This window comes from Sphingomonas sp. A2-49, assembly GCF_025548555.1.
Lineage (GTDB): Bacteria > Pseudomonadota > Alphaproteobacteria > Sphingomonadales > Sphingomonadaceae > Sphingomonas.
Window position 1 is genome coordinate 1 of record NZ_JAJLPA010000025.1, and the last position, 53,343, is coordinate 53,343.

The 53,343-nt window shown below is 70.0% G+C and carries 51 protein-coding genes and 1 tRNA gene; 17 read left to right on the plus strand and 35 right to left on the minus strand.

The window, feature by feature from the left end:
* Together LPN01_RS15915 and LPN01_RS15920 are read left to right on the plus strand one after the other, a co-directional pair.
* A partial coding sequence (locus LPN01_RS15915; protein ID WP_262829403.1) for a DUF1800 domain-containing protein occupies positions 1-1,233 on the plus strand: 1,233 nt, incomplete at its 5' end.
* Positions 1,234-1,237: 4 nt separating this feature from the next.
* Positions 1,238-2,386 (plus strand): DUF1501 domain-containing protein, encoded by a 1,149-nt coding sequence (locus LPN01_RS15920; protein WP_262829404.1) that lies wholly within the window; start codon positions 1,238-1,240, stop codon positions 2,384-2,386.
* 9 nt (positions 2,387-2,395) lie between these two features.
* Here the strand turns inward: LPN01_RS15920 and ychF are convergent, their stop codons facing one another.
* Positions 2,396-3,496, minus strand: a complete 1,101-nt coding sequence (gene ychF / locus LPN01_RS15925) for a redox-regulated ATPase YchF (protein ID WP_262829405.1) — start codon at positions 3,494-3,496, stop codon at positions 2,396-2,398.
* Between the two features lie 228 nt (positions 3,497-3,724).
* Between ychF and LPN01_RS15930 the strand changes: the two genes are divergently transcribed.
* Together LPN01_RS15930 and LPN01_RS15935 are read left to right on the plus strand one after the other, a co-directional pair.
* Positions 3,725-4,333: a hypothetical protein gene (locus tag LPN01_RS15930; RefSeq protein WP_262829406.1), complete on the plus strand. Its 609-nt coding sequence runs from the start codon at positions 3,725-3,727 to the stop codon at positions 4,331-4,333.
* 103 nt (positions 4,334-4,436) lie between these two features.
* Entirely contained in the window at positions 4,437-5,081 is a 645-nt protein-coding gene (locus LPN01_RS15935; RefSeq protein WP_262829407.1) for a trimeric intracellular cation channel family protein, read from the plus strand.
* Between the two features lie 326 nt (positions 5,082-5,407).
* Here the strand turns inward: LPN01_RS15935 and LPN01_RS15940 are convergent, their stop codons facing one another.
* The 4 genes from LPN01_RS15940 to aroA form a co-directional block, all read right to left on the minus strand.
* Entirely contained in the window at positions 5,408-5,968 is a 561-nt protein-coding gene (locus LPN01_RS15940; RefSeq protein WP_262829408.1) for a GNAT family N-acetyltransferase, read from the minus strand.
* A gap of 1 nt (position 5,969) precedes the next feature.
* Positions 5,970-7,847 carry a signal peptide peptidase SppA gene (sppA, locus tag LPN01_RS15945; protein WP_262829409.1) on the minus strand — a complete coding sequence of 626 codons (1,878 nt, stop codon included), beginning with the start codon at positions 7,845-7,847 and terminating at the stop codon, positions 5,970-5,972.
* 82 nt (positions 7,848-7,929) lie between these two features.
* A complete protein-coding gene (gene cmk / locus LPN01_RS15950) occupies positions 7,930-8,556 on the minus strand; it encodes a (d)CMP kinase (RefSeq protein ID WP_262829410.1) in 627 nt (208 codons plus the stop codon).
* Complete coding sequence (gene aroA / locus LPN01_RS15955) at positions 8,553-9,896, minus strand: 3-phosphoshikimate 1-carboxyvinyltransferase (RefSeq protein ID WP_262829411.1); 1,344 nt, start codon at positions 9,894-9,896, stop codon at positions 8,553-8,555. The genes cmk and aroA overlap by 4 nt, the downstream gene beginning before the upstream one ends.
* A 123-nt stretch (positions 9,897-10,019) precedes the next feature.
* On the opposite strand from aroA, the gene LPN01_RS15960 reads away from it, so the two are divergent.
* Positions 10,020-10,340 (plus strand): TIGR02300 family protein, encoded by a 321-nt coding sequence (locus LPN01_RS15960; RefSeq protein WP_262829412.1) that lies wholly within the window; start codon positions 10,020-10,022, stop codon positions 10,338-10,340.
* 81 nt (positions 10,341-10,421) lie between these two features.
* Positions 10,422-10,497: transfer RNA gene (locus LPN01_RS15965), tRNA-Ala, on the plus strand.
* 536 nt (positions 10,498-11,033) lie between these two features.
* On the opposite strand, the gene LPN01_RS15970 is transcribed toward LPN01_RS15965, so the two are convergent.
* A complete protein-coding gene (locus LPN01_RS15970; protein WP_037534615.1) occupies positions 11,034-11,249 on the minus strand; it encodes a cold-shock protein in 216 nt (71 codons plus the stop codon).
* 305 nt (positions 11,250-11,554) lie between these two features.
* Between LPN01_RS15970 and LPN01_RS15975 the strand changes: the two genes are divergently transcribed.
* Entirely contained in the window at positions 11,555-11,773 is a 219-nt protein-coding gene (locus LPN01_RS15975) for a hypothetical protein (protein WP_262829413.1), read from the plus strand.
* A 187-nt stretch (positions 11,774-11,960) separates the two neighbouring features.
* Here the strand turns inward: LPN01_RS15975 and LPN01_RS15980 are convergent, their stop codons facing one another.
* The 9 genes from LPN01_RS15980 to LPN01_RS16020 all read right to left on the minus strand — a co-directional run bounded on the left by LPN01_RS15980 (position 11,961) and on the right by LPN01_RS16020 (position 21,407).
* Positions 11,961-13,289 (minus strand): PQQ-dependent sugar dehydrogenase, encoded by a 1,329-nt coding sequence (locus tag LPN01_RS15980; protein ID WP_262829414.1) that lies wholly within the window; start codon positions 13,287-13,289, stop codon positions 11,961-11,963.
* Positions 13,290-13,391: 102 nt separating this feature from the next.
* Positions 13,392-15,620, minus strand: a complete 2,229-nt coding sequence (gene katG / locus LPN01_RS15985) for a catalase/peroxidase HPI (RefSeq protein ID WP_262829415.1) — start codon at positions 15,618-15,620, stop codon at positions 13,392-13,394.
* A 211-nt stretch (positions 15,621-15,831) separates the two neighbouring features.
* Entirely contained in the window at positions 15,832-16,740 is a 909-nt protein-coding gene (locus LPN01_RS15990) for a hemolysin family protein (RefSeq protein ID WP_262829416.1), read from the minus strand.
* A gap of 10 nt (positions 16,741-16,750) precedes the next feature.
* A complete protein-coding gene (ybeY, locus tag LPN01_RS15995; RefSeq protein WP_262829417.1) occupies positions 16,751-17,263 on the minus strand; it encodes an rRNA maturation RNase YbeY in 513 nt (170 codons plus the stop codon).
* On the minus strand, positions 17,260-17,655 hold the full coding sequence (locus LPN01_RS16000) for a type II toxin-antitoxin system VapC family toxin (RefSeq protein ID WP_262829418.1): 396 nt from the start codon (positions 17,653-17,655) through the stop codon (positions 17,260-17,262). Before LPN01_RS16000 ends, ybeY begins: the two co-directional genes overlap by 4 nt.
* Complete coding sequence (locus tag LPN01_RS16005; RefSeq protein WP_262829419.1) at positions 17,652-17,900, minus strand: type II toxin-antitoxin system VapB family antitoxin; 249 nt, start codon at positions 17,898-17,900, stop codon at positions 17,652-17,654. The genes LPN01_RS16000 and LPN01_RS16005 overlap by 4 nt, the downstream gene beginning before the upstream one ends.
* Positions 17,901-17,949: 49 nt before the next feature.
* The gene (locus tag LPN01_RS16010) at positions 17,950-18,948 is read right to left on the minus strand and encodes a PhoH family protein (protein ID WP_262829420.1); all 999 of its coding nucleotides are present in this window, start codon (positions 18,946-18,948) and stop codon (positions 17,950-17,952) included.
* 234 nt (positions 18,949-19,182) lie between these two features.
* Positions 19,183-20,511, minus strand: a complete 1,329-nt coding sequence (gene miaB / locus LPN01_RS16015; RefSeq protein WP_262829421.1) for a tRNA (N6-isopentenyl adenosine(37)-C2)-methylthiotransferase MiaB — start codon at positions 20,509-20,511, stop codon at positions 19,183-19,185.
* 608 nt (positions 20,512-21,119) lie between these two features.
* Positions 21,120-21,407, minus strand: coding sequence for a hypothetical protein (locus LPN01_RS16020; protein WP_262829422.1), 288 nt, complete (start codon positions 21,405-21,407; stop codon positions 21,120-21,122).
* Positions 21,408-21,658: 251 nt separating this feature from the next.
* Between LPN01_RS16020 and LPN01_RS16025 the strand changes: the two genes are divergently transcribed.
* Positions 21,659-22,471 carry a MipA/OmpV family protein gene (locus LPN01_RS16025; RefSeq protein WP_262829423.1) on the plus strand — a complete coding sequence of 271 codons (813 nt, stop codon included), beginning with the start codon at positions 21,659-21,661 and terminating at the stop codon, positions 22,469-22,471.
* Here the strand turns inward: LPN01_RS16025 and LPN01_RS16030 are convergent.
* From LPN01_RS16030 to LPN01_RS16060, 7 genes are all read right to left on the minus strand, one after another.
* Positions 22,440-23,183, minus strand: coding sequence for a lysophospholipid acyltransferase family protein (locus LPN01_RS16030; RefSeq protein ID WP_262829424.1), 744 nt, complete (start codon positions 23,181-23,183; stop codon positions 22,440-22,442). The genes LPN01_RS16025 and LPN01_RS16030 overlap by 32 nt on opposite strands.
* 16 nt (positions 23,184-23,199) lie before the next feature.
* Positions 23,200-23,622 carry a Fur family transcriptional regulator gene (locus LPN01_RS16035; protein ID WP_038661510.1) on the minus strand — a complete coding sequence of 141 codons (423 nt, stop codon included), beginning with the start codon at positions 23,620-23,622 and terminating at the stop codon, positions 23,200-23,202.
* A gap of 69 nt (positions 23,623-23,691) precedes the next feature.
* On the minus strand, positions 23,692-24,159 hold the full coding sequence (locus LPN01_RS16040; RefSeq protein ID WP_262829425.1) for a GNAT family N-acetyltransferase: 468 nt from the start codon (positions 24,157-24,159) through the stop codon (positions 23,692-23,694).
* Positions 24,159-24,812, minus strand: coding sequence for a tRNA (adenosine(37)-N6)-threonylcarbamoyltransferase complex dimerization subunit type 1 TsaB (gene tsaB / locus LPN01_RS16045; protein WP_262829426.1), 654 nt, complete (start codon positions 24,810-24,812; stop codon positions 24,159-24,161). Before tsaB ends, LPN01_RS16040 begins: the two co-directional genes overlap by 1 nt.
* A gap of 66 nt (positions 24,813-24,878) precedes the next feature.
* Positions 24,879-25,472, minus strand: a complete 594-nt coding sequence (locus tag LPN01_RS16050) for a malonic semialdehyde reductase (RefSeq protein ID WP_262829427.1) — start codon at positions 25,470-25,472, stop codon at positions 24,879-24,881.
* A 1-nt stretch (position 25,473) separates the two neighbouring features.
* A complete protein-coding gene (locus LPN01_RS16055) occupies positions 25,474-26,049 on the minus strand; it encodes a NifU family protein (protein WP_262829428.1) in 576 nt (191 codons plus the stop codon).
* Between the two features lie 87 nt (positions 26,050-26,136).
* Positions 26,137-26,949: an aspartyl/asparaginyl beta-hydroxylase domain-containing protein gene (locus tag LPN01_RS16060; RefSeq protein WP_262829429.1), complete on the minus strand. Its 813-nt coding sequence runs from the start codon at positions 26,947-26,949 to the stop codon at positions 26,137-26,139.
* A 154-nt stretch (positions 26,950-27,103) separates the two neighbouring features.
* Here LPN01_RS16060 and LPN01_RS16065 point away from each other — a divergent pair, with 154 nt between their 5' ends.
* Positions 27,104-29,965 (plus strand): M16 family metallopeptidase, encoded by a 2,862-nt coding sequence (locus LPN01_RS16065; protein WP_262829430.1) that lies wholly within the window; start codon positions 27,104-27,106, stop codon positions 29,963-29,965.
* A 601-nt stretch (positions 29,966-30,566) separates the two neighbouring features.
* Here LPN01_RS16065 and LPN01_RS16070 read toward each other — a convergent pair.
* Genes LPN01_RS16070 through LPN01_RS16080 form a run of 3 tightly spaced genes read right to left on the minus strand, consistent with a single transcriptional unit; the run spans position 30,567 to position 35,227 of the window.
* Positions 30,567-32,354: an AMP-dependent synthetase/ligase gene (locus LPN01_RS16070; RefSeq protein ID WP_262829431.1), complete on the minus strand. Its 1,788-nt coding sequence runs from the start codon at positions 32,352-32,354 to the stop codon at positions 30,567-30,569.
* A 49-nt stretch (positions 32,355-32,403) separates the two neighbouring features.
* Entirely contained in the window at positions 32,404-34,161 is a 1,758-nt protein-coding gene (gene ggt, locus LPN01_RS16075; RefSeq protein WP_410482845.1) for a gamma-glutamyltransferase, read from the minus strand.
* A 40-nt stretch (positions 34,162-34,201) separates the two neighbouring features.
* A complete protein-coding gene (locus LPN01_RS16080; protein WP_262829432.1) occupies positions 34,202-35,227 on the minus strand; it encodes a quinone-dependent dihydroorotate dehydrogenase in 1,026 nt (341 codons plus the stop codon).
* A gap of 267 nt (positions 35,228-35,494) precedes the next feature.
* Between LPN01_RS16080 and LPN01_RS16085 the strand changes: the two genes are divergently transcribed.
* The 7 genes from LPN01_RS16085 to LPN01_RS16115 all read left to right on the plus strand — a co-directional run bounded on the left by LPN01_RS16085 (position 35,495) and on the right by LPN01_RS16115 (position 41,865).
* Positions 35,495-35,935, plus strand: a complete 441-nt coding sequence (locus LPN01_RS16085) for an SUF system Fe-S cluster assembly regulator (protein ID WP_262829433.1) — start codon at positions 35,495-35,497, stop codon at positions 35,933-35,935.
* A gap of 2 nt (positions 35,936-35,937) precedes the next feature.
* On the plus strand, positions 35,938-37,422 hold the full coding sequence (gene sufB / locus LPN01_RS16090) for a Fe-S cluster assembly protein SufB (protein ID WP_262829434.1): 1,485 nt from the start codon (positions 35,938-35,940) through the stop codon (positions 37,420-37,422).
* 120 nt (positions 37,423-37,542) lie between these two features.
* On the plus strand, positions 37,543-38,286 hold the full coding sequence (sufC, locus tag LPN01_RS16095) for a Fe-S cluster assembly ATPase SufC (RefSeq protein ID WP_262829451.1): 744 nt from the start codon (positions 37,543-37,545) through the stop codon (positions 38,284-38,286).
* Positions 38,287-38,590: 304 nt separating this feature from the next.
* Positions 38,591-39,655, plus strand: a complete 1,065-nt coding sequence (locus LPN01_RS16100; protein WP_262829435.1) for a SufB/SufD family protein — start codon at positions 38,591-38,593, stop codon at positions 39,653-39,655.
* Positions 39,656-39,848: 193 nt separating this feature from the next.
* Positions 39,849-41,057 carry an aminotransferase class V-fold PLP-dependent enzyme gene (locus LPN01_RS16105; RefSeq protein ID WP_262829436.1) on the plus strand — a complete coding sequence of 403 codons (1,209 nt, stop codon included), beginning with the start codon at positions 39,849-39,851 and terminating at the stop codon, positions 41,055-41,057.
* Entirely contained in the window at positions 41,054-41,512 is a 459-nt protein-coding gene (locus LPN01_RS16110) for an SUF system Fe-S cluster assembly protein (RefSeq protein WP_262829437.1), read from the plus strand. The genes LPN01_RS16105 and LPN01_RS16110 overlap by 4 nt, the downstream gene beginning before the upstream one ends.
* Positions 41,512-41,865 (plus strand): HesB/IscA family protein, encoded by a 354-nt coding sequence (locus LPN01_RS16115; RefSeq protein WP_262829438.1) that lies wholly within the window; start codon positions 41,512-41,514, stop codon positions 41,863-41,865. The genes LPN01_RS16110 and LPN01_RS16115 overlap by 1 nt, the downstream gene beginning before the upstream one ends.
* Positions 41,866-41,937: 72 nt before the next feature.
* On the opposite strand, the gene LPN01_RS16120 is transcribed toward LPN01_RS16115, so the two are convergent.
* Positions 41,938-43,089 (minus strand): N-acetyltransferase, encoded by a 1,152-nt coding sequence (locus LPN01_RS16120; protein ID WP_262829439.1) that lies wholly within the window; start codon positions 43,087-43,089, stop codon positions 41,938-41,940.
* A gap of 147 nt (positions 43,090-43,236) precedes the next feature.
* Here LPN01_RS16120 and LPN01_RS16125 point away from each other — a divergent pair, with 147 nt between their 5' ends.
* Positions 43,237-44,328 carry a fatty acid desaturase family protein gene (locus tag LPN01_RS16125; protein WP_262829440.1) on the plus strand — a complete coding sequence of 364 codons (1,092 nt, stop codon included), beginning with the start codon at positions 43,237-43,239 and terminating at the stop codon, positions 44,326-44,328.
* Positions 44,329-44,342: 14 nt separating this feature from the next.
* Here the strand turns inward: LPN01_RS16125 and LPN01_RS16130 are convergent, their stop codons facing one another.
* From LPN01_RS16130 to LPN01_RS16170, 9 genes are all read right to left on the minus strand, one after another.
* Entirely contained in the window at positions 44,343-44,630 is a 288-nt protein-coding gene (locus LPN01_RS16130; protein WP_262829441.1) for a hypothetical protein, read from the minus strand.
* Positions 44,631-44,731: 101 nt separating this feature from the next.
* The gene (gene lptG / locus LPN01_RS16135; RefSeq protein WP_262829442.1) at positions 44,732-45,823 is read right to left on the minus strand and encodes an LPS export ABC transporter permease LptG; all 1,092 of its coding nucleotides are present in this window, start codon (positions 45,821-45,823) and stop codon (positions 44,732-44,734) included.
* Complete coding sequence (gene lptF, locus LPN01_RS16140; protein WP_262829443.1) at positions 45,820-47,016, minus strand: LPS export ABC transporter permease LptF; 1,197 nt, start codon at positions 47,014-47,016, stop codon at positions 45,820-45,822. Before lptF ends, lptG begins: the two co-directional genes overlap by 4 nt.
* A 79-nt stretch (positions 47,017-47,095) precedes the next feature.
* Positions 47,096-48,994 (minus strand): ATP-binding protein, encoded by a 1,899-nt coding sequence (locus tag LPN01_RS16145; RefSeq protein ID WP_262829444.1) that lies wholly within the window; start codon positions 48,992-48,994, stop codon positions 47,096-47,098.
* Positions 48,995-49,116: 122 nt separating this feature from the next.
* Positions 49,117-50,379 carry a serine palmitoyltransferase gene (gene spt / locus LPN01_RS16150; RefSeq protein ID WP_262829445.1) on the minus strand — a complete coding sequence of 421 codons (1,263 nt, stop codon included), beginning with the start codon at positions 50,377-50,379 and terminating at the stop codon, positions 49,117-49,119.
* Positions 50,376-50,624 (minus strand): acyl carrier protein, encoded by a 249-nt coding sequence (locus tag LPN01_RS16155; RefSeq protein WP_262829446.1) that lies wholly within the window; start codon positions 50,622-50,624, stop codon positions 50,376-50,378. Before LPN01_RS16155 ends, spt begins: the two co-directional genes overlap by 4 nt.
* 43 nt (positions 50,625-50,667) lie before the next feature.
* On the minus strand, positions 50,668-51,570 hold the full coding sequence (locus tag LPN01_RS16160) for an NAD-dependent epimerase/dehydratase family protein (RefSeq protein WP_262829447.1): 903 nt from the start codon (positions 51,568-51,570) through the stop codon (positions 50,668-50,670).
* 34 nt (positions 51,571-51,604) lie between these two features.
* Positions 51,605-52,708 (minus strand): glutamate 5-kinase, encoded by a 1,104-nt coding sequence (gene proB, locus LPN01_RS16165; RefSeq protein ID WP_262829448.1) that lies wholly within the window; start codon positions 52,706-52,708, stop codon positions 51,605-51,607.
* Between the two features lie 58 nt (positions 52,709-52,766).
* On the minus strand, positions 52,767-53,343 hold a 577-nt coding region (locus LPN01_RS16170; protein ID WP_262829449.1), incomplete at its 5' end, for a methyl-accepting chemotaxis protein.

Below are 53,343 nucleotides of genomic sequence, written 5' to 3' on the forward strand. Positions count from 1 at the left end.
ACGGGCGCGGCACCCGCCATGGCCACGACGATGCCCGCCGCCCCCGCGCGCGATGCGCAGATGGCCGCGCGTCAGGCCGCCCGCCGGGCGGGGCAGGACCGCTATGCCGCCCATGTCGGTGCACGGGCGGTCTCCGCGATCACGACCGACACGCCGTTCGCCGAGCGGCTCGTCTATTTCTGGTCGAACCACTTTGCGGTCTCCGCCGACAAGCTGGAACTCGTCGGCCTCGCCGGTCCGTTCGAGGCGGAGGCGATCCGGCCGCACGTCATGGGCCGTTTCGCCGACATGCTGTTCGCGGTCGAGCGCCACCCGGCGATGCTGCTCTACCTCGATCAGGCGGTATCGGTCGGGCCGGACAGCCCGCTCGGTGCGCGCGTCGCCGCGCGGCGCCAGCGCAAGGTCGGGCTGAACGAGAACCTGGCGCGCGAGATCATGGAGCTGCATACGCTCGGCGTGCGTACCGGCTATACCCAGGCCGACGTCACCGAATTCGCCCGCGCGATGACCGGCTGGACGGTCGGCGGGATCGGCGGCGGCCCGGGGGCGCGCTTCGTTTCCGACCGCCCCGCGGGCAGCTTCGCCTTCGTCGCCGCGATCCATCAGCCCGGCGCGCGCACGATCATGGGCAAATCCTATCCGGCGGGCGACGAGGCACAGGCGCAGGCCGTGCTCGCCGATCTGGCGGTCCATCCCGCGACCGCGCGGCACATCGCCACCAAGCTGGCGCGCCATTTCGCCGGCGACGTCCCGCCCGCCGCCATGATCGCGCGGCTGGAGGCGGCGTTCCTGACGTCGGGCGGGGACCTGCCCACCGTCTACCGCGCCTTGATCGCCTCGCCTGAGGCATGGGCGCCGGCGCCGGCCAAGTTCAAGACGCCGTGGGAATGGACGGTGTCCGCCTATCGCGCGCTGGGCGTGGGGGAGGTCAGGCCGCAGGCGGTGCTGGGGCTGATGAACCAGCTCGGCCAGCCGGTGTGGAAGCCGGGCCAGCCGATCGGCTATGACGATACCGCGCCCAGCTGGGCCGGGCCCGACGCCGTGATGCGCCGGGTCGAGGCGGCGGAACGCTTCGCCGCCCGTGCGGGCGCGACGCTCGATGCGCGCGCGCTCGCGCCGCGGCTGTTCCCGGCGGCGGTGTCGGCCGCCACCACGCAGGCGCTGTCGCGCGCCGAAAGTCCGGGGCAGGCGCTGGCGCTGCTGCTCGTATCCCCTGAAATGATGCGGAGGTAAGATCATGGATCGGCGTGCATTCATCGCTGCCGGTGGGCTCGGCCTGCTCGGCACTTTCGCCCCCCGCATGGCCTTTGCGAAGGCCGCGACGGCACGGCGGTTCGTCTTCATCATCCAGCGCGGCGCCGCCGATGGTCTGGGCACGATCGGCGCGGTCGGCGATCCCGCGTTCGTCGGTGCGCGCGGCGACCTCGCCGCGGATCTGACCTTGGGCACGAAGCTCGACGCGATGTTCGCGCTGCATCCCGCGATGGCCAACGCCGCCGCGCTGTACGGCAAGGGGCAGGCGCTGTTCGCGCACGCGATCGCCTCCCCGTATCGCGACCGTTCGCATTTCGACGGACAGAACGTACTCGAAACCGGCGGCACCGGCGCCTATCAGCTGAAGGACGGCTGGATGAACCGGCTGCTCGGCGTCGTGCCGACCGACGATGCCCGCGCCATCGCGATCGCCGCGACGGTGCCGATGGCGCTGCGCGGCCGGCGCGAGGTGGCGAGCTATGCGCCCTCGTCGCTGCCCGATGCGTCCGACGACCTGATGGCGCGGGTGACGCAGCTGTACCAGGGCGATGCGCAATTGCATGCCTTGTGGGGCGAGGCGCTGGCGACGCGGCAGCTCACCGGCGACCTGGCGCAGGACGGCGGGCGCAATGCCGCGGCGACCGGGGCGCTGGCGGCGCGGCTGCTCGCGCCGGCGAATGGCGCGCGGATCGCGACGATCGAAACCGGCGGCTGGGACACGCATGCGGGCCAGCGCGGCCGGCTCGCGGCGCAGCTGAAGGGCCTCGATGCGATGATCGGCGCGTTGCAGACGGGGCTGGGGCCGGTGTGGGACGATACGCTGGTGCTGGTCGCGACCGAATTCGGCCGGACGGTGGCGGTCAACGGCACCGGCGGCACCGATCACGGCACCGGCACCGCGGCGATGCTGTTCGGTGGCGGGGTGAAGGGCGGCCGCGTCCTCGCCGACTGGCCGGGCCTCGCCACCGCCAGCCTGTACGAAGCACGCGACCTGAAGCCGACGACGCCGCTCGATGCCTTCATCGGCGGCGCGGTGGCCGATCATTTCGCGGTGGAGCCGCCCCGCGCGATGACCGCGCTCTTCCCCGCGAGCGCGCAGACCGCCGCGATCGGGGGGCTGTTGCGGGCGTGACGCCGGCGATCAGACGTTGAAGCGGAACAGCATCACGTCGCCGTCGTGGACGACATATTCCTTGCCCTCCTGGCGCAGCTTGCCGGTATCGCGGGCGCCCGCCTCGCCCTTGCAGGCGACGTAATCGTCATAGGCGATCGTTTCGGCGCGGATGAAGCCGCGTTCGAAATCGGTGTGGATCTCACCCGCGGCATTGGGCGCCTTGGCCCCCGCATGCACGGTCCAGGCACGTGCCTCCTTCGGGCCGACCGTGAAGAAGGTCAGCAGGTTCAGCAGCTTGTAGCCCGCGGTGATGACCCGCGCGAGGCCGGTTTCCTCCAGCCCCAGCTCACCCAGGAACTCGCCGCGATCCTCGGCGGGCATCGTCGCGATCTCCGCCTCGATCGCCGCCGAGACGACGACAGCCTCGGCACCCTCCGCCTTCGCCTTGTCGAACACCTTCGCCGACAGGGCATTGCCGTTCGCCGCATCGCGTTCGTCGACGTTGCAGACGTAGAGGACCGGCTTGGCGGTGATGAGCTGCGCCGCGGCGAATACGCGCGCCTCCTCGGCATCCTTCGGCTGGGTCAGCCGCGCCGGCTTGCCCTCGCGCAGCAATTCCAGCGCCTGGCCGAGCACCGACGCGCCGATCTTTGCCTCCTTGTCGCCCTGCTGCCCCTTCTTGACGAGGTTGGGGACGCGCTTTTCGAGGCTTTCGAGGTCGGACAGCATCAGCTCGGTCTCGACCGTCTCGGCGTCCGCGATCGGATCGACCTTGCCCTCGACGTGCGTCACGTCGCCGTCGGTGAAGCAGCGCAGGACATGGACGATCGCGTCCACCTCGCGGATGTTGCCCAGGAACTGGTTGCCGAGGCCCTCGCCCTTCGACGCGCCGCGGACGAGCCCGGCGATGTCGACGAAGGCGAGCTGGGTTTCGATGATCTTGGCCGAGCCGGCGATTGCCGCCAGCGTGTACAGCCGGGGGTCGGGCACCGCGACGTTGCCGACGTTGGGCTCGATCGTGCAGAACGGATAATTCGCCGCCTGCGCCGCCGCCGTTTCCGTCAGCGCGTTGAAAAGGGTGGACTTGCCGACGTTGGGCAGGCCGACGATGCCGCAGCGGAAACCCATGGCTGTGCTCTGTCGTAGAAGGGAAAGGAAGGCAGCGCCCTTAGCCGCCGGCGGGCGGGTTGGCCAGCAGATACGCCGTCCCTCGATTGGGCGCCGAAATGCACCGTGTCGTCGCAGGACACCCCTGCCGCAATTGTGCCTTGTTCGGCGGGGCGTCGTCTATGGTATGAGGCAGGGATGGCGCCGTGGGGACGGCGCAGGACCGAAACATGCCGCGACGGGGGGCACATGCGGGGGTGGCAGGCGATCGGGGCGGTGATGGCGGCGGGCATGGCGATGCCCGCGACGGCGCAGGGGGCGACGACCACGACCGCCGCGCTCGCGCCCGGACTGTCGGCGCCGGCGCGCGGGCCGCTGCTCCAGCCGATCGCGATCGGCAGCAGCGTCGAGCGGACGACGCGGTCGGGCCGAACGTTGCGCCTGCGCGTCGCGGTGGTCGCCGGGGCACCGGGGCCGCGCGACCACGTGCAGCAGCGCATCGCCAGTTCGATGATCGACGTCTATCCGCTCGGCACCAGTGGCTTTCACCTGTCGGCCGGCACGAAGATGTACGACCCGCGCGTCGGGGAAGAGGCGACCAACCGGGGGCTGATGTCGCCCAGGCGCCAGACCAACATTCCCGGCGGTCGCCTCGGCATGCGGCGGACGCCGGCCTTCACGTTCGGCTATACCGGCGAAATCGTCGATCGCACGACGATGGGGATCGAGGTCGGGGCGATGATGGGCCATGCCTATAACACCAGCGCCGCCGACGCGACGCGCCGCCTGCGCGGCGAACGGCCGGCGGGCAACCCGGTCAACCCGATGGTGAATGTCGTGGTGGGCCGGCGGTTCTGACCGGGTGAGGCGCGGCGTCGGGCGTGCGCCGCGCCCACGCCCGTCGCCGGCGCCGATGCGGCGGCTTCCTGAGCCGGCCGCGATGCGGTACGCGCGTCGCGCCATGATCCCGCCCCTACTTCCCGCCGCGTCGCTGCTGCCGGCCTTCGCGCCGTGGTTCGACGTCGCCGGGCTCGCGGTGTTCGCCGCGTCGGGTGCGCTCGCCGCGGCGAAGCGCGGGCAGACGGCGGTGACGCTGGCGTTCTTCGCGCTGATTACCGGCGTCGGCGGGGGGACGGTCCGCGACCTGTTGATCGGTGCGCCGGTATTCTGGGTGCACGATCCGCGGGCGGCGACCGTCTGCCTCGCGATGGCGGCGGTGATCTGGGTGACGCCGGAGCGCTGGTGGCGCGACGAGGCGCTCGCCTGGTTCGATGCGGTCGGGCTCGCCGCCTATGCGGTCTACGGCGCGGCGAAGGCGATCGGCTATGGCGTGCCGCCGCTGCCCGCGGCGCTGATGGGGGTGGTGACCGCCTGCGTCGGCGGCATCATCCGCGACGTGCTGGCCGGCGAGCCATCGATCCTGATGCGGCCGGAACTGTACGTCACCGCCGCGGCGCTCTCGTCGGGACTGTATGTGGCGCTGAACGGCTTCGGCCTCGTCGGCGCACCCGCCGCGATCATTGCCGCCGCCGCCGGCTTCACGCTGCGCGCGGTGGCGATCCGGTATCGCCTCGCCCTGCCGGCGTATCGCGGGCGGCCGTCGTGAGGCGCGCGCAGGGGCAGGGGCAGGGGCAGGGTCGTGTGTCGAAGGACGCCCTCCGGGGGCTCAAGCCGCAGAGGTAAGGGCCTGCACCGCGAGTTGAGGATCGCCTCTCGCCCTTCGCTGTGCACGTGCACAGCAGCGTCTCACCGGCTGTCCTCGACCCGACCGACGCATCGGTGCCGGCGGGATGTCGAGCCGCGCTGCGCCCCGCCCGGGTCGGCATCCGTCCGATCGACCTTGTCCCGGACCGGTCGGGACCGTGGCGATATACCCGCCATACTCGGAGACAATCGCCCGCCGACCGGGCGCGGTCGCGCCGGACGCCGCGTTCAGTCGCGCACGACGCCCGTATCCGCGAAGCGGCGCGGCGCGGCGGGCGGGGTCTGCGGTTCGGCGAGGCTGCACTGCCAATAGCCGACGTCGATCCACTGGCCGTGCTTGTAGCCGATCTGGCGGAACACGCCCGCGCGGCGGAAGCCGACCGATTCGTGCAGCGCGATCGACTGGTTGTTGGGCAGCGCGATCCGCCCGATCGCCTGCGCGAACCCCTGGGCCCGCAGCGTGTCGACCAGCGCCTCGTACAGCAGCCGCCCGACGCCCTGCCGCTGCGCGACGTCGGCGACGTAGATGCTCGTCTCGACCACCCAGCGATAGGCGTCGCGCTCCGAAAACCGCGTCGCATAGGCATAGCCGAGCACGCCCCCGGTCGGATCGCCGTTGGTCGCTACGATCCACGGAAACAGCCCGGCCGATGCCGCCATCCGCGTGCGCATCGCGCGCGCATCGGGGGCGTCGGTTTCGAACGACACCGTGCCGGCGAGGACGTGCGGCGCGTAGATCGCGGCGATCGCCGCCGCGTCGTCGGGCGTGGCGGCGCGCAGCGCGATCACGCTACAGCCCGATGCGCGCCAGTATGACGTCGAGCAACCGCGCGTCGGCGCCCGCGGTCTCGCTGGGGCCGAGCCCGCCGCATTCGAGGCAACGCGCCTGCACCGATCCCGCCATCGCCAGCCGCTTCACGTCGCCGAGCGCCTGCGCGAGCAGCCCGCGCCGTTCCGCCGCGATCCGCGCGAAGGCATCGCCGCCGGTCGCATCGTCGTCGTCCTTGCGGTCGGCGAAGCCGGCGGCGAGCTGCGCGGCGAAGCCGGGTTCCTTTTCCAGATATTCGGCATGGACCTTCGCCGGGTCGAGCTTCGCGCGCCTCGCGGCTTCGCCGATCGCGTCGTCCAGCCCGCCGAAGCGATCGACCAGGTTGATCTGGCGCGCGGTGCCGCCATCCCAGACGCGCCCCTGCGCGATCGCGTCGACGCGCTCGGGGCTCATCTTCCGCGACTGCGCGACATGGCCGATGAACTGGCGGTAGCCGTTCTCGATGCCCGCCTGCAGGATCGTGTCGAGCTGCGGCGAGGTGCCGGCGAATACGTCGGGCTGGCCCGACAGCGGCGTCGCCTTGTAGCCGTCGGTCGTCACGCCGATCCTGGCGAGCGTCTTCTCGAAGGTCGGGATGATGCCGAAGATGCCGATCGAGCCCGTGATCGTGGACGGTTCGGCGAAGATCACGTCGCCGGGGGTCGACACCCAATAGCCGCCCGACGCGGCGAGCCCGCCCATCGACACGACGATCGGCAGCCCCTTCTTCTTCGCTTCGAGGATCGCAAGGCGGATCCGTTCGGACGCGAGCACCGATCCGCCCGGCGAATCGACGCGTACGACAAGCGCCTTCAGGTCCTTTTTGGCGAGGCCGTTGAGGATCAGCTTGGCGATCGTGTCGCCATGCGCGCTGCCGGGCCCGCCCTCGCCATCGACGATGTCGCCGGCGACGGTGACGACGCCGATCGCGTCGCCGGTGCGGGGCAGCGGGTGTGCGCCGATCCACGCATCGTAGCCGATCGTGTTGAAATTGCCGATCGACTTGCGCGCGTCGCTGCCGACCAATGCCGCGACGCGCTTGCCGAACGCGGTGCGGTCGCCCAGCGTGTCGACGATCCCCGCCGACAGATTGGCGCGCGCGACATTGCCGTTGGCGGCGACGATCAGCCGGTCGGCGCCGGCGAGGAACTGCGCCACCTGCGCCTTGGGACGGGCGCGGCCGATCGCTTCCTGCCACTGGCCGAAGATCGACCCGAGCAGCTGCTGGCTGGCCTCGCGCGCCTCCGGGCTCTGGTCGGCGCGGGTATAGGGTTCGACGAAGCTCTTGAACTTGCCGACTCGATAGACGTGCGTGTTGACGCCGAGCTTGTCGATCAGCCCCTTGTAATAGAGCTGGCTACCGCCGGGACCGGTGAAGATCGCGCCGCCCATCGGGTTGACCCAGATCTCGCTGGCGTTCGCCGCCAGCCGGTAGCCCGCGTCGGTATAGGTGGTGGCATAGGCGAGCACCGGTTTCCGGGTGTCGCGGAAGCGGCGGACGGCATTGGCGATCTCGTTCAGCGTCGCGGGATAGCCGCCGCCGAATCGGTCGAGGTCGAGGACCAGCACCTTGACGCGATCGTCGGTGCGCGCGGCGTCGATCGCGCGCAGTACATCGCGGGCACGATACTGGCGCGGCATCGCCTGGCCCGACAGCGCGGCGAACGGCGCCTGCTCCTCGGGCTGTTCGACGACGGTGCCGTTGAGGTCGAGCACCAGCGCGCCCGGTGCGATCGCCTTCGTCCCCGGCCGCGCGTTGAGCGCGGCGAACAGCAGCCCGAAGAACAGCAGCATCGCGATCAGGACGAGCCCGTCCTTGATCGCCACCAGCAGCTTCCATGCACCCCGAACCAGCTTCACGTCGTGCTCCTCTTGTCCCGCATCAGCGCTAGAGCAGGGAAGGGCGGCACGCAACGGTCCGTATTAGGACAGCAATACAGGTTTAGGTGGTCGTCCGCCGCGCCTCGACCAGCGCGATCGCCTTTTCGACGCTCGTCTCGATCGACAGGAAGCTGGTGTCGAGCAGCGCGGCGTCGGCCGCCATCACCAGCGGCGCGGCGGAGCGGCCGCTGTCGCGCGCATCGCGGGCGCGGATATCGGCCAGCACCTTGTCGAAGCTGACCGTGGAGCCGTGGCCCTGCAACTCCTTGTGGCGGCGCTGCGCGCGGATCTGCGGCGTCGCCTTGACGAACAATTTGGCGTCGGCGTCGGGCGCGATCACGCTGCCGATGTCGCGGCCGTCGAGCACCGCGCCGCCGGGCTGGCGGGCGAAGCGCTTCTGGCGTTGCAGCAGCGCGGCACGGACCAGCGGATGCGCCGATACGATCGAGGCGAGCTGGCCGATGTCGTCGCCGCGCAACGCCGCGTCGCCCAGCAGCGCATCGTCGAAATCGCAGGCGGCGACCGCATCGGCCTCCTTCGCCGGGTCCATGTCGAGACGCCGCACGGTCAGCGCGACCGCGCGATAGAGAAGACCGGTGTCGAGATGGGGCAGGCCGTAATGGCGTGCCAGCGCCCTGGCGATCGTGCCCTTGCCCGATGCCGCCGGGCCGTCCACGGCTATTATCACTGTACCCCCGATATCGTATCAAGCGACTGGTAGAACGCGGGATAGCTGGTCGCCACCGGGCTCACGTCATCGATCGTGACCGCACGCGCGGCGTGAAGTCCAGCGACCGTCATGCTCATTGCGATGCGATGATCCAGTTTCGAGGCGACGCGAGCGTCTGGCGTATCCGGCCCCGGGATCGGATCGCCGCCGGTGCCGGTGATCGCCAGCCCGTCCTCGAATTCCTCGCACGGCACGCCGCATGACTCCAGCGCGCGCCGCATCGCCGCGATCCGGTCCGATTCCTTGACGCGCAATTCGTGCGCGCCACGCGCGACGGTGCGGCCGCGGGCGAAGGCGGCGGCGACGAACAGCACCGGATATTCGTCGATCATGCTCGGCGCGAGGTCGGGCGGCACGTCGATCGCGGTCAGCGCGGCATGGCGGACGCGCAGGTCGGCGACGGGCTCGCCGCCGACCTCGCGGGCGTCGACCTCGACGATGTCCGCACCCATCAGCCGCAGCGCGGTGACGAGGCCGGTGCGCGTGACGTTGAGGCCGACGTTGCGCACCAGCAGGTCGGATCCCGGCACGATCGATCCCGCGACCAGCCAGAAGGCGGCGGACGACGGGTCGCCCGGCACGGTGATCGTCTGCGGCCGCAGTTCCGCCTCGCCCGCGATGGCGATGACGCGGCCCGCGGGCGTATCCTCGACGGTGATGTCGGCGCCGAAGCCGCGCAGCATCCGCTCGCTGTGGTCGCGCGTCGCGACCGGTTCGACGACGGTCGTGGTGCCGGGCGTGTTGAGCCCGGCGAGCAGCACCGCCGACTTCACCTGCGCCGAGGCGACGGGCAGCGTATAGCGGATCGGCACTGCCGGACACATCCCGCGGACCATCAGCGGCAGGCGTCCGCCGGGGCTGGCGGTGATCTGCGCCCCCATCTGCGACAGCGGCTCGATCACCCGCCCCATCGGACGCCCCGACAGCGAGGCATCGCCGGTGAAGGTCGCGGTGATCGGATGGCTGGCGACCAGCCCCATCAGGAGGCGCGTCGAGGTGCCGCTGTTGCCCATCTCCAGCGCGGTCGCTGGCTGGCGCAGACCGCCGACGCCGACGCCGTGGACGCGCCAGCTGCCGTCGTCCAGCCGTTCGATGTCGGCGCCCATCGCGCGCAGCGCGGCGGCGGTGGCGAGCACGTCCTCGCCCTCCAGCAGCCCGGTGATGCGGCTTTCGCCGACCGCGAGTGCGGCGAACATCAGCGACCGGTGGCTGATCGACTTGTCGCCCGGGACCTGGATCGTGCCGGACAGGGGGCCGCGCGGGCCGACGGTGAGTGCCTGGGGGAGGGGGTGCGCCATGGGTCGGGGGCTTTGACAGCCACCTTGCGCTATGGCAAGGCGCGCCCCAAGTCACGGGCGGGGGCAACCTTTGCCTGCCATACTCAATTCCATCCTGGCCAATTCCGAAAGGCACTACGCGGCATGATTAAGCCGGAATGGGGCACGAAGCGTACCTGCCCGAAATGCGCGACGCGCTTCTACGACCTCGAAAAGGACGATCCCGTCACCTGCATCAACTGCGGGTCGACCTGGAATCCCGAACCCATCCTCAAGTCCAAGCAGCCGCTGCCGTTCGAGCAGGCGAAGCCCGACACCAAGGAAGCCGACCGCGACCTCGAGGGTGAGGACGAGGATCTGGAAGCGCTGGGCGAAGAGGAAGAGCCCTCCGCCGACGACGAGGTCGACCTCGGCGGCGACGACGATCTCGGCGTGGAAGCGCCGACCGAGGACGACGATCACTGATCGATAAAAAGGCATGGCGGGCGGATTTCACCGCTTGCCATGCCCCGGCGCCCCCGCTAGTGGGGCGCCTCCCGGAACGATGGGGCCGTAGCTCAGCTGGGAGAGCGCTGCAATGGCATTGCAGAGGTCAGGGGTTCGATCCCCCTCGGCTCCACCATCCGTTCCCGGATCGGCACCCTTGAGCGTGCGATCCCGTCGCCTGACCGTATCGGTCGCGACCGTTTTCGAGAAGAGCTACCGTCGATAGCGACGCGGGCGGACGCCTGCGCCGCGCATCGGCTCCGGCATGCGTGACGTCATCCCCTTGCGATGACGCGGCGCGTGCGTCCTCTTGTTCACAGCAGCAGCGGCAAACCCCGATCGTCATCCGGGACCTGTTCCCGGGTCTATCGCACCGCAGGCGCCCGACTCAATCAGGTAGCGCGCGCCCTCGCCGTATGGTGGACGTTCGAACAGGTTCGGGATGGCGATGCATGGCAGGATGCGTGCCGCTGACATCGGCCCGGCGGCATCCGTCGCGGGACTGGGGGAGCACGCCACGGATAAGGGGATCGACGCGGCATGGGCGCGACACGGCGGTTCGCCGGTGCGGGACCGGCGCGGTCGCGGCGGTCGGATGAGAGGAAAACGGCCCGGCGCGAACCACGCGGGCAACGGATGCGGCGGGGACGCGAACGCCCCCGCCGCATGCGATCAGTCGACCGGCTGAAGGTTGACGGCCGAGGTCTTGCCCCGACGGTCCTGCTCCAGGTCGTAGCTGATGCGCTGGTTCTGGTTCAGCGTCGCCATGCCGGCGCGCTCGACCGCCGTGATGTGGACGAACGCATCGGCGCCGCCCGTGTCGGGTGCGACGAAGCCGTACCCCTTGTCGGCGTTGAAGAACTTTACGGTACCGGTGATGCTGCTCATGGCAGTATCCTTTCTACTTGGCGCGCGACGGTGCGATTACCGACGCGCTCGTGCGCGCGAAGCAGGGAAGGAAGGAAGAGGGAGCCGCAAAGCACCGTAGACCGTCGATGTGCGACTCTAGCCCGTCCCATATGGCCCACTTCGCACGATATCGCAAGGGCGCGCGGCCGGCGCGGTCGCGGCGCTGCCGATCACGGCTTGTGCTGCGACCGCGAAAGGGCCATCTAGTGCCTATCGGGCTGATCCTTTCAAGCATGGTCCGACTGAGAGATAACATGCGCTCCCGCTCTATCTGGGAGACCCGCATGTCGCGCGCGATCAACGTCAACGCCACCAAGACCGAAGTCCAGGCGCTGTGCCTGAAGCACAAGGCGCCGATCAGCGCGATCGAGACGCTGGCCTCCGGCGGCACCCGCGTCGTGCTGACCAATTCGGACGCCGCGGCGACGATGGTGCGCGCCTTCGGTCGCAAGGTGCTGTCGGGAACGGTCGAGCGGACGCCGCTGCGGTTGCGCATGATCTGACGGAAGCGGCCGGCGGGGACGACGCGCCGCCAGTCGGGCGGAGCCTTCCCGTGCAGGCGCGTCCCCGGTGATGGCCGGTCCCCAGTCTAGAAAGCGGACATCGAAGCGGCGGACGCGTCCCCGCGGCTGCGTCCAACCACGCCCCGGCCTTCGCCGGTATAGCCGGGCGGAGCGGTGACGCGGCGCCCTAGCGCGCCGCCGCCACCCGCCAGACCGTGTTGCCGACGTCGTCGGCGACGAGCAGTGCACCGGTGCGATCGCCGATCACGCCCACCGGGCGGCCATGCGCCTTGCCGTCCTTGTCGAGGAATCCGCCCAGCACGTCAATCGGCCGGGCGCCCTCGACCGGGAAGCCGCGCGGGGCGAAGGGCACGAACACCACCTTGTAGCCCGACACCGGCTTGCGGTTCCACGATCCGTGTTCGCCGATGAACGCCCCCTGCGCGAAGCGGGCACCGAGCCGGACGTCGCCGGCGAAGGTCAGCCCCAGCGCCGCGACGTGCGGCCCGAGCGCATAGTCGGGCCGCTTCGAATATTGCTGGAGGTCGGGGCGGGCGGGCTCGACCCGCGTGTCCGGATAGCCGCCCCAGTAGAACCACGGCCACCCGAACTGGTCGCCCAGCTCCACCTGCGTCAGGTAATCCGGCGCGAGGTCGGACCCCAGCATGTCGCGTTCGTTGACGACCGTCCACAGCTGGCGGTTGAACGGGCTGATCGCCATGCCCTGCGGGTTGCGCAGGCCCGAGGCATAAACGCGGAACGTCCGTTCCTGCGGATAGACCTGGAGGATATTGGCGCGGAATTTCTCGGCGTCGAGACCGTTTTCGGCGATGTTGGACGACGACCCGACGCCGACGAACAGCGTCCGCCCGTCGGGGGCGGCGACCAGCGTTCGGGCCCAGTGGTTGCCGCCGCCGTTCAGCCGCACGACCAGCTCCGGCTTCGCCGCGATCCGCGTCGCGCCATCGGTATAGGGCACGCTGACGATCGCGTCGGTGTTGGCGACGTAGAGCCGTCCGTCGAGCAAGGCCATGCCCGTCGGCGAATCGAGCCCGGTCATGAAAACGTTGCGCCGTTCGGCGACGCCGTCGCCGTCCGCGTCGCGCAGCAGCGTGATGCGGTTGGCCGACGGCACGCCCGCACCGGCCTTCGCCATCAGCTTGCCCATCACCCAGCCCTGGATCCCGCCGCCCTCGCGTGGCGGCGAATTGGTCTCGGCGACGAGCACGTCGCCGTTGGGCAGGCGATAGAGCCAGCGCGGATGGTCGAGCCCGCGTGCGAAGGCCTTCACGGTCAGGCCGGGGGCGGGAACGGGCGTCTCGGCACCCTGCCAGCCGACCACGTCGGCGACCTTGACGGTCGGCAGCGTCTGGATGCGCGCCTCCGTGATCTGCGGACGCTTGCCGGTGACCCGGTCGAACGGCACCTTCGCGGTGTCGGGCCAGGCGAGGTAGATCACGACGGCGACGCCGATGACGAGGATGAGCGCGGCGACGCGCAGGACGTGCTTGAGCATGATGCGAGGATAGGGACACGAAGCGGCTTGCGGAAGGGGCTGCGTATGCCCCGGCCAGCGGTCGGGGGTGAGGCGGCGCGCCGCCGCACCCCCGTCGCGGGCTCAGGCCGGGCTGCCGACCAGCAGGTCGTAGCGGTCGGCGTTCATCACCTTGGTCCATGCCTTGACGAAATCGCGCACGAACATCGCGTTCGCATCGTCGCAGGCATAGACCTCCGCCAGCGCACGCAGCTGCGAATTCGACCCGAACACCAGGTCGGTGCGCGATGCCGTCCACTTGTGTTCGTGGGTATGGCGATCGGTGCCGACGAACTCCTCGTCGCTTTCGTCGCTGACCTGCTTCCACGCCGTGCCCATGTCGAGCAGGTTGACGAAGAAATCGTTGGTCAGCTGGCCCGGCCGCGTGGTGAACACGCCGTGCTGCTTCGCCTTGGCGTGATTGGCGCCGAGCACCCGCAGGCCGCCGACGAGCACCGTCATCTCGGGCGCGCTCAGCCCGAGCAGCTGCGACCGGTCGACCAGCAACTCCTCGGTCGGCACGTTGAAGCGCACCTGAAGGTAGTTGCGGAAGCCGTCGGCCCGCGGTTCGAGCACGTCGAAGCTCTCGGTTTCGGTCTGCTCCGCCGAGGCGTCGGTCCGGCCGGGGGTGAACGGCACCTCGATCGCGGTGCCGGCGGCCCTGGCGGCGGCCTCGATGCCCACCGAGCCCCCGAGCACGATCAGGTCGGCGATCGACACCTTTGCGGCGCCCTCCGCGTCGAAGTCCGCCTTGATCCGCTCGTAGACCGACAGCACGCGGGCGAGCTGTTCGGGCTGGTTCACCTCCCAGTCCTTTTGCGGGGCAAGGCGGATGCGGCCACCGTTGGCGCCGCCGCGATGGTCCGACCCGCGCCACGTCGATGCCGATGCCCAGGCGGTCGTCACCAGCTCCTCGACCGACAGGCCGGCTTCGGCGATCGCCGACTTCAGCTGCGCGATGTCGCCGGCCTCGACCTGCGGATAGTCGGCGATCGGGATCGGATCCTGCCAGATCAGCTCTTCCTGCGGCACTTCCGGGCCGATCAGGCGGATCTTCGGACCCATGTCGCGGTGGGTCAGCTTGTACCAGGCACGCGCCCAGGCGTCGGCGAAGTAGGCGGGATCGGCCCGGAACTTCTGGCAGATCGCGTTATACGCCGGGTCGACCTTCAGCGCCATGTCGGCGGTCGTCATCATCGTCGGCACGCGCTTGCCCGCGGTATGCGCGGCGGGCGCCAGCGTGTCGTCGGGGTCGCCGACGGGATGCCACTGGTGCGCGCCCGCAGGGCTCTTCGTCAGCTCGTACTCATGGTCGAACAGCATGTCGAAATAGGTCATGTCCCACGTCGTCGGGGTGGGCGTCCACGCCCCCTCGATGCCGCTGGTGATCGTGTGATCGCCCATCCCGCTTTCGTGCGTCGAGGTCCAGCCGAGGCCCTGGCTGGCGATGTCCGATCCTTCGGGTTCCTTGCCGACGAGGCTCGGGTCGCCCGCGCCATGTGCCTTGCCGAACGTATGGCCGCCGGCGGTCAGCGCCACCGTCTCCTCGTCGTTCATCCCCATGCGCGCGAACGTCTCGCGCATGTCGCGGGCCGATCCCTGCGGCATCGGGCAGCCGCCGGGCCCCTCCGGATTGACGTAGATGAGGCCGTGCTGGATCGCGGCGAGCGGGCTTTCCAGCGCGAGGCCGGCCTCCTCGTCGATGCGGGTCTGGCCGAGCCATTCCTCCTCGGTGCCCCAGTACACGTCCTTTTCGGGCTCGAACACGTCGGCCCGCCCGCCCGAGAAGCCGAAGGTCGGCCCGCCCATCGATTCGATCGCCACGTTGCCGGCGAGGATGAACAGATCGGCCCAGCTCAGCTGGCGACCGTATTTCTGCTTGATCGGCCACAGCAGGCGGCGGGCCTTGTCGAGGTTGCCGTTGTCGGGCCAGCTGTTGAGCGGCGCGAAGCGCTGCTGCCCCGCGGACGAGCCGCCGCGGCCGTCGCCGGTGCGATAGGTGCCGGCACTGTGCCACGCCATGCGGATGAAGAAGGGGCCGTAATGCCCGTAGTCGGCCGGCCACCACGGCTGGCTGTCGGTCATCAGCGCGGTCAGGTCGGCCTTCAGCTGGTCGTAGTCGAGCGACAGGAATTCGGAGCGATAGTCGAAGTCGTCGCCCATCGGATTGCCGCTGACGCCCTTCTGGTGAAGGATGTCGATCGACAGCGATTCGGGCCACCAGTCCTTGGCGGTGCGGCCGAGCAGGCGGCGCTTGGCGGCGGGTTGCTTGCCCGGATCGTTGATCGGGCTGCCCTGGGTGATTGCGTCCATGTCACTCTCCTCGCGTTGCCGCAGCGATCGGCCGGCGCGAAGCGCCTTGCCGGTGCTGTGTTGCAGGAAAGCTACTCCACCCCCGGTGATCGAGGAAACGCGAAATCGCGAACGTGGTGATCGGATGCGACGATCAGCGCTGCCGGTGCGACCATTCGAATACGGTGTAGCCGGCAAGGGGGGCGGCCGGGCCGGGCCGCCCGGTTCGACCTCATGCGTCCTCGATCGCGCGCGCGACCGGGGGGTGGAGGCGCAGGCGGTGGATGCGGCGTTCGTCCGCCTCGAGCACCTCGAGCTTCCAGCCGCTGGGATGGTCGACGCACTCGCCGATCCTGGGCACATGCCCGGCGAGCACCGCGGCGAGGCCGCCCAGCGTGTCGACGTCGTGCTCGGTTTCGCCGAACTGCGGATCGATCAGCGCCCCGGCATCCTCCAGCTCGGCGCGGGCATCGGCCTCCCACGCGCCGCCGTCGATCGGCACCAGCAGCGCCTCGGGCGCCTCGTCATGTTCGTCCTCGATCTCGCCCACGATTTCCTCGATCAGGTCCTCGATCGTGACGAGCCCTTCGGTGCCCGAATATTCGTCGAGCACCACCGCAAGATGCACATGGCTCGCCCGCATGTCGGCAAGCAGGTCGAGCGCGCCGCGGCTCATCGGGACGTAGAGCGGGTCGCGGATCAGGCCCGACAGGTCGGCGGGATGCTCGGCGCCGGTCGCCAGGATGCTGAACACGTCCTTGATGTGGACCATGCCGATGATCGTATCGAGCGCGCCGCGATAGACCGGCAGCCGGCTGTGCCCCGCTTCCGCGAAGATCTGGACGAGGTGCGCGAATGTGGTGCCTTCCTCGACCGCGACGATGTCGGCGCGCGGCACGCCGACGTCGCCCGCATCGCGCTCGCCGAAGTGCAGCAGGTTGCGGACCATCTGCCGTTCGAGCGGGGTCAGGTCGCCCTTGGCGTCGGGTGCGGGATCGTCCTCGTGCCGGTCGATCGCCTCCTCCAGCTGGTCGCGGAGGGATTCTTCCGGCGCGCCGCCGAAGATCAGATGCTTCAGCCCGCGCCAGATATTGGATTCGCTGGAGTCGCCGTTGCCGGCGCTACTTCGGTCGTCTGCCATGGCGGCCGTGTCAGTCCTCTCGTACGAGATAGGGGTCCGCGATGCCGAGGGCGGCGAGCGCCTGCCGCTCGATCTCCTCCATCCCTTCGGCCTCTTCGTCCCCCATATGGTCATAGCCTAGCAGATGCAGCGTCCCGTGCACCAGCAGGTGCGTGGCGTGTTCGGCGACGCCGACGCCCTTTTCCGCCGCTTCCGCCGCGCACACGCCGTGCGCGAGGACGATGTCGCCGAGCAGCAGCTCGCCGTCGTCGCTGTTCTGGCTGACCGTGTCGATCAGGTCGGGCTGCACCATCGGAAAGGACAGGACGTTGGTCGGCCGGTCCTTGTGCCGGTACTGGCGGTTGAGCGCGTGCACCTCGTCGTCCGAGGTCAGGCGCACGCTGATCTCGACCGTCGCGGCGGTGGTCAGCAGTTCGCCGTGCGGCGTGCCCTCGATCGCGGCACGCGTCGCCCGGACGGCGAGCGCGTCCCAGTCGGTGTCGGCAGGCCAGGGCGCTTCGCGGGTGAGTTCGACGTGGATCATGCGAGGTCCGTCCGTGAAAAGTCGTTGCCCTTGTACAGCAGGAGCGCGTCGTTCGTCCTGGCGCAGGCATAGGCGAAGCAATCGCCCATGTTGAGGCGGGCCGGGTGGGCGCCCCTGCCATAGCGATGCGCCGCCATGATGGCCTCATGGCGTTCTTCGGCGCCGATCGACGCGAGGCGGAGACCCGCCTCGTCGACGAAGTTCATGACCGCCGCCTCGGCTTCGATGAGGCTGATGTCGCGGAGTTTGGCGATCGCTTGCGTGGCTTCCCAGGCGCCCACCGCGCAATATAGGCGGTCGAGGTGGCGTTCGATAGCATCGGAAAGGTCGTCCGCGTCCGGTTCCCCGTGGACGATTGCAACGATCGCAGAGGCGTCGACGAGGATGGTCAATCGCCGTCTTCGTCGTTCAGCGAGTCATAGAACGCCTTGTCCGCCTTGAACCCGGTCGGCCTGCCCGGCAGATGCGTCTGACGCCACATCGCCATGCGCTCCCGCAATGGCACTGCCGCCTCCTGCCGGTCGAGTTCGTGTTGCAACGCCAGCTTGACTGCCGCGGTTTTCGAAATGCCGTGCCGTTGCGCCAGCCGGGTGGCCAACGCATTGGCTTCATTGTCCCTGACGTAAAGGGATGCCATGACAGAGCCTCCGTATATCCCCAAAAGGTATAGAGGATATCCCGTTCGGTCAAGCGTCCGGTCCCTCATACGCTTCGACGATCCGCCCGACAATCGGGTGACGGACCACGTCGGCGGCGGTGAAGCGGGTCATCGATATGCCCTCCACCCCTTCCAGCCGCACCGTCGCGTCGGCGAGGCCGGACGCGCCGACGCCGCCGGGCAGGTCGGTCTGGTTGGGATCGCCGCAGATCACCATCCGGCTGTTCTGGCCGAAGCGGGTGAGGAACATCTTCATCTGTGCCGGGGTCGTGTTCTGCGCCTCGTCGAGGATGACGAAGGCGTCGGCCAGCGTGCGGCCGCGCATGAAGGCGATCGGCGCGATCTCGATCTCGCCGCTGGCGATGCGCCGCTCGACCTGCTCGGCGGGCAGGCAATCGTGCAGCGCGTCGTAGAGCGGGCGCAGGTAGGGATCGACCTTTTCCTTCATGTCGCCGGGCAGGAAGCCCAGCTTCTCGCCCGCCTCCACCGCGGGACGCGACAGGATCAGCCGCTGGACGCTGCCGGTGATGAGCTGCGACACCGCCTGCGCGACCGCGATATAGGTCTTGCCCGTGCCCGCCGGCCCGAGCGCGAAGATCATGTCGTTGGTCGTCAGCTCGCGCATGTAATGCGCCTGCGCCGGCGTGCGCGGCACGATCGTCTTCTTGCGCGTGCGGATCATCACCGACGGGATGCCGCCGTGTTCGGTGCTGACGATGCCGGCGAGCGTCGGTTCCGACGCCATCGCGATCGCCGCATCGACCAGGCCGGTGTCGACGTCCTCGCCGCGCTGGATGCGCTGATACAGGTCCTGCAACACGTCGCGGGCGAGCGCGACGTTCTCCGCCGCCCCTTCAAGCCCGACGCGATTGCCGCGGGCGGTGATGTAGACGCCGAGCCGGTTTTCCAGTGCGACGAGGTTCTGGTCGTATTGGCCGAACAGGGTGGCGAGCAGCTGCGGCTTGTCGAACAACACCTCCGCCCGGCTGCGGTCACCGGAGCGGGCGGGGACGGGTTTGCGGCTCATGCAATCCTTTCATGCCGGTATGGCATGCGGGGAATGTGGGATGCGGACCGGCGAAAGGGAAGCGGGAAAACCCGCGTGGGTGAATAGGCGACCGCCCGGATAAAGAGGATGGTCGCAGAGGCGCAAAGGACGCGGAGGTCCGGCGCGCGGCGCGAAGGCGCCTGCGCCATCATCACGTCAGGCATGCAGGCGCCGGCTTGCGCGTACGTCTCTGCGCCTCCGCACGCCGACGAGCTACGCCGCGGCGCGCACCCGCTGCGCGCCAGCGAGCGACACCGGCCCGGCGGACAACAGGTCGACCGTCACCATGTCGCCGATCGCCGCATCGGTCATCAGGTGGACCGATTGCAGCCACGGCGACTTGCCGAGCATCTGGCCCGGCAGCTTTCCGCGCCGCTCGATCAGCACGTCGCAGGTGCGCCCGACGCTCGCCTGGTTGAACGCCTGCTGGTCGCGGCCCAGCGCCGCCTGCAGGCGTTGCAGCCGCTCGTCCATCACCGCGGCCGGCACCGCGCCCGCCATGTCGGCGGCGGGGGTACCGGCTCGGGGGCTGTATTTGAACGAATAGGCCTGCGCATAGCCGACCGCATCGACGAGCGCGATCGTCTCGGCGAATTCCGCCTCGGTCTCGCCGGGGAAGCCGACGATGAAATCGCCCGACAGCGCGATATCGGGGCGCACCGCGCGCACCCGGTCGAGCAGGCGGAGATAGCCGTCGGTGGTGTGGCTGCGGTTCATCGCCTTCAGCACGCGGTCGCTGCCCGCCTGCACCGGCAGGTGCAGGAACGGCATCAGGCTCTCGACGTCGCCGTGCGCGTCGATCAGCCCCTGCGTCATGTCGTTGGGATGGCTGGTGGTATAGCGCAGCCGCGCGAGGCCGGGAATGCGGTCGAGCACCCGGATCAGGTCGTGCAGCCCGCGGTCGTCGTCGCTCCAGGCGTTGACGTTCTGGCCGAGCAGCGTGATCTCGCGCGCGCCGGCATCGACCAGCGCCTTCGCCTCGTCGACGATTCCCGCGAAGGGGCGGCTGACCTCCGCGCCGCGGGTGTAGGGTACGACGCAATAGGTGCAGAACTTGTCGCACCCTTCCTGCACGGTCAGGAATGCCGACGGCCCGACCCGGCGCCGCGCCGGCAGCGCGCCGAACTTCGACAGCAGCGGCATGTCGGTGTCGCGGCTCGGCGTGCCGGCGGCGGCGCTCGCCACCAGCGCGGGCAGGTTGTGATAGGCCTGCGGACCGACGACCACGTCGACCTTCGCGCGCGCGAAGATCTCGTCCCCCTCCGCCTGCGCGACGCAGCCGGCGACGGCGATCATCGGCGCCGCGCGATCGCCGAGCCGCGCGGCCTTGCGCAGCCGGCCGATGTCCGAATAGACCTTTTCGGTCGCCCGGTCGCGGATGTGGCAGGTGTTGAGCACGACGAGGTCGGCGGCATCCGGATCGGAGGTCGCGGTCATGCCGTCCGCCGCCATCAGCTCGGCCATGCGTTCGCCGTCATAGACGTTCATCTGGCAGCCGAACGACTTGACGTGAAAGGTTTTGGGTTTGTCCGCGGCGGTCATGCGCGGGGGCATACAGGATGCGACCGCCGCGTCCAAGCCTCGCAGCCGGTTCGCCCGGTCGGGCGTGGCGCGCGCGCGGCAGTCGTGTCATGCTGTGTGCGACGGATCGGCGGGGGCAGGACGGCGCGGGCGACGGTGACGAGCGGGAAGGCGGGATTGGCCGGCCGGGGAACGGTCGGGGCCGCGACGATCGGGGCGATGCTGGCCGTCGCGGCGGCGCAGCGCCTGCCGGACGGGGGGCCGGACATCGTCGTGACCGGTGGGGTTCCCGTCATGATCGCAGGACTGTGGCGGTTCCAGTCCGGTACCACGCTGGTAGATCCGATGCCCGGCATGCGCGCGGCGCGACCCGTTCGGGGCGAGGACTTCACGACATGCATCCGCGGCGCCGATACACGCGCGATCCTCGCTCAAATGATCGGCCGGGTGGCGGCGTTCGGCGGCGAGGGCCTGTGCACGGCGCTGCGCGTGTCGATCGATCGCGATCGGGTGAGCGGCAGTCGTCGGTGCCAGCTGGTCGCGGCGATGACGCCCGACGGCGACCTGGTCGGGCGGCATGTCGATACGCGGCTCCGCGCCACGATCACGCCGACGTCGCTCGCGGCGCGCTACACGTCCCATACCGTCGTCCGCGGCATCGCCGGGCCGAAAGCGCGGTGGCAGTTGCGCGTGACGCGCGTCGGCTCCTGCGAAGCGCCGTCGCCGCCGATCGCGACGCCGTCGATCACGCACAGCGAGGCCGCGACGCCGGAAGAGCCGTTCGAATTGGCGACGCCGTCGCTGGCGCCCGGCCCCGTTCCGACTGAGACTGAGACTGAGACTGAGACTGAGACTGCGACGGCCACGGCGACCCCCGGTCCGCCGAAGGCCGACGACATCGTCGTGATCGGGCGCAAGCTGCGTCGCCTGCGCCTGCATTATGCCAGCAGCGGCCGGGCGTTCCGCTGGTGCCATGCCGATGTGTCGAGCGGCGATGCGCGGCTCGACACATCGGCTGCGCGATCGTGCGCACCTGCGTACGGGCGGGTTTCGACGATCCGGCGTCCGCGCTCGCCTGTTTCCACCGGCGCGTCGACACGCTGGATCCGCCACCGCCGCCGCGGTCCCCGGCTGGCCAAAGGCGCTGAAACCTGCAAGGCTCCGCGGCATGCAAACGATCCGTACGATCCGACCGGCCCTGATCGCCGTCGCCGCCCTGTCCGTTCTCGCGGGCACCGCGCCTGCCCGCGCGCAGGAGGCCGCGCCCGACGCGCCGCGCCGCACGCGGATCGCGCTCGGGCCACAGGTGGTGCCGAGCTATCCCGGGTCCGATTCCTACAACATCCGGCCCTTCGTCGACGTCTCGCGCACCCGGGGCGATACGCCCTTCGCGTTCGAGGCGCCCGACGAAAGCACGGGGTTCGCGATCCGCAACGGCGGCCGGTTCCAGTTCGGCCCCGCGTTCGGGTTCGAGGGGCGGCGGCGCAGCCGCGACGTCGGCGGTGAGCTGCCCACCGTCGGCACCACGTTCGAAATCGGCGGGTTCGCGCAATATGCGCTGACCGATGCGTTCCGCGTCCGGGTCGAGGCGCGGCAGGGGCTGGGCGGACACAAGGGGCAGGTCGGCGTCGTCGGCGTCGACTATGTCCTGCGCGACGCCGATCGCTGGCTGTTCTCGATCGGGCCGCGGCTGACGCTGTCGAGCGCGCGCTACAACCGCGCCTATTTCGGCGTGTCGCCGGCGGATGCCGTCCGGTCCGGCCTGCCGGCGTTCAAGGCGGACGGCGGCGTGCAGGCGGCCGGGGCGACCGCGGGCGCGCTGCGCCAGCTGTCCCCGCACTGGGGCATCGCCGGCTACGCGAAATACGACCGTCTCGTCGCCGATCCCGGCCGGTCGCCGGTGGTCCGCGCGTTCGGGTCGCGTGACCAGCTGTCGGGCGGGGTGGCGCTCAGCTACACCTTCGGACCGGGGGTCCGGTGACCGCGGCGATCGCGGCGCGCGCCCGCGCCGCGATCGCCTTGCGGTTGCCCGCCATGGCCGGATCGAACGGGTCGAGCATGTGCAGCGTCACCGCGAACGTGCCGCGCCGGCGCAGCACGCGCAGCGCGTGGGCCCCGCCGGGTTCGTCGCCGACCCAGGCCAGCGTGTCGGTGGCATCGCCGTAATCGACGCCCACCGGCTGCACGCGCACGCCGGGCGGCGGCGGGTCGAGCGCGGCGAGCAGCGCGGCCTTGAACGGCAGCAGCGTCCGGCCGTCGCCCGTCGTGCCTTCCGGAAAGATCGTCACGCCGCCGCCCGCGCCGATCGCATCGCGCAGCCGTGCGATCTGCGCCGCCACCTGCAACCGGTCCTCGCGCGTCACGAATATGGTCCGGTTGAGCGTACACAGCCAGCCGACCAGCGGCACGCCGCGCAATTCGCCTTTGGCGACGAAGGCGCTGCCGCTCGCACCGGCGATCGCGAGGATGTCGATCCAGCTCAGGTGGTTGCTCAGGAACACGACGTCGCGGCGCAGCGGCGTGCCGATCACGCGCACCCGCGCGCCGACGATCCTTGCCACGCCGCCCAGAAACCGCCGCGGCCAGGGGGAGGGGGCCCGTACCGCCCGCCACGCGCCGTGCAGCAGCAGCGCGCCCGCCAGCGCCAGGACGAGCAACACCAGCCGCCGTGCGAGCCGCAGGTTGGCGATCATCCCTGCCGACCCGGCGTCAGGCCTTGCGGTCGAGGCTGACGCCGTACAATTCCATGCGATGGTCGACGAGGCGGAAGCCGAGCTTCTCGGCGATCGCCTTTTGCAATTGCTCGAGTTCGGGATCGACGAATTCGATGACCTTGCCCGTCTCCACGTCGATCAGGTGGTCGTGATGCGCCTCGGGCGAGGGTTCGTAGCGCGCGCGGCCGTCGCCGAAGTCGTGGCGGTCGAGGATGCCCGCCTCCTCGAACAGGCGCACGGTGCGATAGACGGTCGCGATCGAAATGCCCGGATCGATCGCCGAGGCACGCTCGTAGACCTTCTCGACGTCGGGATGATCCTCCGCCTCGGACAGCACGCGGGCGATGACGCGCCGCTGTTCGGTGATGCGCAGGCCCTTCTGGTTGCACAGGGCTTCGAGGTCGATCTTGCGAGGCATGTGCGCAATGTAGTGCACGCGGCTTGTTGCGAAAAGCGATACCGACTCGCAATAACCGGCGGCGCCGTCCTAAACGCCGCGACGGTAGGTATGCGCGTCGAACGACTGGCCGGTCTTGCCCCGGTAATAGCCGCGCCGCTCGCCGACCTTGGCGAAGCCCTGCGCGACGTAGAGCGCGACCGCGTCGTTGCCCGCGCGCACCTCGAGATGCAGGTCGGTGACGCCCGCCACCCCCGCATCGGCGATCACGCCGCGCAGCAGCGCGGTGGCGACGCCGCGGCGGCGGTAGGCGGGGTCGACCGCTAGCAGCAGCAGCTCGGCTTCGTCCGCGACGCTGCGGACCATCGCGAAGCCCGCGGGCGCGTCGTCGACGAAGGCGAGCGTCAGCCGTACGCCGGGCATCGCGATCACGCCCAGGCACTGGTTGCGCGTCCAGGCTTCGCCATAGCGCGGGTCGAAGGCCGCGATCATCAGCGTGTCGACCAGCGCGACATCGCGCGCATCGCCGGCCCGCAACAGGATCTGCCGCGTCGCCATCAGGCCGCCGCCACCGCCACGGGGGTCCGGCCGCCCGGCAGCTTGGCGTCGGGCGCGCGGCCGTAGATCGGCCGCGGCGGCAGCGTGGCGAGGTCGGCGGGCAACAGCAGCACGTCGGCGGCATCGGGCAGGGAAGGGGTGCCCGGCAGGTCGGGGTCGACCTGGTGCAGCCAGCGCACGCCGTTGCCGACCGGATGGCGCCCGCCGAGTGCGGCGATGGCGGCATCCGGCGCGCGCGACGCCAGCGCGTCGAGCGGACGCGGACCGGGGGCGAACGACTGCATGAACACCTCGCCGTGGCCGCCTTCCAGCATGGCCGCGACCTCGCCGGTCCGTCCCGCCGCGAAGGCCGCCGCCGCGATCAGCGACAGGCTGGAATAGCCGCGCACCCGTGCATCCCAGCCGAGCGCGAGCCCGAGCGCGGCGGCGATGCCGACACGCAGCCCGGTGAAGCTGCCGGGGCCGACGTCGACCAGGATGTGCGCGGCCCGGCCGCCGTCGGGCAGGGCGGCGATCATCGGCAGCAGCTGTTCGGCGTGGCCGCGGCCCACCTCCCGGTGCGATGCCGCGATCACGACGCCGTCGGCGATCAGCGCGACCGAACAGGCCGCGGTCGCGGTGTCGATGACGAGGGTGCGGGCGGTATGGGGCATCGGCGGGTCCGCTTTGCGATACGTCGCCGCGGGACACAAGCGCCTGTGATTCCCGCGCGCGTCGCCTCAGGCGATCGTGTTGAACATCTCGAACGCCGGCCGCGGCAGGCGGTCGAAGACCGTCGCGGGGTCGCCATAGCCCAGCGTCGAGATGAAGTTGCTGCGGACCCCCGGCTGGTCGGCGAAGAACGCCTTGTCCACCGCCGCCTGGTCGAACCCCGACATCGGACCGGTATCGAGCCCGAGTGCGCGCGCCGCGACGATGAAATAGGCACCCTGCAACGTCGAGTTGCGGAATGCGGATGCCTCGCGCAGTTCGGTGTTGCCGTCGAACCAGGCCTTGGCATTGGTATGCGGGAACAGCATCGGCAGATGTTCGTGGAATTCCACGTCCATCGCGATGATGACGCTGACCGGCGCGTTCAGGATCTTGGGCTGGTTCTGGGCGGAGGTGCAGGCGGCGAGCCGCGCCCTGGCCTCGTCGCTGACGCACCAGACGAGGCGCGCGGGCAATTGGTTGGCGCTGGTCGGACCCCATTTCATCAGGTCCCAGATCGCGTGCAGCTGCGCCTCGCTTACCGGCTGGTCGGTATAGCCGTTGTAGCTGCGCGCTTCGCGGAAGATGCGGTCCAGCGCGATATCGTCGAGCACCTGCGCCATATCAGACGGCCTTCACTTCGGTGACTTCGGGGACATAATATTTCAGCAGCTGCTCGATGCCGCTCTTCAGCGTCGCGCTCGACGAGGGGCAGCCGGCGCAGGCGCCCTGCATGGCGAGATAGACCTTGCCCTTGTCGAAGCCGCGATAGACGATGTCGCCACCGTCGTTGGCGACCGCCGGGCGGACGCGCGTGTCGATCAGCTCGCGGATCTGCGCGATCACGTCCGCATCGGCGGGATCGTCGGTCGCGACCGGTTCGTCGGCGCCCGGCACGCTGAACCCGGCGGACCCCTGGCGGAACAGCGGCATGTTCGCCGCGAAATGGTCGAGCAGGATCGCCAGCACGTCGGGCTTCAGGCCGTGCCATTCGACGCCGGGTGCGGCGGTCACCGACACGAAGTCGCGGCCGAAGAACACGCCGGTCACGTCGCCGAGCGCGAACAGCATCTCGGCGAGCGGGCTGGCCTCCGCCTCTTCCGGGGTCGCGAAGTCGCGGGTGCCGGCGTCCATGACGGTGCGACCCGGCAGGAATTTCAGCGTCGCCGGATTGGGCGTGGTTTCGGTCTCGATCAACATAGCCGCCATGTGGCGCGTGGCGGCCGGGGGATCAAGCGCCCCGGGGGAAAGGGTTTGTTTCGCCCCGTCAACGCCACGCGGGCGCGGTCACGCCTCCAGCCCCCGGGTCGCGGCGTTCCACGTCGCGATATTGGCGCGCGCGTCCTGCACGAATGCGGACCGGCGGACGAGGCCGAGGAACAGGTCGGCGAACCATTTCCCCGGGTTGCGCAGCGGCCGCTCGAACTGGACGAGCAGCACCACGCGGGTGCCGCCCGTGTCGTTCCACACCTCGTGGTCGTAGGTGTCGTCGAACACCAGCGTCTCGCCCTCTGCCCAGCGAACGACGCGGTCGGCGACGCGCATGCGGACGTCGCCGTCGCGCGGCACGATCAGCGCGAGGTGACAGGTGACGAGCCCCTTGGTCACCCCGCGGTGCGCAGGGATGTGCGATCCGGGCGCGAGGATCGAGAAGAAGGCGCTGTTGAGTCCCGGAATCCGCTCGACCAGCGCGCGCGTCCGCGGGCAGCGCGCGAGGTTGTCGTCGATCGGATAGCCATAGCCCCACAGGAAGAACGAGCGCCATTTGCCGACCTCCGCGATGGCGCGATGGTCTGGAGAAATGGTGGCGAGGCTGGGGGCGCCGTCGAGCGCGGCCGCCACCGCCTCGTCGCGGATCGTGCGCCAATGGTCGCGCAGCATCGCGGTCCAGGCGAAGTCGCGCACGTCGAGCACCGGATCGTTGGCGATCAGCGAGGACGAGGCGATCAGCCGGTCGCACACCCCGCGCAGCCGCTTGCCGAGGCGGACCGCCAGCGGCCGCCCCGGCTCGGCGCGCAACGGCGGCGCGGCGGCGGCTGCGGCGCCGTCGCCCGATTGCGGCCACATTGCGGGGGCCGTGTCCCTGATCCCAACCGTCATCGTCACACCATCATCGAGTCGTGCCGGCGCCTCGCGCACGGGCCGCTGCCATGGCCGTTGGGCTAGGCGCAGGCTGGGGCGAAATGATGACCGAAACGAGGGCGATGTGGACACGCGCTGGCGGCGGCGGGCGGCAGGCGCTACAGGGCGACGCATGGCGTTTCTCACCCGCGCGTTCGCGCCCGTTCTCGTCCTCGCCCTCGGTTCGGCGGTCCTCGCCCAGACCAGGGCGCCGGTTCCCGTCGCTGCTCCAACGGTCAAGGTCGATCCCACCGCCTGGCTCTACAAGGGCAGCGATCTGCCGCACGATCCGGCCTGGGTGTTCGGCACGCTGCCCAACGGGCTGCGCTATGCCGTGCGCAAGAACGGCGTACCGCCGGGGCAGGTGTCGATCCGCGTCCGCATCGATGCAGGCTCGCTCAACGAGCGCGACAGCGAGCGGGGCTACGCCCATTTCATCGAGCACCTTTCGTTCCGCGGTTCCGCATACGTCCCCGACGGCGAGGCGAAGCGGGTGTGGCAGCGGTTCGGCGCGACCTTCGGGTCGGACAGCAACGCGTCGACCACGCCGACGCAGACGCTCTACAAGCTCGACCTGCCGTCCGCGACCGGCGAGACGGTCGACGAAAGCCTCAAGATCCTGTCGGGGATGATGGCGGCGCCCGCGCTGACCGACGCCGCGGTGTCCGCCGAGCGCCCGATCGTGCTCGCCGAGCGGCGCGAACAGCCCGGCCCGCAGGTCAAGCTGCAGGATGCGATGAACGGCCTGTTCTTCGCCGGCCAGCCGCTCGCCAAGCGCTCGCCGATCGGCACCGTCGAAACGCTGGAGGCGGCGAACGGCGCCAGCGTCAAGGCGTTCCACGATCGCTGGTACCGGCCCGAAAATGCGGTCGTCATCATCTCGGGCGACATGGACGCCGCCGCGCTGGGCCAGATGGTCGCGCGTCACTTCGCCGGGTGGAAGGGCAACGGCCCGGTCACGCCGGCGCCCGATTTCGGCAAGCCCGACCCTGCGCAACCGACCTCCGCGACGCTGGTCGAGCCGGGCCTGCCGCCGCTCGTGATGATGGGCGTCGTGCGGCCGTGGCAGTACAATGACGATACCAAGATCTTCAACCAGAAGCGGATGGTCGACACGATCGCGGCGAAGGTCATCAGCCGCCGGCTGGAACGGCGCGCGCGGGCCGGCGGCAGCTTCGTCCAGGCCGGCGTCGACCTCGACGACCGGTCGCGCTCGGCGAACATGACGACGGTGCTGATCCTGCCCGTCGGCGATCAGTGGGAACAGGCGTTGAAGGACGTGCGCGCGGTGATCGCCGACGCCCAGAACGCGCCGCCGACCCAGGCGGAGATCGACCGCGAATATGCCGATTACGAGGTCGCGATCCGCAACGGCGTCGAAACCGCGCGGGTCGAGGCGAGCGCCAAACAGGCCGACGACATGGCCGGCGCGCTCGACATCCGCGAAACCGTCACCGCGCCGCAGAACAGCTACGCGATCCTGACCGAGGCGAAGCAGAAGGGGATGTTCAACCCCGCCGCGGTGCTCGCCTCGTCGAAGCGCCTATTCCAGGGTGTCGCGACGCGCGCGCTGGTCAACACCCGCACCGCGGAGAAGGGCACGGCGGAAAAGCTCGCCGCCGCGCTGAAGGCGGACGTATCGAAGCTGACGATCAAGCGTGCCGCGCAGGCCGCGGTCGATTTCGGCAAGCTGCCCCCGCTCGGCACCCCGGGCACCGTCGCGACGCGCGAGCCGCTGGAGGGCCTGCCCGCCGAACGGATCGTCTTCGCCAACGGCGTGCGCATGCTGATGTTCGCCAATCCCGACGACACCGGCCGCGTCTTCGTCCGGGTGCGGTTCGGTCGCGGGTACAACGGCTTGCCCGCCGACCGGACGACGCCCGCCTGGGCCGGCGACCTCGCGCTGATGGAAAGCGGGATCGGGAATCTGGGTCAGGACGACCTCGACCAACTGACCGCCGGCCGCCAGCTCGGGCTCGATTTCGGCATCGACGAGGATGCCTTCTCCGTCGCGGCGCTCAGCAGTCCCAAGGATTATGCCGACGAACTGACGCTCATCGCCGCCAAGCTGGCGCATCCGCGCTGGGACCCGGCGCCGGTCGCGCGCGCGAAATCGGCGGCGCTGACCGCGATCCCCGGCTATGATTCCTCGGCCGACGGCGTGCTGTCGCGCGATCTGGAGGGGCTGCTGCATGCGGGCGACCCGCGCTGGGCGACCCCCGATGCGAAGGCGGTCGCGGCGCTGACCCCGCAGGGGTTCAAGGCGTTCTGGGAACCGATCCTCGCAAGTGGACCGATCGAGGTCGACGTGTTCGGGGACGTCAAGTCCGACGAGGCGATCGCCGCGGTCGCCAAGAGCTTCGGCGCGATTGCGGCGCGGGCGCCGTCGGCGGTGGCGCCGCCGCCCGTGCGCTTCCCGGCGCATGTCGCGACGCCGGTACTGCGCTACCACAACGGCCCCGACAATCAGGCGAGCGCGGTGATCGCGTGGCCGACCGGTGCCGGCCTGTCCGACATCGCCGAGGCGCGCCGCCTCGACGTGCTGGCGCAGGTGTTCAGCGACCGGCTGTTCGAGCGGATGCGCCAGGCCGCCGGCGCGAGCTACAGCCCCGGCGTCGCGAGCAGCTGGCCCAAGGGGCTGCCCGGGGGTGGCCGCCTGATGGCGGTAAGCCAGGTCGCACCCGCCAATGTCGCGCTGTTCTTCCGCCTCTCGCGCGAGATCGCCGCCGATCTCGCCAGGAACCCGGTCAGCGCCGACGAGCTCGCGCGGGTGAAGGGGCCGCTGCAACAGGTCTATGCCCGCGCCTCGACCAGCAGCCTGTTCTGGCTGCGCGAACTGTCGGGCGGCGCCTACGATCCCCGCCGCCTCGACGCCACGCGCCGGCTCGGCCGCGACTTCGGTGAGGTGACGCCCGAGGTGTTGCAGCAGACGGCGGCGAAATATCTGGTCCCCGACAAGGACTGGACGCTGGCGGTGCTGCCGCGCAAGAAGTGACGAGGACGCCGGGCGCCGCAATCCGCGCGGCCACCGGCCAGTGATAATCTTTAGGGCTGGGCCCGTCATCGGGAGCGCAGCGCAGCCGGACCAGCACCTTTGAGCCTTGGCGGCGGTCCGGCCTGGGCCCGTCATCGCGAGCACAGCGTAGCGATCCAGCGGCGGACCCGAACGCCCTGGATTGCTTCGCTGCGCTCCCAATGACGAGGTCTGGGCCACCGCGCAGGCATTGGCGGGCCGGGGGCGCCGGATGATTACCGGGCATGCCTTGCCGCTGGACCTGAGCCGGCTTGAACCCACGACCGACTCGGATGCCTTCGACCGCTTCGCTACGCTTCGAATGGCCCGGTCCCGCGGCCCGTCATCGCGAGCACAGCGAAGCGATCCAGCGCCGGACCCGGACGCCCTGGACTGCGTCGCTGCGCTCGCAATGACGAGGTCTTGGCCACCGCGCCTGCATTGGCGGGCCGTGGGGGCGCCGGATGGCGACCGGGCATGCATCGCCGCCGGAGCTGAGCCGGCACAAAACCGCGATCGACCCCACTCCGATGCCCGCGATCGCTTCGCTACGCTCGCGATGGCCCGACCCGGCGGCCCCGCATCACCCCTTGTACAGCGCCTCCAGCCGCTCGCCATAGACGCCCCGGATGACGTGGCGGCGGATCTTGAGGCTCGGGGTCAGCTGTTCGTTCTCGATCGTGAAGGGGGCGTCGGCCAGCACGAAGCGGCGGATGCGTTCGGTGACCGACAGGTCCTTGTTCACCCGCTCGATCGCCTGGCCGATCGCGGTGCGATAGGCGCTGTTCTCGGCGAGCTTCTCGAACTTGCAGGACGTGCCGTTCGCCGCGCACCATTCCTGCGTCCAGTCGGGATCGGGCACGACCAGCGCCACCATATAGGGCCGCCGGTCGCCGGCGATCATCGCCTGCACGATCTCGGGCTGGAGCGTCAGCATCCCCTCGACCTTCTGCGGCGCGACATTGTCGCCCTTGTCGTTGATGATGAGATCCTTCTTGCGATCGGTGATGCGGATCCGTCCGGCCGCGTCGATCTCGCCGATGTCGCCGGTGTGGAGCCAGCCGTCCTTCAGCACGCGGGCGGTCTCCGCCTCGTTGCGCCAATAGCCGTGCATCACCAGTTCGCCGCGAACCAGGATCTCGCCATCGGCGGCGATCGCCACCTCGGTATCGATCAGCGCGGGCCCGACCGAATCCATCCGGATCCCCGCGCTCGGCCGGTTGCACGAGATCACCGGCGCCGCCTCCGTCTGGCCATAGCCCTGGAGGAACGTCACGCCGAGCGACTGGAAGAACAGGCCGACCTCGGGCGTCAGCGGTGCGCCGCCCGACACCATCGCCTTCATCCGACCGCCGAACTTCCTGGCGATCTTCGGCTTGAACAGCGTGCGTACCAGCAGCTGCGCAGGGCGATCGACCAGTCGCACGCGACGCTCGTTCTCGCGCGCGCCGACGTCGAGCGCCCGTGCGAGCAGGTAGGAGGACATGCCGCCCTGTTTCTCGATCGCCTTGCTGATCCGGGTACGCAGCACCTCGAACAGGCGGGGGACGACGAACATGATCGTCGGGCGCACCTCCTCGATATTGGCGGCGAGCTTGTCGAGGCTTTCGGCATAATAGATCTGCCCGCCCAGCCCGATCGGGAAATGCTGGCCGCCGGTGTGCTCATAGGCGTGGCTGAGCGGCAGGAACGACAGGAACACCTCGTCGTCCCAGCCGAAATCCTCCGAAATGACGGTGGCGCAGCCCTTCACGTTGTGCAGGATCGCGCCGTGATGCTGCATCACCCCGCGCGGCGCGCCCCCGGTGCCGCTGGTGTAGATGATGCAGGCGAGGTCGCCGCGCGCGAACGTCGCCGCCCGCGCCGCCGCTTCGGGATCGGCCGGATGGTCGGCGATCAGCGTGCGCCAGTCGTGGAAGTCGATCGTCCCCGCCGGCACGCGCATGGCATCGATGCCGATCACCGTCTGCCCCCGGTTGGAACGCAGCACCGCGGTCAGCAGCGTCTTCGCCAGCTTCTCGGTCGACACGATGATCGCGCAGGCGCCCGAATCGGCGATGATGTGCGCGTGGTCGCGTTCGGTGTTGGTGATGTAGGTCGGCACCGTCACCGCCCCCGCCGCCATGATGGCCAGGTCGCTGATGCACCATTCCGGCCGGTTTTCCGACACCAGCATCACCCGGTCGCCGGGCTTGATGCCGATCGCGGTCAGGCCGGCGGCGAGGCTCGCGACCTGTCGCGCCGCCTCGGCCCAGCTGGTCGCGGTCCACGCGCCGCCGGTCTTGGTCCACAGGAACGGCGCGGCGCCCTTTTCCCGCGCACGGGTGAAGAACATCGTGACCAGGTTCGGGAAGTGTTCCATCGTACGCATACGGGTCTCTCCTGCCGCGGCGGCGCTGCACCGGCCCGCCGTCGTCGTGTCATTCCGAAGGGCGGTTCGCCACCGGCGCCATGCGGGCCGGATCGCTGACGCGGCCGTCCTCGCCGATCGCGACGCCCTCGCTGCGCGGATCGGCGGCGCCCACCCAGGTGCCGCCGACCCATTCGATCGCATTCGCCTTCAGCCCCATCGGCGCGACCTGAACGCGCTCGCCCAGCGCCGCCATGCCGGCCTGCAAGGCGACCGCGGACGATCCCGCCTCCAGCGTCGCGCCCGGGCCGGGGGCATAGACCAGCCCCAGCGCGATCGCGTCCTGCGCCGACAAATTCCAGTCGAGCACGCCGACCAGCGCCTTGGCGATCTGCGCGATGATGGTCGATCCGCCCGCCGCGCCGAGCGCCAGCCGCACGCGGCCGTCGGGGCCGTAGACGATCGTCGGCGCCATCGAGCTGCGCGGCCGCTTGCCGCCCTCCACCCGGTTGGCGACCAGCGCGCCGCCGTCGACCGGCACGATGTCGAAATCGGTCAGCTCGTTGTTGAGCACGGTGCCGTCGACCACCAGCCCCGACCCGAACGGCCCCTCGACCGTGGTCGTCACCTCGACGACGTTGCCGGCGCGATCGGCGACGGCGAGGTCGGTGGTGCCCGGAACCTCGCCCGCCGGCGCCGGCGTGCGCAACGGTGCGCCCGGCGGCGTGCCGGCCTGTACCCGCGCGAGCGTCGTCCCCGTGGCGATCAGCGCCGACCGCGCGGCGAGATAGGCGGGGTCGAGCAGGCCCTTCACCGGCACGCCGACATAATCGGGATCGCCGACGTACAGGTTGCGATCGGCATAGGCGAGGCGGGAGGACTCGGCGAACAGGTGCCAGGCGACGGGCGAATCCTTCCCCAGCTTGGCCATGTCGAAGCGTTCGAGCTGTTTCAGGATCATCATGACGGTGATCCCGCCCGACGAAGGCGGCCCCATGCCGCAGATGCGATAGCTGCGGTAGGGCACGCAGAGCGGATCGCGCGGCTTGGCGTCGTAGCTGGCGAGGTCGCCGGTCGTCATCTTTGACGGATTGCGCGCCGCGCCGTTGACGGTCGCGACGATCTTCGCCGCCTGCGGACCGACGTAGAAGCTGTCGGGACCCTGCGTCGCGATCCGCCGGAGCAGCGCCGCCTGTGCGGGATTGCGCAGGATGCCGTCGGCGGGAACGGCGAACACCGCCTGCGCCTCGGCCGACAGGTGGCCGCCATAGGATTCGCCCGAATTGCGGAAGCGCGGGCTCGTACGGAATCCGTCCTGCGCCAGCCTTATCGCGGGTTCGAACAATCGCGCCCAAGGCAGCTTGCCCGACTGGCGGTGTGCCAGCGCCATGCCGCGCAGTGCGCCCGGCACGCCGACGCTGCGTCCGCCGGGCACCGCATCGGCGTGGCTCAGCGGCGTGCCGTCGGCGGCGTAGAACCAGCGCGGCGTCGCCGCGGCGGGTGCCGCCTCGCGCGCGTCGATCGTGGTGACCTTGCCGGTCCGCGCGGCGTGGCTGACCCAGAAGCTGCCGCCGCCGATCCCGGAGCTTTGCGGCTCGACGACGTTGAGCGCCAGCATCGTCGCGATCGCCGCGTCGGTGGCGCTGCCGCCCGCCTTCAGGATCTCGACGCCCGCCGCCGCGGCGCGCGGGTCGGCGGCGCTGACCATGCCGGGGACGCCGGCCGCGGGAGGGGGCGCAGGCGCCCCGACGGCGGGGCCGGGGGCTTGCGGTGCGCAGGCCGCCAGCGGCAGCGACACGGCGGCGAGCGCGATCGGAAACGTCTTCATCGCGGCGAAGCCTAACGGCTGGCCCGGCGAGGGCAACCCGTTACGCCGCGCTGGCGGCGGCGACGTCGGCGAAGCCGTCGCGCACCAGGCAGGCATCGAGGTCGGCGAGGATGCGGCGCGGCAGGGCGGGCCCCTCGAACACCAGCGCCGAATAGAGCTGGACGAGGCGCGCGCCCGCGCGGATGCGGGCATAGGCCTCCGCGCCGCTGTCGATGCCGCCCGCGGCGATCAGCGCGATGCGGCCGCCGCCGGCGCGGCGCACGTCGTCGAGCCGCTGACGCGCCAGCGCGGCGAGCGGCGCGCCCGACAGCCCACCGGTCTGGTCCGCGTGCGGCGAACGCAGCGCCGGACGCGACACGGTGGTGTTGCCCATGACGATCGCGTCGATCCGGTTGTCGATCGCCGCGCGCACGATGCCGTCGATCGCCCCGGCGTCGAGGTCGGGCGCGATCTTCAGGAACAACGGTGTCGTGCCCCGCGCCGCGGTGCAGGCGGCGAGCAGGTCGGCGAGCGCCTGCCCATGCTGCAGGTCGCGCAGGCCCGGCGTGTTGGGCGAGGAAATGTTGATCGTGACATAGTCGGCGAGCGGTGCGGCGGCCGTGACGCCCGCGACGTAATCGGCGATGCGATCGGCCGCATCCTTGTTCGCGCCGACGTTGATGCCGAGCCGCCCGCCGCGCCGGTCGGCCGCGCGCACGCGCGCCAGCCCCGCCTCCAGCCCGCTGTTGTTGAACCCCATGCGGTTGACGACGGCGTGATCCGCGACGAGCCGGAACAGGCGGGGGCGGGGGTTGCCGGCCTGTGGCAGCGGCGTCAGCGTGCCGATCTCGACCGCGCCGAAACCCAGCCCGAACAGCCCCGCGATCGCCACCCCGTCCTTGTCCAGCCCCGCCGCGACGCCGATCGGATTGGTGAAGGTCAGCGCGCCGATCCGCGTGGCGAGCCGCGGGTTGGCCTTCGTGGCGGGATAGGGAAGCCTGCCCCGGATCGCGAGTGCCCGAAGGGTCAGGGCATGGGCACGCTCGGCATCGAACGCGAAGAGCAGCGGGCGCAGCGGAAAGGACATGCGCGCGCCCATCGCATCGTCCGGCGGCAAAGCAAAGGCTGTAGGCTTGCCCTCTGCGTCATTCCCGCGAAGGCAGGAATCCATATGCGCGGGTCCCGGATGGGAGGCGCGCCGTCAGCGTGCATGGATCCCCGCCTGCGCGGGGATGACGGTTATGGGTCACGCGCGCCCTCCCGCCACCTTGACCGCAGCGCACAAAGGCTTATCTGGCAATCGGATCGAATTGATCCGATTTGCGAACGTTTCGCAACAACCACGTCGGAGCCGATGCGCCTCAGCAGCCTAGCCGATTATGCGGTCGTGATGATGTCCGCCGCCGCGCGCCATTGCGGCGGTGCGGCGCGACTGAACGCGACGCTGCTCGCCGACGAAACCGGCGTGCCGCTGCCGACCGCGCAGAAGCTCGTCAGCCGGCTGTCCGCGGCCGGATTGATCGAGAGCACGCGCGGGACCGGCGGCGGCTTCCGCCTGTCGCGCCCACCCTCCGCGATCAGCCTCGCCGACATCGTCGAGGCGGTGGAAGGCCCGATCCAGATGACGTCCTGCGTCGAGGGCAGTCGTCACGATTGCGGGCTCGAGGGCAATTGCCAGGTCCGCCCGCACTGGGGCGTCGTCAACGAGGCCGTCCGCGGTGCGCTTGCCGGCGTCAGCCTCGCCCATCTCTCCCGCGCGCCAGCCGCTCCGGCGCGCGTCCCCGAACAGGTGTAACCATGGCCACGAAGAACGCCGAAGCCTATGCGGCCGTCTCGAAGACCTACGAATGGGGCTTCTCGTCCGACATCGAACAGGACTTCGCCCCGAAGGGCCTGAACGAGGATACCGTCCGCTACATCAGCGCCAAGAAGGGCGAGCCCGCATGGATGCTCGACTGGCGGCTGAAGGCGTTCCGCCTGTGGCAGACGATGGAGGCGCCGGACTGGGCCAAGCTCAAAGTGCCGCCGATCGACTATCAGGACGCCTATTATTACGCCGAGCCCAAGGCGAAGCCCAAGCTCGGGTCGCTGGACGAGGTCGATCCGGAGATCCTGCGCGTCTACGAAAAGCTCGGCATCCCGATCGCCGAGCAGAAGATGCTGGCCGGGGTCGAGGACCTCGATGCGGAGGGCAATCCGAAGCGCCGCGTCGCGGTGGATGCGGTGTTCGACAGCGTCAGCGTCGCCACCACGTTCCGCAAGGAGCTGGAGGCCGCGGGCGTCATCTTCCGCTCGATCAGCGAGGCGATCAAGGAATATCCCGACCTCGTCCGCAAGTGGCTGGGCAAGGTCGTGCCGCAGCGCGACAATTACTTTGCGACGCTGAACAGTGCGGTCTTCTCGGATGGCACGTTCGTCTACATTCCGGAGGGCGTGCGCTGCCCGATGGAGCTGTCGACCTATTTCCGCATCAACGCGGAGAACACCGGCCAGTTCGAACGGACGCTGATCGTCGCCGACAAGGGCAGCTACGTCAGCTACCTCGAAGGCTGCACCGCGCCGATGCGCGACGAGAACCAGCTCCACGCCGCGGTGGTGGAACTGGTCGCGATGGACGATGCCGAGATCAAGTACAGCACGGTCCAGAACTGGTATCCGGGCGACGAGAACGGCAAGGGCGGCATCTACAATTTCGTCACCAAGCGCGCGCTGTGCCAGGGCAAGAACAGCAAGGTGTCGTGGACGCAGGTCGAAACCGGCAGCGCGATCACCTGGAAATACCCGTCCTGCGTGCTCGCGGGCGAGAACAGCGTCGGCGAATTCTATTCGGTCGCGGTGACCAACAATCGCCAGCAGGCGGATACCGGCACCAAGATGATCCACCTCGGCAAGGGCTCGCGCTCGACGATCGTGTCCAAGGGGATCAGCGCCGGCCGCTCCGACAACACCTACCGTGGCCTCGTCCGCGTCGGCCCGAGCGCGGAGAACGTCCGCAACTTCACGCAATGCGACAGCCTGCTCCTGGGCGACCAGTGCGGCGCGCATACCGTGCCCTATATCGAGGTGAAGAACCCCAGCGCGCAGATCGAGCACGAGGCGACGACGTCGAAGATCAGCGAGGACCAGTTGTTCTACGCGATGTCGCGCGGGCTCGATCAGGAGGCGGCCGTCGCGCTGATCGTCAACGGCTTCGCCCGCGAGGTGCTGAAGCAGCTGCCGATGGAATTCGCGGTCGAGGCGCAGAAGCTGCTCGGGATTTCGCTGGAGGGCAGCGTCGGGTGATTGTCGAGCCCCTCCCTACAGGGGAGGGGTCGTGGTGGGGGATGCGGCCGGTGATCTTGGTGAGACACGCCTCATCCCCCAAACCCCTCTTCTGATGGGGAGGGGCTAAAAGGAAGAATGATGCTCAAGATTGAAAACCTCCACGCCGAGATCGACGGCAAGCCGATCCTCAAGGGCCTCTCGCTCACCGTCAACGCGGGCGAGATCCATGCGATCATGGGGCCGAACGGCGCGGGCAAGTCGACGCTCGGCTACGTGCTCGGCGGTCGTCCCGGCTACGAGGTGACCGAAGGCTCCGTGACGTTCGACGGGCGGGATCTGCTGGAACTCGCTCCCAACGAGCGCGCCGCGGCGGGCGTGTTCCTCGGCTTTCAGTATCCGGTCGAGATTCCCGGCGTCAGCAACGTCCAGTTCCTGCGCGAGGCGCTCAACGCCCAGCGCGCGACGCGCGACGAAAAGCCGCTGTCCGGGGCGGAGTTCCTGAAGCTCGCCCGCGAGGAGGCACGCAAGCTCGACATGGATGCCGAGATGCTCAAGCGCCCCGTCAACGTCGGCTTTTCCGGCGGCGAAAAGAAGCGCAACGAGATGGTGCAGATGGGCGTCGTCGACCCCAGGTTCGCGATCCTCGACGAAACCGACAGCGGGCTCGACATCGACGCGCTTCGCATCGTCGGCGACGGCATCAACCGGATCATGCGCGCACCCGACAAGGCGGTGCTGCTCATCACGCATTACCAGCGCCTGCTCGATTACGTGCAGCCCGACTTCGTCCATGTCTTGGCGGACGGCCGCATCGTCCGGTCCGGCGGCGCCGAACTGGCGCACGCGCTGGAGCGCGAGGGCTATGCGGGGGTGGCGGCGTGATCCCGGTTCACGCGAAGGCGCGAAGGCGCGATGAGGGTGCGCGCGGGGCGTTTGGCTCGCGTCGTCGCGCCGTTGTTTTGGTTCGCGCGGAGGCGCGGAGGCGCGGAGGGAGCGTCGCGCGGACGATGCTCCCGCGGATCGTCGCCCATGATGTCGATGCGCTGACGCGCGCGCCCGCGGAAAGCGCCGCAGGCTCCATCCCCTCTCTGCTTCTTCTCCGCGCCTCCGCGCCTCCGCGTGAACAGAAATGTCCTTCCCTTCGCGCCTTCGCGTCTTCGCGTGAAACCCATCAGAGCCCCGCCGCATGACCGACGTCCTCGACCTGCCGACCACCCGCGACGAGGCGTTCCGCTGGGCCGACATGCCCGCGCTCGAAGCCGCACGCGCGCTGCCCGCGACGACCGCGCCGATCCCCGAACCGATCCTCGCCGATGCCATCCGGCTGGTTTTTGCGGACGGTGTTCTGGTCGATGAGCCGACGGGCCTCCCGATCGCATCGACGACGCTGGCCAGCGACCACCCGCTCGGCCGCCATGCGGCGGGGGAGGGCCACGCGATCACGCTCGCCGGGCGGAGCATCACGACGATCGAGATCCTCCGCGCCAGCACCGGCGGCGACTGTCATGCGCCCCTGACGATCACCCTCGGCGAGGATGCCGTCCTGACGCTGGTCGAAAGCTTCACCGGCGCCGGCTGGAGCAACACGCTCACCCGGTTCGACCTCGGCAGGGGGGCGCGCGTCATGCGCGCCGTCCGCATCGTCCAGGACGCCGGCTTCGTCTCGACCCGCGACGAGGTCGCGATCGCCGAGGCCGCCAGCTTCGTCAGCGTCGCGCTCGGCGCCACCGGCGCGGGCACGCGGCTCGATGCGGCGCTGACGCTCAACGGCGACGGCGCCTATGCGGAACTCGGCGGCGCGCTGCTGACCCGCGACGACCAGCGGCAGGAATGCGCGGTGCGCGTCCGGCATGCGGCGCCCAACGGCCAGTCGCACCAATTGTGGCGCGCGGTCGCCGCCGACCGCTCGACCGCCAGCCTCGCCGCCGCGGTCGAGGTCGCGCGCGACGCGCAGAAGACCGACGGCGAACAGAGCCTGCGCGGCCTGCTTCTGCAACGCACCGCGACGGTGAACCTGAAGCCCGAGCTGGAAATCTTCGCCGACGACGTGAAGTGCGCGCACGGCGCGACGATCGGCGAACTCGACGCGCGCGCGCTGTTCTACATGCAGAGCCGCGGCATCCCTGCGGCGCGCGCCAAGGCGCTGCTGACGCGCGCCTTCGTGGCGGACGCGCTCGATCGCATCGCCGACGAGACGGTACGCGCCGCGTTCGTCGCGGACGCGGACGCATGGCTGGAGCAGGCATTGTGACGGTAGCGACCGCCATCCTCCCCGGCGCCGGGAGGGGAACCGCGACGCGTAGCGACGTGGTGGAGGGTGGGCTCCACCCACGGCATCGTTCGCGGCGGTCCCCCTCCACCAGCGTCGCTGGTCCCCCTCCCCGTGCCGGGGAGGATGGCGACGGCGCGCGCATCGTACACCCCCGCCCTTCGCAGGCCAGCGCATGACCACCACCGGATCCCCCCTCGACCGCATCGCCGACTTTCCCGCGATTCCGGACGGCTGGGCGTATCTCGACACCGCCGCGACCGCGCAGAAGCCGCAGGTGGTGATCGACGCGATCACCCGCGGCTATGCCGAAACCTACGCCACGGTGCACCGCGGCGTGTACCAGCGCTCCGCCGACATGACGGTCGCCTATGAAGCCGCGCGTGCCAAGGTCGCGCGCTTCATCGGCGCGACCACACCCGATGAGATCGTCTTCGTCCGCGGCGCGACGGAGGGCATCAATCTCGTCGCGCATTGCTGGGCGGCGACGCAGCTCGAGGCTGGCGACCGCATCCTGCTGTCGATGCTGGAGCACCACAGCAACATCGTGCCGTGGCAGATGGCGGCGGAGCGGGTCGGTGCGGCGATCGATGTCGTGCCGCTGACCGCGGATCATCGCATCGACCTCGACGCGATGGCCACGATGCTGACGCCGCGGCACAGGCTGGTCGCGCTCGCGCACGTCTCGAACGTCCTCGGTTCGGTGCTCGACGCCCGCCGTGCCACCGAACTGGCGCATGGCGTGGGGGCGAAGATCCTGCTCGACGGTTGCCAGGCGGTGCCGCGCATCCCGGTCGACGTCGCCGCGATCGGGTGCGACTTCTATGTCTTTTCCGGGCACAAGCTCTACGGGCCGACCGGGATCGGCGTGCTGTGGGGCCGCGGCGACCTGCTCGGCCAGATGCCTCCCTATCAGGGCGGCGGATCGATGATCGACCGCGTCACCTTCGCGAAGACGACCTATGCCCCGCCGCCGGGCCGGTTCGAGGCGGGGACGCCGCACATCGTCGGCGCGCTCGGCCTCGCCGCCGCGATCGACTATGTCGAGGGGATCGGCGTCGGGCGCATCCACGATCACGAGACCGCATTGGTCCGCGACGCCCGCGCCGCGCTGTCGTCGCTCAATTCGGTCCGCCTGTTCGGGCCGGAGGACAGCGCCGGCATCGTCAGCTTCGAGGTCCGGGGTGTGCATCCGCACGACGTCGGCACCATCTTGGACGAAGGCCGGGTGGCGATCCGTGCCGGCCACCATTGCGCGCAGCCGCTGATGGACGTGCTGGGCGTCGATGCGACCGCACGGGCGAGCTTCGCGGTCTATAACGGGCCGCAGGATATCGAGGCGCTGGTGAAGGGCGTCGAGCGAGTAGCGAGGATTTTCGGATGAGCGATCGGTTTCGCGTCGAGGAAGTGGAGGCGGTCGCCCCGCCGCCACGTGCCCGCGTCGAGGATGGGGCAGGCGAGGCCCCCCGCGAGCGCGACTATCTGTCCGGTTTCCTCCGGCAGGCGCCACGTACGGATGCCCCCGGCGAGCCCGGCGGCGCGCTGTACGAGGCGGTGATCGATGCGCTGAAGGAAATCTACGACCCGGAAATCCCGGTCAACATCTACGATCTCGGCCTGATCTATGGTGTCGAGCTCAATGACGAGGGTCATGCGACGGTGATGATGACGCTCACCACGCCGCATTGCCCGGTTGCGGAATCGATGCCGGCGGAGGTCGAGATGCGCGTGGCGGCGGTGCCGGGAATCGCCTTCGCCGACGTCAATCTGGTCTGGGATCCGCCCTGGGATCCGCAGAAGATGTCCGACGATGCCAAGCTCGAACTGGGGATGCTGTGATGGCGACGACCCTGCGCCCGCGGCCCGCGCCGCTGATCCTGACCGCGTCGGCGGATGCGCGCATCGCCGACCTGATGGCGCGCGCGCCCGCGGGTGCCATCGGCGTCAAGCTGTCGACCCCGCGCCGCGGCTGTTCCGGCCTCGCCTATTCGGTCGACTATGTGACCGAGGCGAAGCCGTTCGACGAGCGGATCGAGACGCCGGGCGGCACCCTGTTCGTCGACGGCGGGTCGATCCTGTACCTCGTCGGATCGACGATGGACTGGGTCGAGGACGATTTCACCGCCGGGTTCGTCTTCGCCAACCCGAACGCCAAGGGCGCCTGCGGCTGCGGCGAAAGCTTTACGGTCTGACGCCGTGATCGTCGCGAGCGTAGCGCCGCTGCGCTCGCGACGGATAACGGCGGGGGCTGCCTGTGCGCCGTCCTACAGGGTCTTGCCGTAGACGGTGTAGACCTTGTTCACCTCGCTCTCGAGCGTCGTGGCGATCGAGCGCATGCCCTGATTGTCTTCCAGGATCCACCCGATCTCGCCCCGGCTGGCGCCGTAATGCTCGACCGACGCGCGGCGGATATATTCGATCATCATGAAGGCGAGCTGGCTCGCCATCCGCGACGCCTGCAATTCCTTCACCACGCCCATCAGCGGCACGCGCATCGTTCGCACCTTGGGCTTGCGCAGCCACAGCAGCAGCTTGGCCCAGCCGAACGGCAGCAGCGATCCGCCCAGCGGCTTGATCGGTTCGTTGAGGTCGGGCAGCGTTATCATGAACGCGACCGGCCGGCCGTCGAGTTCGGCAATGCGGATCAGGTCGTTGAACACGATCGGCTTCAGCTTGACGCCGACGTCCTTGATCTCCGGCGGGGTGAGGGGGACGAACCCCCAATTGTCGCTCCACGCGTCATTGAGGATCGACAGGATGATCGCCGCCTCTTCCTCGAACCGGCGCTTGTCGACCTCGCGCACGACGATGCGCGGGTTGCTTTCGCCCGACTTGATGATCCGCTTGACGATCGGCGGGAATTCCTTGGTGATGTCCAGCTCGTAGGTGAACAGCTGCTTGGCCGGCTCGTAACCGGCGCGCTCGATCCAGCCGCGATATTCGGGCTTGGCGTGCCCCATCATGATCGTCGGGGGATGGTCGAAGCCCTGGACGAGCAGTCCCGGCTCTTCCCAGATCGATTGCGAGATCGGCCCCAGCGCGCGGGTCATGCCTTCGCCGCGCAGCCAGTCCTCCGCCTTGCCGAGCAGCGCGACGAAGACGTCCTCGCGCTCGGCGTCCATCAGCCCCCACTGGCCGACGCCGGGGCCGAAGCCCTGTGCGGCGGGCATGGTGAGCGCCAGCGTATCGATATGCGCGGAGATCCGGCCGACCACCCGGACGCCCTCGTGCGCCAGGAACAGCTGTACCTTCGCATGGCTGTACCAGCCGTTCTTCTCCGGCGTGATGAGCCCCAGCGCCTCGCCCATCAGCGGCGGCACCCAGTTCGGATCGTCGCGATACAGCCGGAACGGCAGGTCGACGAACGCCTTGCGCTCGCGCTTCGTGGTGACGGGCGTGATCGTCAGGTCGCTCAAAGTCTCGGCCTCCCTCTTGGCGGTGCGATCTAGCACGCCGCGCCGCCGATGCGAGTGACGATTCCGTCATCTGTGATCGGAACCTTGCGCGGCCACCGACTGTAAATGCCATGCTGCCGCCACTATCTTGGGGCAATGGACCACGTCATGGACAGCTCGTTGACCCTTTCCCGCGCGCCCGCCGCAGACGTTGTTGCGCGCGCGCCGCGCGAGCGGATCGCCGACGACAGGGCGATGCTGCGGACGGCCGCCGAACTGACGCGCGATCTCATCGCGCCGCGGCCCGGCATCTATTGGGCGGACCTGATCGCATCCTCGATGGTCGGCTATGGCGCCCTCGCGGTCGCGGTCAGCGTGACCGGGGCGGGATGGGTCGTGCTCGCCGCGCTGGTATCGGCGCTGGCGCTGTACCGTGCGCTGAGCTTCATCCACGAAGTCAGCCACATGAAGCACAGCGCACTGCCGCGCTTCCGCGGCCTGTGGAACGTGCTGGTCGGCGTGCCGATGCTGGTGCCGAGCTTCATGTACGAAGGCGTGCACAACCTTCACCACGCCAAGACGCGCTACGGCACGTCGGAGGATCCCGAATATCTGCCGCTCGCGCTGATGAAGCCGTGGACGCTGCCGGTGTTCGTCGTGGTCTCGGCGCTGGCCCCCGTCGGGCTGCTGATCCGCTATGCGATCCTCGCGCCCGTGTCGCTGCTGTCGCCCCGGCTGCGCACGGTCGTGATGGAGCGTTATTCGGCGCTCGCGATCAACCCGTCGTTCCGCCGCCGCGCGCCGGAGGGCGAGGCGCGGACGATGTGGAACCGGGTCGAGGCCGCCGCCAGCCTCTGGGCGATCGCCGTGGTGGCGCTGACCGCGACCGGCGTGTTCCCGCTGCGTGCGGTGCTGATCGGCCTTGCGATCGGATCGGGCGTCGCCGTCGTCAACCAGGTCCGCACTTTGGTCGCACATCTGTGGGAGAATGACGGCGAACCCATGTCGGTGACCGCGCAATATCTCGATTCGGTCAACGTTCCCCCGCCGTCGCTGCTGCCGGCGCTCTGGGCGCCGGTCGGCCTGCGCTACCACGCGCTGCACCACCTGTTGCCGAGCCTGCCCTATCATGCGCTGGGCGAGGCGCATCGGCGCCTCAGCGCGGCGCTGGATCAGGCGTCGCCCTATCACCGCGCCAGCTATGCGGGCCTGCCGGGGCTGGTGAACAAGATCGTCCGGAGCACCTTCGCGCCGCGCTGATCCGCCGCGCCGGGTCAGACCCGGCGGATGCGGGCGAGAATGTCGGCGAGCGTGCCCCCGCCATAAGCGGCGTGCGCCTGCGCCGCGGTCATGCCGGTACGGCCGGTCTTGGCGGTGACGGCCGTCGCGAGCGGGACCGCCCTGGGCACGAGTACCGGGCGCATCACGCGTCCCGTATTGCGTCTGGCGGAGGCGGGCGCGGTCGTCGCGCCGGCGAGCGACTTGGCGAAATCCTGATCCGTGCCGGCCCGTGCCGTCGTCCCGGTCGGCGTGACCGGCGCGCCGCGCGCCGCGGCTGTCATCGACACGTCCATCTTCGCTCTCCGCTACCCTCGTTCGCCGGAACGTCTAGCGGATCATGGTTAACGACGTGTCTATTTCGGACCGAAACCGCAACGGGCGATCATTCCTCCGTGCGGATCAGCACCGCCTCGCCGATCAGCAGGAACAGCAGGAACGGCGCCCAGGCGGCGAGGAAGGGCGGATAGGCGCCCAGATTGCCCATCGCGAGCGCGAAATTGTCGGCCACGAAATAGGCGAAGCCCAGCCCCATGCCGATCACCGCGCGGATGAACAAATGGCCCGAGCGCGCGATGCCGAATGCCGCGACCGCGCCCAGCAGCGGCATCAGCACCGCCGACAGGGGACCGGAGAATTTGTGCCACAGCGTCCCCTCGAGCGACTTGGTCGGCCGCCCCGCGTCGCGCAAATCGCCGATCGCGGCGGCCAGCGCGGTGAAGTCGAGCCCGTCGGGATTGACCGTGCCGAGCGTGAACTGGTCGGGCCGGACGCCCGGCGCGACGGTGACCGTGCCAAGGTTGCCGACCCGCCCGGTCGCGACGTCGAAGCGCGTGGCGGGCCCGATCGCCCAGCCGTTGCCCGCGTGGCGACCCTGCGGCCCGCGAATGATCGCGACCAGCTCGCCGCCGGTCCGGTCGTAGACGGTGACGTTGCCGAGCCGCGTCGCCTCGCCCCGGCCGCGCACCTGCTGCACCGCGATCAGGTCGTCGCCGTCGCGGACCCAGACGTTGGTCCGCTCGCCCCGGTCGATCGGCAGCGCGCCATAATCGACGTCCTTCCACTGGTCGAGCGTCGCGGTGGCGCGGGTGACGATGCGCTCGTTGAACGCGAAGCTGACCACCGCCACGCCGAGGCTCGCGACCAGCAGGGGGGCGAGCACCTGATGCGCCGACAGGCCCGCCGCCTTCAGCGCGATCACCTCGCTGTTCTGGTTCATCGTGATGAGCGTCAGGATCGTGCCGAGCAACACCGAAAAGGGCAGCAGGAAGGCGATGATCTGCGGTGCGCGCAGCCCGACATATTGCCATACCTGCGCCTGCGTATTGCCCGGGTGCGCCAGGATCGCGCCGGATTCGCTCAGCAGGTCGAGCGTCTGGAGGATCAGCAGCAGCGCGGCGAGCAGGCCGAACGTCCGCGTCAGGAACATCCGCCCCATGTAGACCGCGACGGTCCGCGACGGGAAGAAGCTGGTCATGCGGTCGCGCCCTTCTTGCGGCCGCGGCCGGGCAGGTAACGGGTGACGAGCTTCGCGATCTTGGAAAAGCCGCGCTCCAGCGCACCGATCGGCTGGCCGCCGGGGACGTAGGCGATCTGATAGTACATCCACAGGATGATGCCGGCGAACAGGCAGAACGGCACCCAGAGCGCCACTGCCGGATCGATCCGCCCCAGCTCGCCGATCGACGCGGCGTATTCGTTGACCTTGTGATAGGCGACGATCATCACGATCGCGAGGAACACGCCGAACCCCGAATTGGACCGCTTGGGCGGCACGCCCAACGCGACGGCGAGCAGCGGCAGCAGGAACATCATCGCCACCTCGACCAGACGGAAATGGAATTCCGACCGGCTGCTGTCGCGCTGTTCCTCGTTGCGCGACGCATGGCCGAGCTTCGCCAGTTCGGGCAGCGTGAATTCGAGGTTGCGGCCCCCGCGCTGCCGGAAATTCTCGTAGCGGGGCAGGGGAATGGGCAGATCGTGCGAGGTGAAGGTCAGCACCCGGGGCACGGTGAAATTGGGCGCCTTGTGCACCAATGTGCCCTTGGTCAGGCGGAATATGATCGTGTTGGGATCGTCCGTCGCGAGGAACTGCCCCGACTGCGCGGTGACCGAATAGCTCGTGCCCTTGTCGTTGTAATAGACGAAGATGCCGTCGAGCTTGCGGCCCTTGTCGTGGCTCTGCTCGATGCGCAGCGTCATGCGGTCGCCGAAATGGGTGAATTCGCCGACCTTGATCGAGGCGCCGAGCGCGCCGGTGCGCAGCTCGAAGCGCAGCTGCTCGTAATAATAGCGCGCCTTGGGCTGGACGAAGCCGACGATCGCGATGTTGAGCGCGGCGAGCACGATCGCGTACATGAACGGCACGCGCAGCATCCGCGTATAGCTGACGCCGACCGCGCGCAGCACGTCGAGCTCCGAATTGGCCGCCAGCCGGCGGAAGGCGAGCAGGATGCCGAGCAACAGCCCGATCGGAATGCCGAGGCCCAGATATTCGGGCAACAGGTTGGCGAGCATCCGCCAGACGACGCTGATCGGCCCGCCTTCGGTGGCGACGAAGTCGAACAGCCGGCGGATACGGTCGAGCACCAGCAGCATGGCGGCGATCGTCAGCGTCGAAAACAGCGGCAGCGCGATCAGCCGGGCCATGTAGCGGTCGAGGGAGGTCATGCGGGAAGGGGCTCGGGCCGGGGCGGGAAGCGCCGGGTATAGGCATCGGGGTGGCGGACGTCAGCTAGAAAAGCCCCGCTCACTCCGCGGCGATCTGTTGCGGCGGGGCGGGGCGGTCGGCCGCCATCGCCCGCCGGATCGCCGCTTCCAGCCCGGCGAGCGTGAAGGGCTTGCGCAGCACCTGATAGGCACCGAATTCGGTCGCGTTCGCCTCGCCCGCGAAGCCGGTGACGAACAGCACCGCGATATGCGGGAAGCGCGGGCCCAGCGTCGCGATCAGTTCGGGCCCTGTCTGCCCCGGCATCAGCACGTCCGAGATGATGAGGTCGATCCCGTCGTGCCCGGCGAGCAGCGCCGCCGCCTTGTCGGGGCGATCGCAGGCGATGCCGTGGTGGCCGAGTTCGCCCAGCGCGCCCATCGTCGCGCCGAGCACGCGCGGATCGTCCTCGACCACCAGCACCTGCAACGGCAACCCGACCGGGTCGGCGAGCGCGATCTCGACGACGGGGGCAGCGGCGGGCAGCGGCACGCTGGCATCGCGCGGCAGGTAGAGCGTCACCGTCGTGCCGTCGCCGGGCGCGGTGTCGATCGCGATCGCACCCTCCAGCTGGCGGACGAGGCCGAAGATCTGGCTCAGCCCCAGCCCGGTCCCCTTGCCGGCCTCCTTGGTGGTGAAGAAGGGTTCGTAGACGCGCTCGACCACGTCCGGCGTCATCCCGCAGCCGTCGTCGGTCACCGCGATCGTGACATATTCCCCCGCCGCGCAATGATCGACGTCGTCCTCCGCAAGCCGGATCGCACCGGTCGCGATGTCGAGCTGCCCGCGCCCGTTCATCGCGTCGCGTGCGTTGACGGCGAGGTTGAGGATCGCGTTTTCCAGCTGCACGCGGTCGGCGCGGACGTGCCAGCCCTGCGCGCCGTCGCGCGTCGTCACGGTGATCGCATCGCCCAGCGTCCGGTCGAGCAGTTCGGACATGCCGGACACCAGTTGCGCCGCCGGGATCGGTTCGGGCCGCAGCGCCTCCTCGCGACTGAAGGTCAGCAGCCGCCGGGTCAGCGCCGCCGCCCGGTTGGCGCCCTCCGCCGCATTGTCGAGATGGCGCGCCGTCGCCACCGGATCGCTGTGCATCGATCGCTTCGCAAGCTCCAGCCCGCCCAGCACGACCGCCAGCATATTGTTGAAATCATGGGCGATGCCACCCGTCAGCTGGCCCACCGCCTCCATCTTCTGGATCTGGCGCAGCTTGGCCTCCTGCACGCGCAGTTCGTCGGTCGCCTGCGTCACCGCGGTCGACAGCTCCTCGGCCCGCTCGCGTTCGGCATCCGCCTCCGCGCGCGCGATCGCGCGTTCGCCGAGCGCCTGCAGCGTGAACCAGCCGAGCAGCAGCGCGCCGAGCACGATCAGCACGCCGAACACCGCGAGCACGCCCGCGATCCGGCTCGACCGGTCGACCGTGCGCATCGCGTCCGTCGTCCGCGCGTCGAGCAGCGCGCGCTCGCCTGATATGATCTCGTCCAGCCGCAGGTCGATCGCCGCCAGCGTCGGCGACTGGCGTGCCTTGTAATAACGCGCGAGCGCCTGGCCGTTCTTGCCGTAGGTGGTGCTCAGCGCGGTCAGCGACAGTTCCTCGCCACGGTGCATGTAGGCGTCGCGCAGCTGGGCGACGCGCGCGCTCTGTTCGCCTGTCGCGCTGGTCAGCCGTTCGAGCCGGCCGATCTGCGTGCCGGCGAGCCGCCACTGGTCGAAATAGAGCTGGCCGAGTTCGCGCTGGTCCTTGCCGCTGATGACGTAGCGGCCCAGCGACGCCTCCGATCGCGCGATCGTGCCCGACAGCGTCCGCGCGAGGATCATCACGTCGTAACTGTGCGCCTGCGCCTGCAATGCCCGGTCGCGCTGGCGGTTCGCCTCGCCCAGCGTCACGATCAGCGCGACGAGCACCGCGGCGCCGAGCAGACCCATTACGACCAGCGTAATCATCCGCCAGGCCGCGTCGCCTCCGGGAGCCCCCCCCGGGACCGTCTCGGCATCATCCCGCGTCACGGCGACGATGCTACGCCGTTTCGCGACCGCTGGAAAGCATGCTCACCGTAGGGCTGCGGTCAGCGGATCGCGCCCACGGCCTGTCCCGCCGACCGGAACATCGCCAGCACCGCGTCGAGCTGCGCGCGGCTGTGCTCGGCGCACAGCGAGCAGCGCAGCAGGAACGTGCCCGCCGGCGTCGCGGGCGGGCGCGCCATGTTGACGTAGACGCCCGCTTCCAGCAGCCCCTGCCACATCGCCACCGCCTGTTCCTGGTCGTCCAGGATGACCGCGACGATGGCGCTGTCCGGCGCCTCGGTACCGAGCCTGAAGCCCATCGCCTTCAGCCCGCCGTGCAGGTGGCGCGCATTGTCCCACAGCCGTTCGCGCTTGGCGTGCGCGGTCCTGAGCTTGCGGATCGATGCCGCCGCGGTCGCCACCACCGACGGGGGCAGCGATGCGGTGAAGATATAGGCGCGGCAGGCGAGGCGGATCGCCTCGAACTTGGGATGGTTCGACACGCAGAAGCCGCCGACCGTGCCGACCGACTTCGAGAAGGTGCCGACCACGAAATCGACGTCCGCCTCCAGCCCCAGCGCCTCGTAGACGCCGCGGCCGTTGGGGCCATAGAAGCCCATCGAATGCGCCTCGTCCGACAGCACCATCGCGCCGTGCTTCTTCGCGACCGCGACCATCTCCCGCAGCGGCGCGATGTCGCCGAGCATCGAATAGACGCCCTCCAGCACCACGAGCTTGCCCGCCTCCTTCGGCAGGCGACCGAGCCGCTTGTCGAGATCCTCGACGCTGTTGTGGCGGAAGCGCACGATCTCGGCGACGCCCTGCTTGCAGCCGTCGTAGATCGAGGCGTGGCTGTCGGCGTCGAGGATGACGTATTCGCCCTTGCCGACCAGCGTCGAGATCATGCCGAGGTTGGCCATGTAGCCGGTCGAGAAGACGATCGCGCCGGTCGTGCCGTAGAATTCGCGCAACGCCGCCTCGGCTTCCATATGGTCGCGGAAGGTGCCGTTGAGCATCCGGCTGCCGTTGGTGCCCGATCCGAACCGGTCGAGCGCGTCGTGGCCGGCGGCGATGACGTCGGGATCGAACGTCATGCCCATGTAATTGTAGGTGCCGAGCAGGATCGTGTCGCGGCCGGCGATCACCGCCTCGGTCGGCGATTTCACCTGCTGCATGACGATCGCGAACGGATCGGTGACGCCGGTGTCGATCAGCGCCTGCCGTTCGGCGATCAGCCCGTCGAACTTGCTCATCAGGTCGCGTTCGGGGACGACCGGCGCAGGATCGAGGTCGAGCGTCTCGGACTGGAAGCCGGTTTCCGTCATGCCTCGCCCTTCAGCTTGGCGACCGCGTCGGCGAGCTGGCCGACGGTCTCGATCTCCGCCTGCATATTCATCGTGATGATGATGTCGAATTCGTCCTCGATCGCCGCGACGAAGTCCATCACGGTCAGGCTGTCCCACTCCAGGTCGCCCTGGAACGTGGTCGCTTCGGCCAGCGCGACGCCCTTTTTGTTGAACGGTTCGATCTGGCTCTTGATGATGTCGAGGATCTGGGTGCGTTCGGTCATGATGGTCATCCGATTGGCGGCCAATTGCGGCAGGGTTGCGGCGCTATAGCAGTCCGTTGGCGCGATACCATCGCGCGGTGGCGGCAAGGCCCTCCGCCGGGGCGGTCCGCGGCGTCCACAGGGCGGCGGGCGGACGCAGCGCGGGGCGGGCGGTCCAGTCGGGATGCGCGAGATAGCCGACCCGGTCGGGGGTGAGTCGCGCGCCGGCGCCGCGCGCCATCCGGTCGATCCGCGCGCCCAGCATCATCACCGCGCGGGGCAGGTGCAACGCCAGCACGCGGCGGCGGCCGACCGCACGCCCGATCGCCTGCGCCAGCGCCGCATGGGTCAGGACGTGGCCGTCGTCGACCTCGTACACCGCCGGCGGGACCGCCTGCGTCGCCAGCGTCAGCAGCAGTCGCGCGAGGTCCGCGACCGCGACCAGCGACACTGCGCCGCGCGGCGGCAGCAGCGCGATGCCGAACTTCGCGGCGCGGAACAGCTCGCGCATGTCCATGTCGCCGGGACCATAGACCCCGCTCGGCCGGACGATGCTCCAGTCGAGGCCGCTCGCCTCGACCAGCGCCTCCGCCGCCGCCTTCGACCAGCCGTAGTTGGACAGCCGCGGTTCGCGCGCCGACAGGGACGAGACGTGGACGAACCGGCGCACGCCGGCCGCCCGTGCCGCGGCGAGCATCGCGCGCGTGCCGTCGACGTTGCCGGCGACGAAGCCGGCCCGGTCGGGCGCGTTGACGACGCCGGCGACGTGGACGACCGCGTCGGCGCCGGCACACACTGCGGCGAGCGCGTCGGGCCGGTCGAGCGCACCGTCGATCCACGTCACCCCCGCGCGCGGCGGCTGCGGGCGGCGGGCGAGCGCGCGGACGCGATGGCCGGCGGCCAGCGCCTGGTCGAGCAGCACCGCGCCGACGAACCCGGTCGCGCCGGTGATGGCGAGGACGGTCATGCCGACCGCGCCCACGCCGCCGCTGCGGGCGGCATCACAGGAGCGCCAGATGGCTGCGATGGACGAGCGCCGCGCGCGGGGCGTAGCCGAGGATCGCCGCCTGTTCGTCGGATCGCGTGCCGAGCAGGCGCGCGGCGTCGCCCGCGTCATATTCGGACAGGCCGCGCGCGATCGTCCCGGCCGGCCCCTCGACCGTGACGAGGTCGCCACGCACGAAGCCGCCATCGATCCGCGTCGCACCCGCCGCCAGCAGGCTGCCGCCCGCCGCGAGAGCCCGTGCCGCGCCCGCATCGACGTGGATGCTGCCGCGGGCGGTGAGGCCGCCCGACAGCCACGCCTTGCGCGCGGAGGCGGTGCGCTCCGCAACGAACAGCGTGTGCCGCCGCTCGCCCGCCAGCGGATGGTCCATCCGCCCGCTGGCGATGGCGAGGCTGGCGCCCGCGCCGGTCGCGATCCGCGCCGCCGCGATCTTCGACACCATGCCGCCCGATCCCATGCCCGACGCCGATCCGCCGTCCGCCATCGCGGCGACCGCGTCGATGCGCTCGACCCGCGGGATATGGCGCGCGGCGGGATTGGTATGCGGATTGGCGTCGTACAGACCGTCGACGTCGGACAGCAGCACGACCGCGGGCGCGCCCGCCGCCTGCGCCACGCGCGCGGCGAGCCGGTCGTTGTCGCCGAAGCGGATCTCCTCGGTCGCGACGCTGTCGTTCTCGTTGATGACCGGCACCACGCCCAGCCCGAGCAGCCGGCCGAGCGTCGCCGCGGCGTTGAGGTAGCGGCGGCGGTCCTCGAGGTCGTCAAGCGTCACCAGCATCTGCGCGGCGGTCAGGTCGTGCGCGCCGAGCAGTTCCGCCCAGGTCTGGCTCAGCGCGATCTGTCCGGTGGCGGCGGCCGCCTGCGCATCCTCCAGGCTGGCACGACCGCCCCGGGCGAGGCCGAGCCGCCGCGCCCCGAGCGCGATCGCGCCGGACGAGACGATCGCGACCTGCTGCCCCGCAGCGCAGCGGGCGGCGACGTCGGCGACCAGCGTCGCCAGCCACGCGCGCCGCACATCGCCGTCCGCCGCGACGAGCAGGGCGGAGCCGACCTTGACGACGAGGCGCGGGCAGGTGGAGGGCGGAAAGAGCGTCACGCGCGGCCCTTACCGCAGCGGATCGCCGTCGCCAATCGCGGCGCCGGCCGCGGCGCCCTCAGGCGGCGACGTGCCGGGCGAAGTCGTCGGCGCGGCTGCGCAGCGTGTCGAGGCGATCGTCGAGCTGGTGGAAGCCGCGGCCGACGCCGTCGATCTCGGCGGCCACCGCCTCGGTATCCTCGCGGATCGCCGCGATCGTGCCCGACATCGAATCGGCGGCGAGCGCGGTCTCGTCGACCGCCGCGGTGATCGCGGTCACCGTCTGTGCCTGCGCCTCCATCGCATAGCGGATGCGATCGGCGGATTCCTGCACCTCGGTGACCGTGGTCTTGATACTGGCATTGGTTTCGACCGTCGATCGCGTCGCCGACTGGATCGAGGCGATCTTGGCGGCGATGTCGTCGGTCGCGCGCGCGGTCTGGTTGGCGAGGCTCTTCACCTCCTGCGCGACCACCGCGAAGCCGCGGCCGGCATCGCCGGCGCGCGCCGCCTCGATCGTCGCGTTCAGGGCGAGCAAATTGGTCTGGCCGGCGATGTCGCGGATCAGGCCCAGGATCGATTCGATCGATTTCGCATGATCCGACAGCGCCTCGGACATGCCGACCGCGTTGGTCGCCTGCGTGCTGGCGCGCGCC

Excerpts from the sequence above, each read along its gene's own strand:
- LPN01_RS15920 (WP_262829404.1), top strand. The coding sequence starts at position 1,238 with ATGGATCGGCGTGCATTCATCGCTGCCGGTGGGCTCGGCCTGCTCGGC.
- ychF (WP_262829405.1), bottom strand. The coding sequence starts at position 3,496 with ATGGGTTTCCGCTGCGGCATCGTCGGCCTGCCCAACGTCGGCAAGTCC.
- LPN01_RS15930 (WP_262829406.1), top strand. The coding sequence starts at position 3,725 with ATGCGGGGGTGGCAGGCGATCGGGGCGGTGATGGCGGCGGGCATGGCG.
- LPN01_RS15935 (WP_262829407.1), top strand. The coding sequence starts at position 4,437 with ATGATCCCGCCCCTACTTCCCGCCGCGTCGCTGCTGCCGGCCTTCGCG.
- aroA (WP_262829411.1), bottom strand. The coding sequence starts at position 9,896 with ATGGCGCACCCCCTCCCCCAGGCACTCACCGTCGGCCCGCGCGGCCCC.
- LPN01_RS15960 (WP_262829412.1), top strand. The coding sequence starts at position 10,020 with ATGATTAAGCCGGAATGGGGCACGAAGCGTACCTGCCCGAAATGCGCG.
- LPN01_RS15970 (WP_037534615.1), bottom strand. The coding sequence starts at position 11,249 with ATGAGCAGCATCACCGGTACCGTAAAGTTCTTCAACGCCGACAAGGGG.
- LPN01_RS15975 (WP_262829413.1), top strand. The coding sequence starts at position 11,555 with ATGTCGCGCGCGATCAACGTCAACGCCACCAAGACCGAAGTCCAGGCG.
- LPN01_RS15980 (WP_262829414.1), bottom strand. The coding sequence starts at position 13,289 with ATGCTCAAGCACGTCCTGCGCGTCGCCGCGCTCATCCTCGTCATCGGC.
- katG (WP_262829415.1), bottom strand. The coding sequence starts at position 15,620 with ATGGACGCAATCACCCAGGGCAGCCCGATCAACGATCCGGGCAAGCAA.
- LPN01_RS15990 (WP_262829416.1), bottom strand. The coding sequence starts at position 16,740 with ATGGCAGACGACCGAAGTAGCGCCGGCAACGGCGACTCCAGCGAATCC.
- ybeY (WP_262829417.1), bottom strand. The coding sequence starts at position 17,263 with ATGATCCACGTCGAACTCACCCGCGAAGCGCCCTGGCCTGCCGACACC.
- LPN01_RS16005 (WP_262829419.1), bottom strand. The coding sequence starts at position 17,900 with ATGGCATCCCTTTACGTCAGGGACAATGAAGCCAATGCGTTGGCCACC.
- LPN01_RS16010 (WP_262829420.1), bottom strand. The coding sequence starts at position 18,948 with ATGAGCCGCAAACCCGTCCCCGCCCGCTCCGGTGACCGCAGCCGGGCG.
- miaB (WP_262829421.1), bottom strand. The coding sequence starts at position 20,511 with ATGACCGCCGCGGACAAACCCAAAACCTTTCACGTCAAGTCGTTCGGC.
- LPN01_RS16025 (WP_262829423.1), top strand. The coding sequence starts at position 21,659 with ATGCAAACGATCCGTACGATCCGACCGGCCCTGATCGCCGTCGCCGCC.
- LPN01_RS16030 (WP_262829424.1), bottom strand. The coding sequence starts at position 23,183 with ATGATCGCCAACCTGCGGCTCGCACGGCGGCTGGTGTTGCTCGTCCTG.
- LPN01_RS16035 (WP_038661510.1), bottom strand. The coding sequence starts at position 23,622 with ATGCCTCGCAAGATCGACCTCGAAGCCCTGTGCAACCAGAAGGGCCTG.
- LPN01_RS16040 (WP_262829425.1), bottom strand. The coding sequence starts at position 24,159 with ATGGCGACGCGGCAGATCCTGTTGCGGGCCGGCGATGCGCGCGATGTC.
- tsaB (WP_262829426.1), bottom strand. The coding sequence starts at position 24,812 with ATGCCCCATACCGCCCGCACCCTCGTCATCGACACCGCGACCGCGGCC.
- LPN01_RS16050 (WP_262829427.1), bottom strand. The coding sequence starts at position 25,472 with ATGGCGCAGGTGCTCGACGATATCGCGCTGGACCGCATCTTCCGCGAA.
- LPN01_RS16055 (WP_262829428.1), bottom strand. The coding sequence starts at position 26,049 with ATGTTGATCGAGACCGAAACCACGCCCAATCCGGCGACGCTGAAATTC.
- LPN01_RS16060 (WP_262829429.1), bottom strand. The coding sequence starts at position 26,949 with ATGACGGTTGGGATCAGGGACACGGCCCCCGCAATGTGGCCGCAATCG.
- LPN01_RS16065 (WP_262829430.1), top strand. The coding sequence starts at position 27,104 with ATGGCGTTTCTCACCCGCGCGTTCGCGCCCGTTCTCGTCCTCGCCCTC.
- LPN01_RS16070 (WP_262829431.1), bottom strand. The coding sequence starts at position 32,354 with ATGCGTACGATGGAACACTTCCCGAACCTGGTCACGATGTTCTTCACC.
- ggt (WP_410482845.1), bottom strand. The coding sequence starts at position 34,161 with ATGAAGACGTTTCCGATCGCGCTCGCCGCCGTGTCGCTGCCGCTGGCG.
- LPN01_RS16080 (WP_262829432.1), bottom strand. The coding sequence starts at position 35,227 with ATGTCCTTTCCGCTGCGCCCGCTGCTCTTCGCGTTCGATGCCGAGCGT.
- LPN01_RS16085 (WP_262829433.1), top strand. The coding sequence starts at position 35,495 with ATGCGCCTCAGCAGCCTAGCCGATTATGCGGTCGTGATGATGTCCGCC.
- sufB (WP_262829434.1), top strand. The coding sequence starts at position 35,938 with ATGGCCACGAAGAACGCCGAAGCCTATGCGGCCGTCTCGAAGACCTAC.
- sufC (WP_262829451.1), top strand. The coding sequence starts at position 37,543 with ATGCTCAAGATTGAAAACCTCCACGCCGAGATCGACGGCAAGCCGATC.
- LPN01_RS16100 (WP_262829435.1), top strand. The coding sequence starts at position 38,591 with ATGACCGACGTCCTCGACCTGCCGACCACCCGCGACGAGGCGTTCCGC.
- LPN01_RS16105 (WP_262829436.1), top strand. The coding sequence starts at position 39,849 with ATGACCACCACCGGATCCCCCCTCGACCGCATCGCCGACTTTCCCGCG.
- LPN01_RS16110 (WP_262829437.1), top strand. The coding sequence starts at position 41,054 with ATGAGCGATCGGTTTCGCGTCGAGGAAGTGGAGGCGGTCGCCCCGCCG.
- LPN01_RS16115 (WP_262829438.1), top strand. The coding sequence starts at position 41,512 with ATGGCGACGACCCTGCGCCCGCGGCCCGCGCCGCTGATCCTGACCGCG.
- LPN01_RS16125 (WP_262829440.1), top strand. The coding sequence starts at position 43,237 with ATGGACAGCTCGTTGACCCTTTCCCGCGCGCCCGCCGCAGACGTTGTT.
- LPN01_RS16130 (WP_262829441.1), bottom strand. The coding sequence starts at position 44,630 with ATGACAGCCGCGGCGCGCGGCGCGCCGGTCACGCCGACCGGGACGACG.
- lptG (WP_262829442.1), bottom strand. The coding sequence starts at position 45,823 with ATGACCAGCTTCTTCCCGTCGCGGACCGTCGCGGTCTACATGGGGCGG.
- lptF (WP_262829443.1), bottom strand. The coding sequence starts at position 47,016 with ATGACCTCCCTCGACCGCTACATGGCCCGGCTGATCGCGCTGCCGCTG.
- LPN01_RS16145 (WP_262829444.1), bottom strand. The coding sequence starts at position 48,994 with ATGATTACGCTGGTCGTAATGGGTCTGCTCGGCGCCGCGGTGCTCGTC.
- spt (WP_262829445.1), bottom strand. The coding sequence starts at position 50,379 with ATGACGGAAACCGGCTTCCAGTCCGAGACGCTCGACCTCGATCCTGCG.
- LPN01_RS16155 (WP_262829446.1), bottom strand. The coding sequence starts at position 50,624 with ATGACCGAACGCACCCAGATCCTCGACATCATCAAGAGCCAGATCGAA.
- LPN01_RS16160 (WP_262829447.1), bottom strand. The coding sequence starts at position 51,570 with ATGACCGTCCTCGCCATCACCGGCGCGACCGGGTTCGTCGGCGCGGTG.